The sequence below is a fragment of the Deferrivibrio sp. genome, from assembly GCF_055117995.1.
In genome coordinates, this window is record NZ_JBSQOT010000009.1 from 1 (window position 1) to 57671 (window position 57671).

The 57671-nt window shown below is 32.8% G+C and carries 59 protein-coding genes, 3 tRNA genes and 2 pseudogenes (1 of these 64 running past the window's edge); 37 read left to right on the forward strand and 27 right to left on the reverse strand.

Annotated elements, in window-relative coordinates; genetic code table 11:
- Positions 1-392: 392 nt before the first annotated feature.
- The 4 genes and pseudogenes from ACTCAF_RS04050 to ACTCAF_RS04065 form a co-directional block, all read left to right on the forward strand.
- Positions 393-2249, forward strand: coding sequence for an ATP-binding protein (locus tag ACTCAF_RS04050; protein ID WP_463062019.1), 1857 nt, complete (start codon positions 393-395; stop codon positions 2247-2249).
- The gene (locus ACTCAF_RS04055; RefSeq protein WP_463062020.1) at positions 2230-3522 is read left to right on the forward strand and encodes a sigma-54-dependent transcriptional regulator; all 1293 of its coding nucleotides are present in this window, start codon (positions 2230-2232) and stop codon (positions 3520-3522) included. Before ACTCAF_RS04050 ends, ACTCAF_RS04055 begins: the two co-directional genes overlap by 20 nt.
- Positions 3523-3705: 183 nt before the next feature.
- A complete protein-coding gene (locus ACTCAF_RS04060) occupies positions 3706-5625 on the forward strand; it encodes a cytochrome c3 family protein (protein WP_463062021.1) in 1920 nt (639 codons plus the stop codon).
- A 133-nt stretch (positions 5626-5758) separates the two neighbouring features.
- Positions 5759-6010 (forward strand): annotated as a pseudogene (locus tag ACTCAF_RS04065) (transposase); the annotation flags it as partial.
- 49 nt (positions 6011-6059) lie between these two features.
- Here ACTCAF_RS04065 and ACTCAF_RS04070 read toward each other — a convergent pair.
- A pseudogene (locus tag ACTCAF_RS04070) lies at positions 6060-6296 on the reverse strand (transposase); the annotation flags it as partial.
- A 378-nt stretch (positions 6297-6674) separates the two neighbouring features.
- Positions 6675-6747: transfer RNA gene (locus ACTCAF_RS04075), tRNA-Gly, on the reverse strand.
- A 135-nt stretch (positions 6748-6882) separates the two neighbouring features.
- Here ACTCAF_RS04075 and ACTCAF_RS04080 point away from each other — a divergent pair.
- The 3 genes from ACTCAF_RS04080 (at position 6883) to ACTCAF_RS04090 (ending at position 8554) form a co-directional block, all read left to right on the forward strand.
- Positions 6883-6953, forward strand: a tRNA-Cys gene (locus ACTCAF_RS04080).
- A gap of 69 nt (positions 6954-7022) precedes the next feature.
- Positions 7023-7175, forward strand: a complete 153-nt coding sequence (locus ACTCAF_RS04085) for a hypothetical protein (protein WP_463062022.1) — start codon at positions 7023-7025, stop codon at positions 7173-7175.
- Positions 7172-8554 carry an EAL domain-containing protein gene (locus ACTCAF_RS04090; RefSeq protein WP_463062023.1) on the forward strand — a complete coding sequence of 461 codons (1383 nt, stop codon included), beginning with the start codon at positions 7172-7174 and terminating at the stop codon, positions 8552-8554. Before ACTCAF_RS04085 ends, ACTCAF_RS04090 begins: the two co-directional genes overlap by 4 nt.
- A 2-nt stretch (positions 8555-8556) precedes the next feature.
- Here ACTCAF_RS04090 and ACTCAF_RS04095 read toward each other — a convergent pair whose 3' ends face one another.
- Positions 8557-8970 carry a Fur family transcriptional regulator gene (locus ACTCAF_RS04095; RefSeq protein ID WP_463062024.1) on the reverse strand — a complete coding sequence of 138 codons (414 nt, stop codon included), beginning with the start codon at positions 8968-8970 and terminating at the stop codon, positions 8557-8559.
- Between the two features lie 159 nt (positions 8971-9129).
- On the opposite strand from ACTCAF_RS04095, the gene ACTCAF_RS04100 reads away from it, so the two are divergent.
- From ACTCAF_RS04100 to rarD, 6 genes are all read left to right on the forward strand, one after another.
- On the forward strand, positions 9130-9630 hold the full coding sequence (locus ACTCAF_RS04100) for a bacterioferritin (RefSeq protein ID WP_463062025.1): 501 nt from the start codon (positions 9130-9132) through the stop codon (positions 9628-9630).
- Positions 9631-9651: 21 nt separating this feature from the next.
- Positions 9652-10149 (forward strand): rubrerythrin family protein, encoded by a 498-nt coding sequence (locus ACTCAF_RS04105; protein ID WP_463062026.1) that lies wholly within the window; start codon positions 9652-9654, stop codon positions 10147-10149.
- Positions 10150-10266: 117 nt separating this feature from the next.
- On the forward strand, positions 10267-11643 hold the full coding sequence (locus ACTCAF_RS04110) for a TolC family protein (RefSeq protein ID WP_463062027.1): 1377 nt from the start codon (positions 10267-10269) through the stop codon (positions 11641-11643).
- Complete coding sequence (locus tag ACTCAF_RS04115) at positions 11630-12832, forward strand: efflux RND transporter periplasmic adaptor subunit (RefSeq protein WP_463062028.1); 1203 nt, start codon at positions 11630-11632, stop codon at positions 12830-12832. Before ACTCAF_RS04110 ends, ACTCAF_RS04115 begins: the two co-directional genes overlap by 14 nt.
- Entirely contained in the window at positions 12819-15911 is a 3093-nt protein-coding gene (locus tag ACTCAF_RS04120; protein ID WP_463062029.1) for an efflux RND transporter permease subunit, read from the forward strand. Before ACTCAF_RS04115 ends, ACTCAF_RS04120 begins: the two co-directional genes overlap by 14 nt.
- A complete protein-coding gene (gene rarD / locus ACTCAF_RS04125; protein WP_463062030.1) occupies positions 15908-16804 on the forward strand; it encodes an EamA family transporter RarD in 897 nt (298 codons plus the stop codon). The genes ACTCAF_RS04120 and rarD overlap by 4 nt, the downstream gene beginning before the upstream one ends.
- Here rarD and cls read toward each other — a convergent pair.
- The gene (cls, locus tag ACTCAF_RS04130; RefSeq protein ID WP_463062031.1) at positions 16790-18235 is read right to left on the reverse strand and encodes a cardiolipin synthase; all 1446 of its coding nucleotides are present in this window, start codon (positions 18233-18235) and stop codon (positions 16790-16792) included. The genes rarD and cls overlap by 15 nt on opposite strands.
- Positions 18198-19088, reverse strand: coding sequence for a tRNA modification radical SAM protein MnmL/YtqA (mnmL, locus tag ACTCAF_RS04135; RefSeq protein WP_463062032.1), 891 nt, complete (start codon positions 19086-19088; stop codon positions 18198-18200). Before mnmL ends, cls begins: the two co-directional genes overlap by 38 nt.
- 85 nt (positions 19089-19173) lie before the next feature.
- On the opposite strand from mnmL, the gene ACTCAF_RS04140 reads away from it, so the two are divergent.
- Entirely contained in the window at positions 19174-20109 is a 936-nt protein-coding gene (locus ACTCAF_RS04140; protein ID WP_463062033.1) for a peptidylprolyl isomerase, read from the forward strand.
- A gap of 69 nt (positions 20110-20178) precedes the next feature.
- Here ACTCAF_RS04140 and pstB read toward each other — a convergent pair whose 3' ends face one another.
- The 9 genes from pstB to ACTCAF_RS04185 form a co-directional block, all read right to left on the reverse strand.
- On the reverse strand, positions 20179-20943 hold the full coding sequence (pstB, locus tag ACTCAF_RS04145; protein ID WP_463062079.1) for a phosphate ABC transporter ATP-binding protein PstB: 765 nt from the start codon (positions 20941-20943) through the stop codon (positions 20179-20181).
- Between the two features lie 9 nt (positions 20944-20952).
- Positions 20953-22116: a phosphate ABC transporter permease PstA gene (gene pstA, locus ACTCAF_RS04150; protein WP_463062034.1), complete on the reverse strand. Its 1164-nt coding sequence runs from the start codon at positions 22114-22116 to the stop codon at positions 20953-20955.
- A gap of 11 nt (positions 22117-22127) precedes the next feature.
- On the reverse strand, positions 22128-23366 hold the full coding sequence (gene pstC, locus ACTCAF_RS04155) for a phosphate ABC transporter permease subunit PstC (RefSeq protein ID WP_463062035.1): 1239 nt from the start codon (positions 23364-23366) through the stop codon (positions 22128-22130).
- Between the two features lie 36 nt (positions 23367-23402).
- The gene (locus ACTCAF_RS04160; RefSeq protein WP_463062036.1) at positions 23403-24413 is read right to left on the reverse strand and encodes a PstS family phosphate ABC transporter substrate-binding protein; all 1011 of its coding nucleotides are present in this window, start codon (positions 24411-24413) and stop codon (positions 23403-23405) included.
- Between the two features lie 90 nt (positions 24414-24503).
- A complete protein-coding gene (locus tag ACTCAF_RS04165; protein WP_463062037.1) occupies positions 24504-25373 on the reverse strand; it encodes an amino acid ABC transporter permease in 870 nt (289 codons plus the stop codon).
- Positions 25374-26192 carry a transporter substrate-binding domain-containing protein gene (locus ACTCAF_RS04170; RefSeq protein ID WP_463062038.1) on the reverse strand — a complete coding sequence of 273 codons (819 nt, stop codon included), beginning with the start codon at positions 26190-26192 and terminating at the stop codon, positions 25374-25376.
- On the reverse strand, positions 26189-26920 hold the full coding sequence (locus ACTCAF_RS04175; RefSeq protein WP_463062039.1) for an amino acid ABC transporter permease: 732 nt from the start codon (positions 26918-26920) through the stop codon (positions 26189-26191). The genes ACTCAF_RS04170 and ACTCAF_RS04175 overlap by 4 nt, the downstream gene beginning before the upstream one ends.
- 69 nt (positions 26921-26989) lie before the next feature.
- Entirely contained in the window at positions 26990-27538 is a 549-nt protein-coding gene (locus tag ACTCAF_RS04180; RefSeq protein ID WP_463062040.1) for an NUDIX hydrolase, read from the reverse strand.
- Positions 27538-27876, reverse strand: a complete 339-nt coding sequence (locus ACTCAF_RS04185; protein WP_463062041.1) for a hypothetical protein — start codon at positions 27874-27876, stop codon at positions 27538-27540. The genes ACTCAF_RS04180 and ACTCAF_RS04185 overlap by 1 nt, the downstream gene beginning before the upstream one ends.
- Positions 27877-28026: 150 nt before the next feature.
- Between ACTCAF_RS04185 and ACTCAF_RS04190 the strand changes: the two genes are divergently transcribed.
- The 9 genes from ACTCAF_RS04190 to ACTCAF_RS04230 all read left to right on the forward strand — a co-directional run bounded on the left by ACTCAF_RS04190 (position 28027) and on the right by ACTCAF_RS04230 (position 33789).
- Positions 28027-28197, forward strand: a complete 171-nt coding sequence (locus ACTCAF_RS04190) for a 4Fe-4S binding protein (protein ID WP_242819961.1) — start codon at positions 28027-28029, stop codon at positions 28195-28197.
- A 78-nt stretch (positions 28198-28275) separates the two neighbouring features.
- A complete protein-coding gene (cysE, locus tag ACTCAF_RS04195; RefSeq protein ID WP_463062080.1) occupies positions 28276-28938 on the forward strand; it encodes a serine O-acetyltransferase in 663 nt (220 codons plus the stop codon).
- On the forward strand, positions 28913-29326 hold the full coding sequence (locus ACTCAF_RS04200) for an RrF2 family transcriptional regulator (RefSeq protein ID WP_463062042.1): 414 nt from the start codon (positions 28913-28915) through the stop codon (positions 29324-29326). Before cysE ends, ACTCAF_RS04200 begins: the two co-directional genes overlap by 26 nt.
- Positions 29327-29334: 8 nt before the next feature.
- Positions 29335-30501 carry a cysteine desulfurase family protein gene (locus ACTCAF_RS04205; protein WP_463062043.1) on the forward strand — a complete coding sequence of 389 codons (1167 nt, stop codon included), beginning with the start codon at positions 29335-29337 and terminating at the stop codon, positions 30499-30501.
- A gap of 17 nt (positions 30502-30518) precedes the next feature.
- Positions 30519-31664 carry an MFS transporter gene (locus ACTCAF_RS04210; protein WP_463062044.1) on the forward strand — a complete coding sequence of 382 codons (1146 nt, stop codon included), beginning with the start codon at positions 30519-30521 and terminating at the stop codon, positions 31662-31664.
- Positions 31661-31909, forward strand: coding sequence for a hypothetical protein (locus ACTCAF_RS04215; protein ID WP_463062045.1), 249 nt, complete (start codon positions 31661-31663; stop codon positions 31907-31909). Before ACTCAF_RS04210 ends, ACTCAF_RS04215 begins: the two co-directional genes overlap by 4 nt.
- Positions 31902-32558, forward strand: coding sequence for an endonuclease III domain-containing protein (locus ACTCAF_RS04220; RefSeq protein WP_463062046.1), 657 nt, complete (start codon positions 31902-31904; stop codon positions 32556-32558). Before ACTCAF_RS04215 ends, ACTCAF_RS04220 begins: the two co-directional genes overlap by 8 nt.
- A gap of 5 nt (positions 32559-32563) precedes the next feature.
- The gene (locus tag ACTCAF_RS04225) at positions 32564-33034 is read left to right on the forward strand and encodes an Lrp/AsnC family transcriptional regulator (RefSeq protein ID WP_463062047.1); all 471 of its coding nucleotides are present in this window, start codon (positions 32564-32566) and stop codon (positions 33032-33034) included.
- Positions 33031-33789 carry a glycosyltransferase family 2 protein gene (locus ACTCAF_RS04230; protein WP_463062048.1) on the forward strand — a complete coding sequence of 253 codons (759 nt, stop codon included), beginning with the start codon at positions 33031-33033 and terminating at the stop codon, positions 33787-33789. The genes ACTCAF_RS04225 and ACTCAF_RS04230 overlap by 4 nt, the downstream gene beginning before the upstream one ends.
- A gap of 17 nt (positions 33790-33806) precedes the next feature.
- Here the strand turns inward: ACTCAF_RS04230 and ACTCAF_RS04235 are convergent, their stop codons facing one another.
- Positions 33807-35006, reverse strand: coding sequence for an HD domain-containing phosphohydrolase (locus ACTCAF_RS04235; RefSeq protein ID WP_463062049.1), 1200 nt, complete (start codon positions 35004-35006; stop codon positions 33807-33809).
- A gap of 203 nt (positions 35007-35209) precedes the next feature.
- A tRNA-Val gene (locus ACTCAF_RS04240) sits at positions 35210-35281 on the reverse strand.
- A gap of 98 nt (positions 35282-35379) precedes the next feature.
- On the opposite strand from ACTCAF_RS04240, the gene ACTCAF_RS04245 reads away from it, so the two are divergent.
- Entirely contained in the window at positions 35380-35994 is a 615-nt protein-coding gene (locus ACTCAF_RS04245; RefSeq protein WP_463062050.1) for a class I SAM-dependent DNA methyltransferase, read from the forward strand.
- A gap of 41 nt (positions 35995-36035) precedes the next feature.
- Complete coding sequence (locus tag ACTCAF_RS04250; RefSeq protein ID WP_463062051.1) at positions 36036-36377, forward strand: hypothetical protein; 342 nt, start codon at positions 36036-36038, stop codon at positions 36375-36377.
- A 22-nt stretch (positions 36378-36399) separates the two neighbouring features.
- Here ACTCAF_RS04250 and ACTCAF_RS04255 read toward each other — a convergent pair whose 3' ends face one another.
- The 9 genes from ACTCAF_RS04255 to ACTCAF_RS04295 form a co-directional block, all read right to left on the reverse strand.
- Positions 36400-36840: a hypothetical protein gene (locus tag ACTCAF_RS04255; protein WP_463062052.1), complete on the reverse strand. Its 441-nt coding sequence runs from the start codon at positions 36838-36840 to the stop codon at positions 36400-36402.
- Complete coding sequence (locus ACTCAF_RS04260; protein WP_463062053.1) at positions 36837-37655, reverse strand: HDOD domain-containing protein; 819 nt, start codon at positions 37653-37655, stop codon at positions 36837-36839. Before ACTCAF_RS04260 ends, ACTCAF_RS04255 begins: the two co-directional genes overlap by 4 nt.
- Positions 37655-38107, reverse strand: a complete 453-nt coding sequence (locus ACTCAF_RS04265) for a hypothetical protein (RefSeq protein ID WP_463062054.1) — start codon at positions 38105-38107, stop codon at positions 37655-37657. Before ACTCAF_RS04265 ends, ACTCAF_RS04260 begins: the two co-directional genes overlap by 1 nt.
- An 8-nt stretch (positions 38108-38115) precedes the next feature.
- Complete coding sequence (locus ACTCAF_RS04270; protein ID WP_463062055.1) at positions 38116-38526, reverse strand: hypothetical protein; 411 nt, start codon at positions 38524-38526, stop codon at positions 38116-38118.
- A 17-nt stretch (positions 38527-38543) separates the two neighbouring features.
- Positions 38544-39119, reverse strand: a complete 576-nt coding sequence (locus tag ACTCAF_RS04275) for a UbiX family flavin prenyltransferase (protein WP_463062056.1) — start codon at positions 39117-39119, stop codon at positions 38544-38546.
- A 9-nt stretch (positions 39120-39128) separates the two neighbouring features.
- Positions 39129-39977: a UbiA-like polyprenyltransferase gene (locus ACTCAF_RS04280; protein WP_463062057.1), complete on the reverse strand. Its 849-nt coding sequence runs from the start codon at positions 39975-39977 to the stop codon at positions 39129-39131.
- Between the two features lies 1 nt (position 39978).
- Positions 39979-40932: a ferrochelatase gene (hemH, locus tag ACTCAF_RS04285; protein ID WP_463062058.1), complete on the reverse strand. Its 954-nt coding sequence runs from the start codon at positions 40930-40932 to the stop codon at positions 39979-39981.
- On the reverse strand, positions 40932-41945 hold the full coding sequence (gene hemE, locus ACTCAF_RS04290; RefSeq protein WP_463062059.1) for a uroporphyrinogen decarboxylase: 1014 nt from the start codon (positions 41943-41945) through the stop codon (positions 40932-40934). The genes hemH and hemE overlap by 1 nt, the downstream gene beginning before the upstream one ends.
- Positions 41946-42134: 189 nt before the next feature.
- Entirely contained in the window at positions 42135-42425 is a 291-nt protein-coding gene (locus ACTCAF_RS04295; RefSeq protein ID WP_463062060.1) for a DUF134 domain-containing protein, read from the reverse strand.
- Between the two features lie 165 nt (positions 42426-42590).
- On the opposite strand from ACTCAF_RS04295, the gene accD reads away from it, so the two are divergent.
- The 12 genes from accD to ACTCAF_RS04355 all read left to right on the forward strand — a co-directional run bounded on the left by accD (position 42591) and on the right by ACTCAF_RS04355 (position 56427).
- Positions 42591-43439 carry an acetyl-CoA carboxylase, carboxyltransferase subunit beta gene (accD, locus tag ACTCAF_RS04300; protein ID WP_463062061.1) on the forward strand — a complete coding sequence of 283 codons (849 nt, stop codon included), beginning with the start codon at positions 42591-42593 and terminating at the stop codon, positions 43437-43439.
- Positions 43440-44573 (forward strand): bifunctional folylpolyglutamate synthase/dihydrofolate synthase, encoded by a 1134-nt coding sequence (locus ACTCAF_RS04305; protein ID WP_463062062.1) that lies wholly within the window; start codon positions 43440-43442, stop codon positions 44571-44573.
- Positions 44566-46689, forward strand: a complete 2124-nt coding sequence (locus ACTCAF_RS04310) for an LPS-assembly protein LptD (protein ID WP_463062063.1) — start codon at positions 44566-44568, stop codon at positions 46687-46689. The genes ACTCAF_RS04305 and ACTCAF_RS04310 overlap by 8 nt, the downstream gene beginning before the upstream one ends.
- Complete coding sequence (locus ACTCAF_RS04315) at positions 46686-47657, forward strand: NAD-dependent epimerase/dehydratase family protein (protein WP_463062064.1); 972 nt, start codon at positions 46686-46688, stop codon at positions 47655-47657. The genes ACTCAF_RS04310 and ACTCAF_RS04315 overlap by 4 nt, the downstream gene beginning before the upstream one ends.
- Entirely contained in the window at positions 47647-48669 is a 1023-nt protein-coding gene (locus ACTCAF_RS04320) for a hypothetical protein (RefSeq protein ID WP_463062065.1), read from the forward strand. Before ACTCAF_RS04315 ends, ACTCAF_RS04320 begins: the two co-directional genes overlap by 11 nt.
- A 31-nt stretch (positions 48670-48700) precedes the next feature.
- The gene (locus tag ACTCAF_RS04325; protein ID WP_463062066.1) at positions 48701-49690 is read left to right on the forward strand and encodes a DHH family phosphoesterase; all 990 of its coding nucleotides are present in this window, start codon (positions 48701-48703) and stop codon (positions 49688-49690) included.
- 48 nt (positions 49691-49738) lie between these two features.
- Positions 49739-49900 (forward strand): rubredoxin, encoded by a 162-nt coding sequence (rd, locus tag ACTCAF_RS04330; protein ID WP_463062067.1) that lies wholly within the window; start codon positions 49739-49741, stop codon positions 49898-49900.
- A 45-nt stretch (positions 49901-49945) separates the two neighbouring features.
- On the forward strand, positions 49946-51154 hold the full coding sequence (locus ACTCAF_RS04335) for an FprA family A-type flavoprotein (protein ID WP_463062068.1): 1209 nt from the start codon (positions 49946-49948) through the stop codon (positions 51152-51154).
- 112 nt (positions 51155-51266) lie between these two features.
- On the forward strand, positions 51267-52439 hold the full coding sequence (locus ACTCAF_RS04340; protein ID WP_463062069.1) for an HlyD family secretion protein: 1173 nt from the start codon (positions 51267-51269) through the stop codon (positions 52437-52439).
- A complete protein-coding gene (locus ACTCAF_RS04345; protein ID WP_463062070.1) occupies positions 52426-54216 on the forward strand; it encodes an ATP-binding cassette domain-containing protein in 1791 nt (596 codons plus the stop codon). The genes ACTCAF_RS04340 and ACTCAF_RS04345 overlap by 14 nt, the downstream gene beginning before the upstream one ends.
- Positions 54203-55321: an ABC transporter permease gene (locus ACTCAF_RS04350; RefSeq protein ID WP_463062071.1), complete on the forward strand. Its 1119-nt coding sequence runs from the start codon at positions 54203-54205 to the stop codon at positions 55319-55321. The genes ACTCAF_RS04345 and ACTCAF_RS04350 overlap by 14 nt, the downstream gene beginning before the upstream one ends.
- Positions 55318-56427 (forward strand): ABC transporter permease, encoded by a 1110-nt coding sequence (locus tag ACTCAF_RS04355; protein ID WP_463062072.1) that lies wholly within the window; start codon positions 55318-55320, stop codon positions 56425-56427. Before ACTCAF_RS04350 ends, ACTCAF_RS04355 begins: the two co-directional genes overlap by 4 nt.
- A gap of 262 nt (positions 56428-56689) precedes the next feature.
- Here ACTCAF_RS04355 and ACTCAF_RS04360 read toward each other — a convergent pair whose 3' ends face one another.
- Together ACTCAF_RS04360 and ACTCAF_RS04365 are read right to left on the reverse strand one after the other, a co-directional pair.
- Positions 56690-57097: a Fur family transcriptional regulator gene (locus ACTCAF_RS04360; protein ID WP_463062073.1), complete on the reverse strand. Its 408-nt coding sequence runs from the start codon at positions 57095-57097 to the stop codon at positions 56690-56692.
- Positions 57069-57671 carry the 3' portion of a metal ABC transporter permease gene (locus tag ACTCAF_RS04365; RefSeq protein ID WP_463062074.1) on the reverse strand. Its footprint extends 225 nt past the window's final position, so 603 of the gene's 828 nt are visible here — the last part of the coding sequence; the start codon falls outside the window, past its right edge; the stop codon is at positions 57069-57071. The genes ACTCAF_RS04360 and ACTCAF_RS04365 overlap by 29 nt, the downstream gene beginning before the upstream one ends.

Consider the following 57671-nt stretch of genomic DNA (forward strand, 5'->3'; position numbering starts at 1 on the left):
TTTATGAATCGGATAAGGTGTGTTACTTTAAATTAGATTATTATTTTAAGATTGAGGAAAAAAGACAGCGGATTAATGAGTTAGGAAAAATGAGAAGAAAGAAAAGTTTACTTGTGGCTTAAAGGTGCAAAAAATGGGGTGATGGCAGAGTAAAAAAAGTCTTGACAAAAGGGGGCATCTTAGAGATAAAACGTTAAACATTTTATTTACAGCTATCTCTGGAATTAATATTTTATTTTTGCACAGGCTGTGAAAGAAAAAAAGCCAAAGCAGCTGACAATAGAAGATTTCCTATTACCAAAAAGTTCACTATGCCTTATTATATGAAAAAACGGAGAGACTACAGTAGACTAAAATTGACATTTTAACGAAATTATCATTTAATAAATATAATGAAAATAAAATTAGCTCTTTATATAATCACATTAATTACTGTAATTTTGTTGCTATCTACATATTTTAATTACTATCATTCAGGAGAAATAATAGAATACGAAATAAATAATCAAGCAAAAATACTCACTTCTGAGTCAAAGAAATCAATTAACGCCTTTTTGAATCACATTAAAGATATTACATACCTTATCGCCAAGGATGATGCTATAAAAACATACTTGAAAGATAATTATAAAAATAAAAAATACATTGAAGATAAATTATTAAACTATAACAATCATATAGGGCTAATCCAGGCTTTAAGAATTACTGATTTAGAAGGTAATATTAAAATTTTTATCAGAGAAGGTAAGATACTTTCTAGGTTGCAAGAGTTTTCATCCATAAATATCTCTCAAAAAAATTTTTTTAAAAAGATTTTGGAATCTAAAGGAGAGACTGTTTTATTATCTAATTTTGAAAGAGGAAAACTTCCTGAAACAACAAAATTTTGTCCTGCAATGATAAGAACAATGTTTCCTATATATATAAATAATCAAAGATATGGTTATTTAATTATTAACTTTTGGGGATTAAAAATTGGGGAATTCATAAGTAAAATAAAACCTGAAATAGGTTTTGCTTTTTTAGTTGAAGTTAATTTAAAAGATAATGATAGAAATGGTATATTTTTATTCCATAAAAACAAATATTATGAATTTGCAAACCAATACAACACAAAATATTATTTTCAAAATATTTATGGAGACAAATACTTTCAAATTATTAAAAATAATGAATCTGGTATCATAAATATTAATGATAATATAATGGCTTTTGACTCAATATATCCTTATAAAGATAAAAATCAAAAATGGATAGTATGTACAGTCCTTTATTCTTCGTATTATTTTAATATATTAAATGTTTTGAAAAGAAATCTATTTTCTATTCTATCTTTTTCAATTTTCCTTAGTATTTTAGTTTCATTAATATTTAGTTCCAAATTTTTAAAACCAATAAAATATATAAAAAACGCATTGAATATTTTTGGCTCTGGTAATTTAGATTATAAAATTAATACCTCTAATATGGACAAAGAATTAAAAGAAATTGCAGATTCAATTCAAAATATGGCTCAATCATTAAGAGGGTATATATGTGAAATTCAAGATAAGCAAAAAAAAATGGAACTTTTAAATAGACTTAGTTCCATTGGGTTATTATCTGCAGGAATTAGCCATGAACTTAATTCTCCATTAAATTCAATACTGCTACTTTGTGACCTTCTGTTAAAAAATTTTAATAATACTGGCACCATAAATATTGAAGATATAAAAGCAATTAAAGAGGAAGCAAAAAAATGCGTAGAAATAATATACAATCTAAAATTATTAGATCCAAAATATAGAAGTAGCGATATTAGAGATGTAATTGATCTTAAAGATGTTATTGAAAAAATAGTAATTTATTTGCAGAAAGATTTCAGCAAAATAAATTTTAAAATGAAATTAGAAAGTTGCAAAATCACAGGAAATCGCACATTAATTCAACAAGCAATACTTAATATTGTATTAAATTCCATTGACGCAGTTAAAGAGTGCGGAAAAATAAATATTAATTTAAAAAGAAATAATAATATGATAATATTAGAAATAGAAGACAATGGTGAGGGTATTGATGAATCGATATTGGGTGAAATATTTAATCCGTTTTACACTACAAAGTCTCCAGATAAAGGGATGGGATTAGGCCTCTCTTTGGTTTACAAAATAATTAATGATCATAAGGGAATGATAGATGTTGAGTCTAAGAAAGGAATTGGTACAAAATTTATAATAAGGTTTAAGGTTTATGAAGATAGTTTTAATTGAAGATAATAAAGTTTTAAACAATACCCTGGTTCGCAGTTTAAATGATCAATTTAATATCAAAGGATTTTCTGATCCTGAAATGGCATTACTTTACATTGAAGAAAATTTTGTAGATGTTGTGATTTCTGATATTAAACTTCCTAAAATATCAGGGATGGAACTTTTAGAAAAAATAAAAAAAATATCAAATGACACATATATTCTTTTAATTACTGGTTACGGAACTATAGAAGAAGCTGTTGAAGCGATTAAATTAGGTGCTTTTGATTATATGTTAAAACCAATTGATACAGAAGTTTTAAAAATAAAATTAAGGCAGATCGAAGATACTATCAATATTAGACAAAAAATAAATTTTCAAGATAAAGAAAACAAAATTATTTTTGTTTCTAAGGTAATGCAAGATATTTTAAATTTAGCCAAAAAAGTTGCATATTCAGACTCTACAGTTTTAATTAATGGTGAGTCTGGAACAGGAAAAGAATTAGTAGCTAAATTTATTCATGAAAACAGTCCAAGAAATGTAAAACCTTTAATTTCCATTAACTGTGCAAATTTGCAAGAAACCGTCTTTGAAAGTGAACTATTCGGTTATAAAAAAGGAGCTTTCACTGGTGCTGATAAAAATAAAAAAGGTTTAATTGCATTAGCTAACGGTGGCACACTTTTTCTTGATGAAATTGGAGAAATCCCTTTAAATATTCAAGCTAAGTTACTACGTTTTATAGAGACTAAAGAATTTTATCCACTTGGATCAGAATTCCCGGAAAGAAGTGATGTAAGAATAATAGCTGCTACAAACAAAAGATTGAATGAGTTAATAGAAAAAAATGAATTCCGACAAGACTTATACTATAGATTAAATGTGATTAATATAGAATTACCACCATTAAGAAAAAGAAAAGATGATATAATGCCTTTAGCTTATTACTTTTTAGAAAAATATAAATATCTTAACAAGAAAATAATTGATTTTACCGATAAAGCAAAAGATATTTTGTTATCATATAACTTTGCAGGTAATATTAGAGAACTTTCGAATTTAATAGAAAGAGCAATGATCATTGAAACAGGCCCATATATTACCGACTCATCAATCGTTGTCGAAAAATGTTTCTCCAATAACGAATTAAAAAGTATTGATGAGGTCATAAAAGAACATATACTAAAAGTGCTGCGTCATACTAATTTCGACAAAAAGAAAGCATCTGAAATACTTAAAATAGATAGATCTACTCTTTATAGAAAACTAAAAGAATACGAAATTTTATAAAACCTTTTCCTGTGTTGTAATTTGCAACACAAAATTTGCAATTTTCAACACAACACTAAAACAATCAAAACTGTTAGTCTGTATCCAATTGTTAGAATTAGTTTTTTAACTTTTGTAATTTAATGCCAAATGGCATTCTTTTTGTTTATTAAAAATGAAATAATTCTATCAGGAGGCAATTATATGAAGAAGTATTTACTATTATCATTATTTTTATTATTTTCTGCAGTTTTATCATATGGGTATGATCTAGATTCTACCTGTGTAAAATGTCATTCAGACAAAAAATTATTAGAAAAACTTGGTTTTCCCCAAATGTATCTTGACCCAGCAGAGGTAGATAAAGAAGTCAACATGGAGGGAGCTCCTACTTGTGTTGACTGTCACCTTGGTAACAATCAGACAATGGATAAAGATGAAGCTCACAAAGGTATGCCAAAACCATTTTACGCTGCCATTGGAAAAGAACATAAATATGAGGCTATAGGAAGGGAAGTAACAAATTATGCTCCCATACAACCTAAAGGTGAAGATAGAACAAAGCTTTTGCTTAGAAAACCTACCAAGGAAGCTGAACAAAAATATGGAATTAAAAAATTAATGCAACTTTTCTACCACGATCACGACCCAAAAACATTCGCCTATTCACCTAAAATAGCTAAAGAAACATGCGGAAAATGTCATGAAAATGAAACAGAAGGTTACAATAAATCAGGAAAGGGGTTAAATAAATATCAGAGAGCATTTACAAATTGGACTAAAAACCCTCCCGGACCACAAAACTGTGGTGTTTGGTGGGGTGATAACTTCAACAAAATAAAAGGTGAGTGTACAAAAGATTTTACTAAATTGATGAATGATGGTTTAAATAGAGGTTGTAATAAATGTCATGCAAGTTGTAATGACTGCCATTACGAAGGCTTTAAAAAATCAAATGCCAGACACCTCTTTACCAAGAAAGTTGAGAATTTAAGCTGTTACGGTAGCGGAAAAGGTACAATTTGTCATGCTGGGCCTATGGATCGAAGAAGAGGAGCCGGGTATTTGCGTGAAGAATTTGCTTTTCCATACGGAGAATTGCCAGCTGATGTTCATTCTAAAAATAATATAAATTGTACAGATTGCCATAAGATGAAAAATCATAGTTTTGGTCATCTGGCTTCAAATGATGCCAAAGAGTCGTGTTCAAAGTGCCACGCTGAAATTGTTGAAGCAGTAAAAACAAGCAACAATCATAAAAATGTTGACTGCTCATCCTGCCATATTCAGGAAGTAGGTGCTTATCAGTTTACTTTTTGGGGTCCTGGTATTTCTGAAGGACAGTTCAATTACTTTACAAAACATAAAGAGTACTATGGCGTGAGAAGTATGCCAACTTTAGTTAAGCATCCAGCTACTGGAAAATGGATACCTGTAAAACCATACCCTATGGCTGTTATGAACATTAATGGCAATGTAGAAAAAACCGGACTGATGGTCAGAAAAATCAATAAAACTATAGTAGAAGGTAAAACAGAAATTGGTGAACCCAAGGAATTTGTTATTGAACGAAATCCTGATGAAGTAAATGACATGTATATAATCACAGGGCTGTTCAAAGGATTAAAGAATAATGATAATATGCTTGCCTGGATTCAAATGGATAAAATGTCACACGGAATAGGTAAAGGGAGAAATTGCAACAGTTGTCACTCAAGCCATGAGCAAATTGCAACAAGTTGGTTTGCCTACACTGTGAAAACAGATGTAAAAAAACCTTTCTATGGCTCTTATATTATAAAGGCTGGTAAAAATGGGATGGAATTTGGCGATTTTAAATACAGTGAAATTGTTCCAGTAGAAAGTAGACACATAGATGATTTTGCACCATTTAATTATGTTAAAGATGCTTGGAATATAAAAGGGATTGATTTTTCCATACCTTTTGATGAAAATAAATATGAAAACCAGCTAAATAAATATAACCTTTTATACGCAAAAATTCATACTCTCAAAATCAAATTCAAAGAAGATAAAAATAAATTAGAAAAATTGAATAGGATAAAAGCTATTTTGCCTCATAACCAAGAACTTGCAGAAAATTTGATAAAGAAACTAAATTAATCACAAAAGAAAAAAGGCATGCATATGCATGCCTTTTTTATCATAAATTACTATTTTTTCTGTTACAGTTGAGACCGTTCATAATTTCGTGTCAAGGTGTTATAATAGAGAATAAATTACAAGGAGCCTTGACATGGAAAAAGGATTTAATTTTGAAAAAGCGGTACAAGAATTACTTTCAGGCAAGAAATTAACAGGCAAAGATGGGATATTGACACCATTGATTAAAGAGTTGGTAGAAACAGCTCTTGAAGCAGAGATAAATAGCCATCTTAATCAGGAGCATGATTCAGGAAGAAGCAATCGTCGCAACGGTTATAATACAAAGACAATAAAGAGTTCATCTGGTAAATTTGAGTTAGACACACCTCGTGACCGTAACGGAGGACCCTGTAACGTTTTTTGTGTAAATCCCAATTTTGTTATTTATGATATTAACCATTTGTAAACCTGTCAATCCTTTCCTGAAAGTAAATATATAGTTGCGGGTAAATTTTCGACCAATCTTTTATTCTGCCATTCCATTTTTGTGATATATCATTTATAGCTAAATATAGTAATTTAAACAATGATTCTTCTGTAGGAAATACACCCCTATTTTTACTGACCTTTTTCAATTTACTATTAAAACTTTCTATAGGATTAGTAGTATATATAAGAGTTCTAATTTCTGGATGTAGGATCTATCGGCAAATCTGTCTGACACTCTGTACTTTTTGATGACAGTACCTGCTTTTAGTCTCATAATTTCTCGTTCTGACATATTCTTTTTTGCCATAACTACACCTCGTATTTTTTTATAAAATACCGGCGAGTAAAGTTTCAGCGTCAAAACGAAAAAAAATATCTTATAACTTACTGTCAATAAGATACTTCTTTGCAAAAACGAGTAAAGACATACCAAAAACGTGTTTTTACTCGTTTTTTTACTCGTTTTGGAGTAAAAAAAAGGTTTTTTCTGACAATAGGAAAACTGCTCGAAATAGCATAAATAGTTGATAAATAACAGAATATGAAGGAATATGAAGGTGTATGAAATGTGTACAAAAAGCGGGTGACCGGACTCGAACCGGCGACCTCAACCTTGGCAAGGTCGCGCTCTACCAACTGAGCTACACCCGCAACCACTTGGGAGTGAATATATATAAAAATAGATTTTGTTTGTCAACAAATTTTTTGCAAAAATTTCAGTCTAATTTTTTCAAAAAAACTCTTGATTTTCTTATAATTTGATTTTATACATACAACCTCAGTTTTGGCGACGTGGCCGAGTGGTTAGGCAGCGGTCTGCAAAATCGCTTACCCCGGTTCAATTCCGGGCGTCGCCTTTCAGCTTTTGTAAGTCTCCCCAGAAGTTTAATTCTTGAAATATTCCCCAAAAAATGATACTTTAGGCTATGATAGACAAACTAAAATTCCTCCCCGAATATAACCCTGAGCCTGTTATGCTCTCCGATAAAAAAGGAGAAGTAATATACAAAAACAACGCTGCAGATAAAATATTTCATTATATAAAAAATATATGCGATTTATCGCTGAGTGCCGATTGAACAATCAGAAAATAGATATAGAATTTTTTGGCAGAGATAACAAATATTACAAGTTAATAGGTAACTTTTTAAACGATGAAGAAATATATCTAATTTATCTTTTTGATATTACAGAACTAAAAAACAAACAAAATCAACTTGAAATTGCTGCAAACTTTGACGAACTTACTCGCCTGCCCAACAAGAATAAGCTCATAAAAGATATGCTTGAGCTAATTTATAATAAAACAATTATAATTCTTACCGACATAAAATCCATGCGTCAGATCAATTCTCTTTACGGCTATGATATAGGGGATAAGTTTCTTGTAGAATTTTCGAAATTACTAAAGAGCGAGCTTTCAGAAAATTTCCGATTTTATAGATTATATGGAAATGTATTTGTAATTTATGATTCAATAGGGGTTAATTGCAATCTAAGCAACGACTTTTATTATGATATTTTTAAGAAATTAAATGAAAAAAATATAAAAATAGATAAATTAGATATTCCTGTTGATATCAGAATGGGTATTGCTACCTGTGAAGACCTTGAATTAAAAGATGAAAACTATCCATTTGCTCAGCTAAAGATGGCAGAAATCGCCCTTCTTGAGGCGAAAAAAACCAATCTTGATATCCTTCTTTACAGCCAAATCAATGATATCGAAAAAAGATATAAAGAAAACAGATTCTGGATGCTTACATTTAAAAATCTTCCCAAAAACAAACATTGTAAAATTATCCCATTTTTTCAGCCAATTATTAACAATCACTCTCAAGCAATTGATAAATATGAGGCATTAATGAGGATTTCTGTTAATGATAAAATTTACTCCCCTGATAAATTTATGAACATTGCCACAGATACAGGTGAAATCAAAGAGCTTACAAAAATAATGATTAATGAAGTCTTGAAAGTTATTAAAGACAAAAATATTCAGGTTGCAATAAACCTTACCCCTCAAGATATAAAAGCAGACATTGCAAGTTTTTTGACAAAAAAGTTAGATGAGTATCATATAGATGCAAATACAATAACTTTGGAGCTTGTGGAAAGCGAGGATTTTTATCTTCTTGAAAGTGAAATCAATAAATTAAAAGAAATAGGTTTTAAAATCTCCCTTGATGATTTTGGCTCAGGATTTTCCAATTTTAGCAAATTAATCTCAATACAAATTGATTATATAAAAATCGATGGTTCTATAATTAAAAATATACATACAGATTTTAACAACATGCAGATAGTTAAAAATATACACGAAATAGCAAAGACATTGGGATGTAAAACCATTGCCGAATACGTTTCAAGCGCCGAAATTTTCAGCAAGGTTGTGGATTTAGGGATTGACTTTTCACAAGGGTATTTTTTCTATAAACCTTCACCGGAAATTTTATAATATTATTTGTTTTGGCATTTTTTACAGATGCCATAAAGAGTTACATCGAAATCATCAATATTGGGTGCAAATTTGCTTTGAAAAATTTTAACAAATTCCAAACTATCAACTTCAATATCCTCAAGAGAGTTGCAATTTTTGCAAACAAAGTGAATGTGTTTATTATGAGTGATTTCATACATTTTTTTTCTTCCTGGCAAGGGCAATTCTGACACTATATTGCTTTCAATCAAAGAGTTTAAATTTTTGTAAATTGTTGCAACAGAAATTGAAGGTATTATGCCCTTCACCTTCTCAACAAGTCGTTCGATATCAATATGACCTTCATTTTGTATCACTTCGAGTATCGCTGACCTTTGAGGAGTCACTTTTAAGTTACTTTTCTTTAACAGGTTAGTACTATCTCTTTTTATCATAAGCATATAAATAAACATAAAGAAAAAGTTGTCAATAATTTTACTAATTAATAATTTTTATTATTAAATATTTTTTCTTGACAAGATAAAGCTAAGAACTTACATTTATTCACATATTTAAAAAATATATGGTATACTATGAGAAAAAAGGAGGTAATTATGCACAAAAATTCTATACCGCTTTTAAATCAGGCACTTCAAGAAGAGGTCAGAGCACTGCAGCAATACATGTATTTTCACTTTCACTGTGACGACAGAGGGTATGACCTGCTTTCAAAAATGTTTAAGCAAATAGCAATTCAGGAGATGATCCATGCTGAAAAATTTGCTGAAAGAATTTTGTTTTTGAAAGGTGAAGTGGAACTGAAAGCTTCCAAAGATGTGGAAAAGATTACTGACGTAACCAAAATGATTGAAATGTCAACAAAATTGGAAGAAGAAGCTGTAGAGCTTTATAACAAATTTGCAAAACAATGTGCCGAACACGGCGACTCTGTAACAAAAAAACTTTTTGAAGATATTATATTGGAAGAAGAAAATCACTTTGATCAATTTGACACAGAATTTGACAACTTAAAAGATTTTGGTGACAAATACCTTGCATTGCAATCGATTGAAAGAAGCAAAATTACAAGTTCGGGAAATACACCTGCAGAATAAATTTTATAAGGAGGAATGAGAATGAGCACCAAAGAAAACCTAAAAGAAGCATTTGCCGGTGAAAGCCAGGCTAACCAAAAGTACAGAGCATTTGCAAAAAAAGCAGAAAAAGAAGGTTTTAAGAACATTGCCAAACTATTCAAAACAACTGCTGAAGCTGAAAGAATACACGCCGAAGGGCACTTAAATGCCCTTGAAATGATTGGCTCAACCGCAGAAAATTTACAGGCTGCCATTGATGGTGAAACATATGAATATACAGAAATGTATCCTCCAATGTTTGATGAAGCGCAAAAAGATAACCACAAGGCAAAAGTAATGTTCAATTTTGCCCTTAAGGCTGAAAAAGTGCATGCTGAACTTTACAGCAAAGCTCTTGAGGCAGTAAAAGCCGGTAAAGATATTGATACAGATAATATCTATCTCTGCCCAGTGTGTGGCTTCATTGCTATTGATGATGTACCTGATAAATGCCCGGTATGTGGTGTTGGCAAAGATAAATTTGTACAGGTTGACTAAAAAGGCCCCTTAACAGGGGCTTTTTTTTATTTAAAATTTGTATTAAAAATTAATTATCTTTACTTTATGAACTTTTGATATAATATCAAATCTCCAGCATATATTACGTGGTGCATAATGAAGAAAATATCTATTGTTTTAATCTTTATTGTTTTTACTTCATGTGTTTCATTTAAACCCAATATAGAGATAAAAAAACCTTCCGATAATATATCAACATTTGACACAAACTGGTGGTATGTATTTAATGACAACAAGTTAAACAATCTCATCGAAATGTCTTTTAGAGAAAATTTTGATATAAAGTCTGCAATAAAAAGGCTCGAGCAAGCCAATATAACATTTAAACAAAGCTCTTCATCAAACTATCCAAATGTTAATTTAAATGCATCCACTACATTGACCAAAAGCGATACACAAAAATCCGGTGAGTCATCAGTTGATTCTTACGCCCTTGGTTTAACCCTGAGCTACGAAATCGACCTTTTTAACAAAATAAAATCTGCAGAAAAAAGCGCAGAATTTTCATATCTTACAACAAAAGAAAATCTCAAAACACTCCTCTTGTCTCTTTCAGCCCAGATTGCTGAAAACTACTTTGCCATAATATCCATAAATGAAAAAATAAAAATTACTGAAGATCAACTAAATACAAACGAAGCAATTTTGAAAGTACTTGTTGAGCGATACAAAAATAGCTCAGTCTCAATAACAGACGTATTAAAACAAAAACAAAATATTGAAAACATAAAAGATTCTCTAACAGCACTTAAACTTAACAGACAAATATATTTTAATAAATTAAAAATTCTCACAGGAGGGAATGAGGTCGCAGATTTAGGTATAGACAATACATTGATGTTAAAGCCAATAAACTTTGATGAAATCAACTTCGATGTGGTAATGAACAGACCTGACGTTTTAAGTAAATATTATCAAATAGAATCTGCTGCCTGGGATGTTTCTGCAGCAAAAGCAAACAGACTTCCATCCCTGACACTCTCATCATCATTCACTTATTCTTCCACTGAAATAAATACCATTTTTGAAAACTGGTCACTAAACCTTATAGCAAACCTCCTTGCACCTGTATTTGATGCAGGAAAAAGAAAACTCGAGGTGGAAAAAACAAAAAAAATTTTAGAGGAAAAAATATTCGACTACAAAAATACACTTCTTACTGCTTACAGTGAAATATCAGACTCTGTTATTACTGAAAAAAAATACTATGAGTCAGTTGACTATATTAAAAATGAAATTTCATTAATATCAGAAATCTTAACAAAACAGCGTGAAAGGTATTTAAGCGGCGATACAGACTTTTCAATTTATCTCAACGATCAAATATCTCTTTATACAAAGAAAAAGGAGCTTGTAGATTTGAAATATAATATTATTACAAACAGAATTGCATTTTACAAATCCATTGGTGGCAAATGGATTGATAATTCAGTAAATGAGATTTTAGCCGGAGCAGAAAATGGAAAACAATAATCTGGGTTATCTCCCAAAAAAAAGCTGGTGGGAAAGATTACTTGCCTTTGTGTTAATAATAGCTATTATTTCGGCAACTTTCTTAACAGTAAAATATCTCGTATCAAGCAAACCTAAACCCAAGCGCAAACCTCCCCAGCAGATGAAAGCTGTAGTGGAGACAGAGGAAGTTGCTGCAAATAATTTTACCATTACTATAGAATCTTTTGGAATTGTCAAAGCTTCTGATACCCTTGCCCTTACATCTGAGGTTAGCGGAAAGATAGTTTATATTTCTGATAAAATTATTCCTGGGAATGTAATTAAAAAAGGGGAGCTTGTAGCAAAAATTGACGATACCGAATACAAAAATCAGGTGCTAAAAGCCGAAGCAAGCCTTAAAAAGGCAGAAGCAGATTACAAGCTTGAACTTGGAAGCAGCGATGTAGCAAAAAAGGAACTCGAATTAGCAAAGCGCCTCAGTATTCTTGACAACACTTCAGCTGATTTAAGTATTGCCTTGAGAGAGCCTCAACTTCTAAAATCAAAAGCAGCAGTGGAGCTTGCAAGGGCTGAGCTAAATACAGCGATAAATAATCTTGAAAAAACTTCTGTTTTTGCTCCATTTGATATTATAGTAACCGAAAAAAACGCTTCACTTGGCTCATATGTTTCACCTTCTTCCACAATTCTTAAAGGGATAAACAAAAATGAAGTATGGATTGAAGCAAGTATTCCGTATTATAAACTCAAATTTATTGATATAGAAAATCAAAGCAAAAAATATGTAAAAATTACCAATTTAAACGAACAAAATGGACATGTCTTTAAAGGGAAATTTCTCAGGTTGATTCCTCAAACAGAGTCAAACGGGCTTCTTGCAAAACTGCTAATAAATGTTGAATCCCCTTTTGATAATCCATCCAATCCCTTATTAATAAACAATAAAGTAAAAGTTGTTTTCGAAGGAATAACATTAAAAAATGTCTTCAAAGTAAAAACAGAATATATCAGAGACAATAATAAAATCTATATTTTCAAAGACAATAAGCTTAAGATAAGTAATGTTAAAATTGTTTATAGCGATGAAAACTATTCATATGTTGAATCAGGTCTCGCTAACAGCGATAAAATTGTCACTACAAACATACCTAACGCAATTGAAGGCCTGATGCTTGAAGAGGTAAAATTAGATAATGAACAAAAATAGACCGGTCAAAGGTGCCATCGCCTGGATGGCAAACAACTCTGTAGCTGCAAATATACTGATGCTTATATTTCTTGTTGGCGGTTTTTTAATGTCTATGAATATCAAACAGGAAGTATTCCCTCAGTTTGATCTTGATGAGGTGAGAATAACAGTTGCTTATCCGGGTGCAAGCCCAGAAGAAGTAGAATCAGGTGTGTTACTCCCCATTGAAGAAGCAATACAGGATATTGAGGGGATAAAAAAAGTGAGCTCAACTGCGAATGAAGGCTCTGCTACAATCAGTATAGAAGTCGTGGAAACCAAACAACTGCAAAGAGTCTATGAAGATGTAAAAAATGCCGTTGACAGGATTTCCACATTTGCCGAAGATGTGGAAAAGCCAATAATTGAAATCCCCTCAAGAAGCAGCAGGGTAATTACTCCAATAGTTTATGGCAATGTAGACGACAAAACACTAAGAAACTACACTGAACTTATTCGTGATGAACTCTTGCAGGACGAAGATATTACAATGGTAGAGCTTTTAGGTGAAAAGCCCCTTGAAATCAAAATAGACGTCCCCATTGAAAACTTAAGAAAATACAACCTCAATATTAATGACATTGCATCGGCTATTTCAGTAAACTCAAAAGATGTCCCTGCAGGTAGCATAAAAACAAAGAGCGGCGAAATACTCCTGCGTTTTAAGGGTAAAAAATACATTGCGGAAGATTTTAAAGACATACCTATAAAATACAATTCAGATGGAACAATTGTATATTTAAAAGATCTGGCAACATTTCAGGACAGCTTTTATGAAAACGATATATATCTAAACTATAACGGTATGCCTGCCATAGGTATAGAAGTGTACAGAGTTGGAAAACAAACACCAATACAGGTTGCTGACAAAGTAAAACAGATTATCGAAAGACTAAAAGTGGAGCTTCCCAAAGGTATTTACATTGATTATACTGATGACAGATCAGATATTTACAAACAAAGAATAAATCTGCTCTTAAAAAACGGATATTTTGGACTTGCGCTTGTTTTTATTCTTCTGACCCTATTTCTTGAGTTAAGATTAGCATTCTGGGTCACACTTGGTATCCTGATATCCTTCTTAGGCTCATTTCTCTTTCTTCCTTCAATTGATGTAAGCATAAACATGATAAGCCTTTTTGCCTATATTATTTCACTTGGTATCGTTGTAGACGATGCTATAGTTGTAGGTGAAAATATCTATTATTACAGGCAAAATGGGATGAGTTTTATGGATGCAGCCATAAAAGGCGCAAAGGAGATAGCCTTCCCTGTTGTGTTTAGTGTACTTACCAACATAATTACTTTTATGCCTATGTTTTTTATACCAGGTGTTATGGGGAAAATATTTGTCAACATTCCGGCAGTGGTAGTAACAGTATTTGCAATATCTTTAATCGAATCTATCTTCATACTTCCGGCTCATATAGGACACCAAAAAAATGAACCTAAAAATATAATTTTAAAGTATTTTAACGCTTTTCAGGAAAAATTCAGTAAAGGATTTGTAAGGCTAATTGATAAAATCTACAGACCATCAATAACTCTTGCTTTAAAGTATCGATATGTTACGGTGATATTGGGAATATGTGTATTATTTATATTTCTAACATATGTCAAAACAGGTAGACTTGGCTTTACACTTTTTCCAAAAGTTGAATCTGACTTTGCATATATAAGCGGAACACTCCCCCTTGATTCCCCGGTTGAAGATACCATTAAAATAAGAGACTTCATACTTAATAAGTCAGATACCGTATTAAAAGAAAATGGTGGAGAGAATCTCTACACCGGTAAACTCTCTTATGTCAACAACAATACATTCTGGATTCTGATATTCCTCACTCCTCCGGATGTAAGGCCAATAAACACATATGAACTTGTCGAGAAATTAAGAAAACACATAGGTAATATTCCTGGACTTGAAAATTTGAAATTTGCTTCCGATTTCGGAGGGCCAGGCGCCGGAGCTGCTTTGAGCGTACAACTCAGTCACAGGGATGTATCAACACTTAATAAAGCTGCAAAGGAACTCGCACAATTCCTTGATGAATACCCTATTGTTTCAGATATTGATGATGGTATTACTCACGGTAAAAAACAGATTGATATAACACTCAAACCACTTGCATATATGCTCGGCATAACACCTAACTATATTTCGAGAGAACTTAGAAGCAGATATTACGGAAATGAGGCTATTACACAGCAAAGAGGAAGAAACGAACTAAAAATTACCGTTAGACTAAGTAAAAATGACAGAGAAAATATCAATACTTTTGAGAATATGATAATCAAAACCCCAACAGGTGAAGAAGTACCTTTAAAAGAAATAGCTAACATCAAATATTCAAGGGCTTATACTTCGATTAATCGTGTAGATAACAAAAGAATAGTAACCGTTACCGCAGATGTAACCCCCCAAAAAAGAACACAGGAAATATTAAGTGAAATAAAAAACAAAATATTCCCCATACTTTCTGAAAAATATCATGGACTCACCTATAGTCTCGAAGGGAAAGAAGCTGACAGGCGTGAGAGCACAGATGCACTCTTCAGTGGGCTAATTTTTGCATTGATTGGAATTTATTTCATACTGGCAATACCTTTTAAAAGTTATATACAACCTGCTATTATTATGATAAGCATCCCTTTTGGCATTATAGGTGCAATAATAGGCCACATTTTAATGGGATATTCATTAAGTCTTGTAAGTATTATGGGAATAGTTGCCCTTTCAGGAGTCGTCGTTAATGATTCACTTGTACTAATTGATCTTGCAAACAGAAAAGTTAGAGATGGAGTTTACCCATACAAAGCGGTTGTAGAGGCAGGTGTCCAGAGATTCAGGCCAATTATGCTTACCACGCTTACCACTTTCTTTGGCCTTATGCCGATGATTTTTGAAACATCCATACAGGCAAGGTTTTTAATACCTATGGCTATTTCATTGGGCTTTGGAATCATTTTTGCGACAATGATTACTCTTGTGCTGGTACCTTCACTATATATTGTAATTGAGGATGTCAAACACTTCTTCAAAAAGATTTTCAGATGAACAATAAACTGAAAGGGCTATTGTCAGCTATATTTGCATTTCTTATCTGGGGTTTTCTCCCACTTTACTGGAAGCTGGTCAAGGTTATACCTGCATTTGAAATCCTTATTCACAGGATAATATGGTCAACTGTTTTCTTGTTTATCATCCTTATATTTCAGAAAAGATTAAGAGAATTTGCGTCAGCACTGAGCTTTAAAAACCTAAAAATATCTTTTTTAAGCGGGATTATTGTGGGTGGCAACTGGCTTTTATACATCTGGGCTGTAAACAGTGGCTATGTTATCGAAACAAGTCTGGGGTATTACATAAATCCCCTGATAAGCGTGGTAATAGGAAGTATCTTTTTCAAAGAAAATTTGTCCTATACACAAATATTTGCTGTTATTGTTGCATCTACCGGCGTAATGATACTTACACTTGGATACGGCAGATTCCCATGGATAGCACTGACTCTTGCCATAAGTTTTGCGGTTTATGGAAGTCTTAGAAAAATATCAAATCTCGGGCCTATAATAGGGCTTCAGGTTGAAACATTTATACTGGTTATACCTGCTACCTTTTACTTTTTCATCCTTTTCAACAATAATTCAAATCACTTTGTAAGCCTTGGTATTTTTTATAAATTAATGCTTGCAGGTGCCGGTATCGTTACAGCCTTGCCTCTTCTTTTCTTCGCAGAAGCAGTAAGAAATATTAATTTATCAACAGTTGGGATGCTTCAATACATTGGTCCAACAATAAATTTTCTTTTAGGTGTCTTTTTGTTCAAGGAAGAATTCACAATTTATCATCTGTATGCATTTATTCTTATATGGGTTGCAGTAATAATTTTTTCAACAAACACACTTCTGTTACAATACAAAAGAAAAACAGCATTACAAAACAGGTGAAATAGTCCTACATGCACTTTCAAACATTTTGACATATAACTTTTTATTTTTTAAAAATTCATTATCAATCAGTACACTTGCATTTTTATAGCTTTCAATAAAATTAAGAACTGTACTTGTAAATTTCTCTTTATAAATTAGGGCACTAAGCTCAAAATTAAGTTTAAAGCTTCTGTTGTCTATATTAGCAGAGCCAATCAAAGAAATACGGTCATCTACAGTAATTATTTTTGCATGAAGCATAGTATTTGAAGTTTCATAAATTTTGATTCCGCTGTCGACCAAATCCTCATAATATGACCTACCTGCCGCAGCAACTAAAGGATGATTATTCTTGCCAGGCAGAATAATATTTATATCTACCCCCTTATTGGATGCAAATTTTAATAACTCCACAACTGGCTCATCAGGGACAAGGTAAGGGGTAAGGATATTTATATTTTTTTTTGCACCATTTATAAGTGTAAATATCGTATTATAAATTTTAGATGACTCTTCATCTGGCCCGGAAGGGATAAGGTGCATCGAAGTGTCCCCTTTCATATTCCATTCAGGTCTTTTTATAAAATTACTTATATCCTTACCGGTTGCAAAATACCAGTCCTCTACAAATAGTTCAAGAGCCGCAACCACCGCTTCTCCTGAAAACCTGATATGTGCATCTATCCAATCTGAACCCTTCAAAAGGTCTCCAATGTATTCATTTCCGATGTTAATCCCACCAATATAACACACTTTTCCATCAATAATCGCAACTTTTCTATGATTTCTGAAGTTTACCCTTGTAAAAAATTTTACATTGAAAGGTGATAAAAATGCCGCAGATTTTCCCCCGAGCTTTTTAAATTCTCTCAAAGTATTTTTAATTGAAAGGCCTATAGCACCAACACCGTCATAAAGTAAATATACCTTTACCCCTTCCCTTAATTTTTTATTAAGCAGGTTTATAAAAAATTTACCTGTCTCATCCTGCCTAAAAACATAATATTCCATCAAAATATACTCTTTTGCGCTCAATATATCCTCAGCAAGCCTTGCATATTTGATTGACGCACTGTTAAGAAACTCAAGGTTTTCGCAAAGAAGCGGATTTATATCATTTATTTTCGTAACCAGGTTACCTATCAGACAAAGTTTATACTCATCAGTAACTTCACTTGCAATTTCATACCTTATATCTTTTTTCCTTTTAACTTTTTTCTCAATCATCTTTAATCTCGGATTTCCAAATATTATATATATAACTGCACCAAGATAAGGTAAAAATACAATTAAAAGCACCCACGCAAGAGTAGCCCTTGCTTCTTTCCTGTTTGAAAGCACAATAATAACCAAAATTACCGTCAAGATAACACTAAAATATTCAAATATTAGCGTAGCAATAAATTTCAGGTTAGCCTCCACAGCCCTGCCATATATTTTTATATTCAAGGTACTGATTAAATCTGTTTAAAAAACTGAGCTTACTTTCAGGCCAATCAGGAGCAACTGTAATATTTTTAGGGGAATCCCCTACAAGCCTTGAAATAACAGTATCTTTATCCAGAATTTTTATACTTTCTCCAAGGATATAAATATATTCATCCTCGCTCAGCAGACTAAAATCTCCTTTAATATATAGCTGCTCAAGTTTTGTCCCTTTCAGGATATGCAAATGATGAAATTTTACAAAATCTAAGTGTTTATCTGAAACATATTTCACAGTTTCAAGCATCATTTTTTCATTTTCATACGGCAGCCCCAAGATTATATGGGCACATACACCAAATCCATAAGCTTTAATTCTATCAACTGCATCATCAAAATCTTCAAAAGTATGCCCCCTGTTTATCAATTCCAAAGTTTTATTGTGTTTTGACTGTAAACCAAGTTCAATAACAATATTATATTTTCCAAATTTTTCTTTTAAAACTTCAAGCTTATTATTTTCAATGACGTCAGGTCTTGTACCAATTGAAATCTCAACTATTCTATCATCAATTAAAGCTTCATTTATTCTGTCAACAATCAGACCAATGTCGCCATAAGTGTTGGAATAAGATTGAAAATAAACGGAAAATTTATTTACTCCCTTACTTTGGGACTTATTGATTTGTTCTTTTACCTGATTTTTTATCCCCCCCTCGGGGACATGCACAAAAGAGGATACATCACAGTAAATACAACCACCCTCCCCTTTTTTGCCATCCCTGTTAGGACAGGTGAAACCTGCATCAACAGATATTTTTCTGACTTTTTCACCATATTTTTTTTTGTAATACATATTTAAACTATAATATCTCATTTTGAACCTTTTAATTGCTTTTAAGTCTATTATAATCTATAATCTATACTGTTTTAAAATTAAAATAAAGACAATCGGAGGATTTATGAAAAAAATTTTTTTAACACTATTGTTTCTTACTCTCACTACTGCTTTATTTGCAAAGACCCTTGCCACAATAAACGGGAAGATAAACATAGACAGCAGTGAAGTTGACGGAGTATTTGGCAGCATTTTGATAAAGCAGGGGATAATGCCTTCAAGTATCAACATGAACGACCCTCAGGTTATAAATCTCAAAAAAAGTATTCTTGAAAACTTAATCAAAAGGGAATTACTTTATTTAACTGCCCAGAACAATGCTCCCAAAAACCTTGACTCAATTGCCGAAGAGGATTTCAAAAAGATAAAAGGCAATTTTAAATCTGAGCAGGAATACAACAAATATCTTGCAGAAAATGGATTGAATGAACAACAAATAAAAGAAAATATCAAAAAAAATATTATATTGCAGAATTATGTGAAAAAAACATCTGAAAAAGTCAAAGTAACTGACAAAGAATCCAGGGAGTTTTACGAAAAAAACAAAGACTCATTCAAACAACAGGAAGAAGTCAGGGCTTCTCACATTATCATTCTGTTTAACAAAGACAGAGATGAAAAAAAGGCAGAAACTGAAATTAACAAAATATACAATGAAATTAAAAAAGGTCTTAATTTTGAAGAGGCAGCAAAAAAATATTCCGAAGATGGCTCCTCTCAAGTCGGAGGGGATTTAGGATTTTTCCCGAGGGGCAAAATGGTGCCGGAATTTGAAGAGGTAGCATTTAAAATGAACAAAGGCGAAATATCAAAACCTTTCAAGTCAAGATTTGGATATCATATTCTCAAAGTAACCGATAAAAAATCTGAAAAACAACTTAGCTTTGAAGAGGTAAAACAGAATATAGAAAACATTCTTATCTCTGAAAAAACAAAAGCCCTTCTTGACGAAGTAATTGAAAAAAACAGGATGTCAGCAAAAATTGAATACAAAAATTAGCAAAATAAGCACTTAAAAAAAGGTGATGATTGGTAGTTTTAAATAGTCATCACCCATTGTTGATTTTTATTAACCAAATCTCCCGGTAATATAATCTTCTGTCTGCTTCAGTTTTGGCTGCGTAAAAATTTGTTGGGTCTCTCCATATTCTATCAGGTTTCCCATGTAAAAAAAGGCCGTATAATCTGAAACCCTTGCAGCCTGTTGCATACTGTGGGTAACAATTATTATAGTATAATTCTTTTTCAATTCGAATATCAAATCCTCAATCTTTTGTGTGGCAATAGGGTCAAGCGCAGACGCCGGTTCATCCATCAAAATTATGTCAGGTTTCATTGCAATAGCCCTTGCAATACAAAGTCTCTGCTGTTGCCCACCTGAAAGTGCCGTAGCAGGAGCATGAAGCCTATCCTTTACTTCATCCCACAAAAATGCTTTTTTGAGAGAATCTTCAACAAGCTCATCCATTTCTGCACCCTTGCTGGCAATTCCATGAATTTTTGGTCCATAGGCAATATTTTCATATATCGATTTTGGAAACGGATTAGGTTTTTGAAACACCATCCCCACTCTTTTTCTAAGCTCCACAACATCTACGTCAGAATCATAAATATTTTCATCATCAAGCAAAATTTCACCTTCAACTTTTGTACCGTCAATAAGGTCATTCATTCTGTTAAGGCATCTTAAAAAAGTACTTTTACCGCATCCTGATGGCCCAATTAGTGCTGTAACATTGTTTTCATAAAATTTAAGATTGATATCTTTAAGTGCTTTAAATTCTCCATAATAAAAATTTACATTTGAAGCAGACATTTTAACTTTCATCAAAATCATCTCCATTTACCATTGTTTTTCATATTTATTTCTAAGCCAGATGGCAAGTGTGTTCAACAAAAGCATTACAGCAAGCAATACCAAAATTGCAAGGGCAGTCTTTTCGGTAAAGGCCCTTAATGAGGCTGTTGACCATGTATAAATTTGCGCAGGCAAAACTGTTGTTGACTGCACAAAACTTGTAGGAGCATCAGGAATATATGCCACCATACCAACTACAAGCAAAGGAGCAGTTTCGCCAATCGACCTTGCAAGTCCTATAATAAAACCTGTCAATATCCCAGGAACAGCAAGTGGCAATATGTGGTGCCAGATTACCTGCAATTTTGAAGCCCCAACCCCATAAGCGGCCTCTTTAATGGAAGGGGGGATTGATTTTATGGCTGCCCTTGAGCTTATCACTATTACAGGTAAATTCATAATGCCAAGAGTAAGCCCTCCTGCAAGAGCAGACGAACGAGGCACATGCAAAAAGTTTATGAATACAGCAAGCCCCAAAAGACCATAAATAATTGAAGGGATAGCTGCAAGATTATTTATATTTACTTCAATCATTCTTGTAAGCCAATTATCTTTGGCATATTCTTCCAGATAAATTGCTGTGGCAATCCCCAGCGGAACACTTACCAGTATTGTTATAATCATAACATATATCGTTCCAAAAACAGCAGCTTTAATCCCCGCAATTTCAGGAAGATTCGAATCACCGTTTGTAAAAAAATTCCAGTTAAAAAATAATTTAAGTTTCCCTTCTTCTTTTAATTTATCCAGATATTTTTTATCACTATTCTTTAACCTGTTTGGCCTGCCTTTCAAGTACTGGTCAACCTCTGAATCAGCAATCACCCATTCATTAAAAGTTTTATTCATCATATCTTTAGAGTCCTGAATTTTTAAAGGAAGTCTTCTAATCTCATCCCTGCTTATATAGTAATAATCATCTTCCAAAAAGGCATAAGCAGGGTCTTCCAAAACTTCGGGAGTAATACTGATAGTGGTGTATATCTTTGCCTGCCTCAAACCGGAGTACCCTTTAAAAATCATATTACCAAAAAAGGTCACAAGAAATGCAAATGAAATAAAAAGTGCTATTACACCATACATTTTAAATACTTTTTCTTTAAAATATCTTTTTTTATTTCTGCTGCTTTGTATATTTTTAACAGACATCTCAACCCACCTTAATCATATTTTTCTCTGAAACGACGTACAATTTTCATAGAAAAAATATTTAGTATCAATGTAATAATCAATAAAACAAAACCAAGCCCAAAAGCAGAAAGCGTTTCGAGACTTCCAAATTCCTGATCCCCAACAAGCGCATCTACTATTCTGACAGTCACAGTAGTCATCCCTTCCAAGGGATTCAATGTCAGGTTAGGTCTTAATCCTGCAGCCATAACAACAATCATCGTCTCCCCGATAGCTCTTGAAACTGCCAAGATGAATGCCGAGAAAATCCCTGGCAAAGCAGCAGGCAAAACGACATGTTTTATTGTTTCTGATTTTGTAGTCCCAAGGGCAAGTGAGCCTTCCCTGAGGCTATTTGGAACAGCATTTATAACATCATCTGCCAGTGATGACATATAAGGAATAATCATAATCCCCATAACAATTCCCGGTGAAAGGGCATTTGTATATTCGGCTTTAAGACCAACAAGTTCAGCAATTTCTACAACAATCGGGCTAACCGTAATTGCTGCAAAAAAACCGTAAACAACCGTAGGAATTCCAGCTAAAATTTCCAGAAGAGGTTTGATTTTTTTTCGTAGCCTTTTAGAAGCATATTCAGACAAATAAATTGCGCTAAATAGCCCTGCAGGTACTGCTACAAGCATTGCAATTAAAGATATCATTGCAGTGCCAGCAAAAAGCGGTACAGAGCCAAATTTTGGTTCAGCTACCATTTCATTCCCCCTGCCAGCGCCACCCAAAAATGCAGTATCAGGTTCCCACTCTGTCCCAAATAAAAAATCAAAAATACTCACATTTTTGAAAAATTTTAAAGATTCAAAAAACACCGATATAACAATGCCAATTGTAATAAGTATCGTAATTACAGCACTAATCAAAAGAGTTATATTTATAAATCTCTCCACCTTTAATCTGGCATTCTGTTCAGGAGTTATTTTTTTTAGACTAATTAGCAGTGCAATAACAATAATTAAAAATGTAAAAGTATATGTCAGTAAAGGATTAAAATATATAATTTTGTAGTAAGACAAAGCAGACAATAAAGTGTAAAATAAAAATGCTGGTACAGCCATCAAAATCACAGAGTACCAGCCGTAGTAATGAGGCCTTGATTTTATTTTTTGCTCAGCCTCTAAAAAAGTTGCTTTTTTGACACCAAAATAATGCCCCAAAAAAATAAGAATTATCGAACAAACCAGAAACACATAAAAATATACCTTTTCCATAATACCTCTAAAAAGGGCTGATTAACAGCCCCTTTATTATTTTAAATCCTCAATCTTTAAAACTTTTCTATTCTGCCAGTCTGCTCTTACCTTTTCCCTTTCACTTTTAGGCAAAGGTATAAGACCTATCCTCTTTAATGCTCCTCTACCACCAATCATTTTTTCACTGACAAAAAGGTCAACATATTCTTCGATACCTGGTACTTTGCCTAAATGATTCTTTTTAACGTAGAAAAACATGCTTCTTGCAACAGGATATTTTCCAGATGAAATATTTTCAGCTGTAGGTTCAACATTATCAATTATTGCAGCTTTAAGTCTGTCACTATTTTCTTCCAGAAAACTGTACCCGAAGATACCAACTGCCGTTTTATCCTTTACAAGCCTCTGAACAATAAGATTGTCATTCTCACCTGCTGGCACATAAACACCATCTGTCCTGATTTTAGAATATTTACCACCATACTCTTTTATCTTTTTTGATGCCTCTTCCATTACAAGTTCTTCAAAAGAATCTCTCGTACCTGAAGATGTGGGAGGGCCATACACCAAAATTTCTCTTTTAGGCAAAGAAGGATTAATTTCGTTCCAATATTTATATGGATTTTTAACCAGTTTGCCGTTTACAGGCACCTCTTCTGCAACAGCAAGCAAAATATCTTTTCTTGTCAAATCCAAATCTTCTGAATCTTTATTCTGAGCAAGTACTATACCGTCATAACCTATTTTCACTTCGATAGTTTCAATACCTTTTTCAATATTGTTTTTAAGCTCTTTTTCCTTAATTCTTCTTGAAGAATTTGTTATATCTGGTGTATTTTCTCCAACCCCTTCACCAAAAAGTTTGTGCCCGCCTCCTGAACCAGTTGATTCTACTACCGGCGTCTTAAATTTTGTTGTAGCACCAAATTCTTCTGCAACATAACTTGAAAATGGATACACGGTGCTTGAGCCAACAATCCTTATCTGCTCCCTTGCCAGTACATTTCCAGCTGCCATAAAAAACACACTTAAGGCAACCAGTGCTAAAATTTTGAGACTTTTCATCACTTTCCTCCTATCCTTATTAAGGTTAAGGAAGCATAGTGTTATTTTGTCAGAAATATGTACAAAGAATGTCAAAAAATTGTAAAATTTTTAAAAATTGGCCGTCAATTTCTTCTCAATCTTTTTATTTAACATTGACAGCAGGAAAGTCAAAAAAAAGTAAAAAAATGTAACTGTAATCCATGTTTCATATGTAAGATAAGTGGCAGACATCATTTCCATACCCTGAAATGTAAGCTCAGGAATAGCCACCACAGACACGATAGAAGAATCTTTAATAGTTGATATAAACTGACTGTTTAAAGGTGGGATTATCACCTTTGTAGCTTGCGGCATAATAACATATTTCAAAATTTTTAGTTTTGACAATCCCAAAGCTTTGGCCGCATCTTTTTGGCCACTGTCAACCGACTCAATTCCTGCTTTTACAATCTCAGCGATATAAGCACTTTCATAAATAGCAAGTGTAAGTACACCGGCAAAAAAAGAGGATAAAAGATTAATAGGTGCAAAGGTAAATGAAACGATATTTATCACAGTCTGGGATTGGGCTCTTAAAATGTGTTCAATATCAAAGTAAACAAACAGTTGATCAGCAATAAAAAAATAAAAAATAAAAACCAGCACGAGTGGTGGAATATTTCGGTTAATTTCAACATAAATCAATGACCCAATTTTAAAAAAAGGTCTTTTTAATGTTCTTGATACACCCGCTATAAGTCCAAAAATCATACTGAAAATAATTGACCAGAAACTCAGTTTTAACGTGTAAAAAAGCCCTTTAGTCAAAAGTCCAAAATGATAGCCTGTTTCATCCCTGTTTATAAGATACCCTAAAACTTTATGCCATCGCCAATTATATTCAACATAACTATTAACTCTGTAAATTAAATATATCAGTAAAAACAAAAGGATAGACAATGCCACATAGTCTATCCTTTTTAATCCAAACCTTAACATCTACTTTAAAAGTTTCTCCCAGTCCTTTGTATTAAACCAATAATCTCTTCTCTCCTTCAACCACCCTTCAGATTCTACAATTGTAATCCAGCTATTGAAATAGTTTAAAGTATCAATGTCCCCTTTCCTGATAGCAAAAGCAATAGGCTCTTTGGTAAAAGTTTCTTTAAATGGTAAAAACAGTTTGTCACTATGTTCAATAGCCTGAAATGCAGGCATAGGAGAAGAAGCCACTACCGCATGTACTCTTCCAGTCAAAAGTTCTTGAATAGCCTGCGACTCATCATCAAAAAGCTTCAATTTTGCATTGGGAAGATATTTTTTTGCGGCACTTTCTGCTGTAGTCCCGATTCTCACCGCTATTATAACATCATTCTTATTAAAATCTTGTAAGGTTTTAAACCCTTCAGCCTTTTTTTTGTGAGCCACAATTGACATTCCTGAATAATCGTAAGGAATTGTAAAATTTACCTTTTTATTTCTCTCGGGAGTAATCCCCATCCCACCAATAATCACGTCATATTTCCCCGTCAATAGAGCAGGTATTATACCTGACCATTTTGTAGGCACAAACTCGACCTTGACCCCCATATCTTCTGCAAGCCTTTTGGCAACATCTATTTCAAAACCTATAAGATTGCCATTCTTGTCCTGCATTGCCCAAGGGACAAAAGTCGACATTCCTACTTTTATATAACCTCTTTTCAAAATCTTTTCGATTGTGCTTTCCTTTACAAGCTCATCTCTTACTGACTCGGCATTTCCTGAAACAAACATTGCAAAAAATAACAGAATAATTAAACCAAAAAATCTTTTCATACTGCACCTCTTTTAACTTTTTTTGAAAAAATTTTAATACATATCGACAATATAATATTTATTATAAGGTAAATTGCTGCCACTGTAAACCAAACTTCAAAACTTAAAAAGGTCTCGCTGACAATTGCCTGTCCATATAAAGTCAACTCATAGACAGAAATAGTGCTGACAAGTGCAGAATCTTTTACAAGCGAAATTGCCTGACTTGCAAGAGGCGGAGCAACATTTCTTAATGCCTGCGGCAACACTACAAACCGGTACATCTGAAAAGAGGTTAACCCCAAACTTCTTGCTGCCTCATACTGGCCAAAATGAATAGAATTTAATCCGCCTCTGATAATTTCCGATGCATATGCACCCTCAAAAAGACTTAATGTAAGTATCGCTGTAACATATGGAGAAATATCAAATATAGGGGACAGCACAAAATAGTTGAAGAATATCTGTATCAGAAGAGGCGTATTCCTGATTGTCTCGATATAAAAAACAGAAACCATATTCAGTACCGCTGAGCCAGATACTCTAAATAATGAACTTGTAAGACCGATGATAAATGATAACACCAAACTAATGGCAGAAATTTCTACTGTAACAATTAACCCTCTCAGTAATACACCAGGTTGATAGCCAGAATTTGATTTTTCGATTATATATTTACCAATTCTGTAAAATTGCCAGTTATACCCAAGATTTTCTGATAATTTCCATAAAAGAAAAATTGAAAACATTACAAGCAGTGACAATAATAACAAATCAATAAACAATTTATTCTTTATATTCACTTTTGAGAGAATATACTACCCCTGATTTTTTTCCTTTAACAAAAAATGAGAATAAGCTGCCAAAACAATACTATGGGTAATTTTACCACTGACAATATAATCTTCCAATTCCTGTCTGCTTAAACTCACAACCTCTATATCTTCAAACAAATCAAGCTGAAGCTCATATTTAAAACTACATTCTTCAGCCAGATAAATATACGCCCTATTACTCATAAATGCCGGGTTAGGATGAACAACTGATAGCAATTCAATGTTACCGGCAGCAAGACCGGTTTCCTCCCTGAGCTCTCTCAAAGCTGCCTCTTTATGAGATTCATTTTCATTGATAGCTCCACCGGGGAATTCATAGGTAGTCTCTTCTGTCCCTACCCTAAACTGTTTTACAAGTATGAATTTGTTATCTGAAGTTACAGGAATAATTGTGACCCAGTTACTGGTATTGATAATGGTAAAATTCATAGAAGCATTTTTCTTGTCAAAGTAATATTCACAGTGGTCCACAGAGAGCACTTTATCTTTGTACTCTCTGTGTGTATTTAATTTCTTCCAGTATTTGTCCATTATAAAATCAAACCGCTACCGCCTGATTTAGCTCCTCCCATTGGCCCCATATCCGGAATGTTGGAAGCTATTTTTATATTGCTTTTTGCCTCAAGATATTTATTGATAAGCTCTTCTGGCAATTTTTGATATTCATACAAAATATGGGCTTCATCAATTTCCCCTCCTACTTCATCTTCAAAAGGAAATCCAAAAGGGAGCATTGCAAGTTGCACGCCACCTCCGGCCGGAATCGCCTGAATCTGCACAATATCTTTTAGTTTTCCATCTTCAAGTTTTCCCATAACAGAGTCACCTGATACAAGCTTTACAAATTTAATATTTTCAGTAACCATCATATCCTCCGATTTTTTTTAGGGTTAATATATTCTATTTTCCCAAAATGCAACCCAAAACATAAAAATTGGTATCAGAAGATTTTGAAAATTTTTGTTGACATTGTGGGTGTTGATTACTATTAATTGAATATAATCAAAGGGAGGTGCAAAATGGCACATTTTATAACTGATGCATGTACAAACTGTGGTGTATGTGAAGACGAGTGCCCAGTAGGTGCAATTAGTGAAGGTGATGATGCAAGAGTAATCGATCCTGATACTTGTACTGACTGTGGTGCATGCGTTGAAGTATGCCCGGTTGATGCTATTGAAGCTCAATAATTAAGCTATTTAATACCTGTATTGGAAACAATGCAGGTATTTTTTATATATAAATTTACTACTACCAGGGTAGGATTTATGAATATTTTCAAGACATTAAAAGAAGAAATAAATGCTGTATTTGAAAGAGACCCAGCTGCAAGAAGCACGCTTGAGATAATATTTTGTTATCCTGGTTTTCATGCGATAATTTTTTACCGAATATCTCACTGGTTTTGGGAAAAGAAGTTTTATTTTCTTGGAAGGTTTATTTCTCATCTTGGAAGATTTTTCACAGGGATTGAAATACATCCTGGAGCCAAAATAGGTAAAAACTTCTTCATTGACCATGGAATGGGAGTTGTTATTGGTGAAACTGCAGAAATAGGTGACAATGTAACAATATACCATGGTGTTACACTGGGCGGGGTAAGCCTCAACAAAGGGAAAAGACATCCAACAATTGGTAACAACGTTATAATAGGCTCAGGTGCAAAAATTCTTGGCCCCTTCAAAGTCGGGGACAATTCTAAAATTGGCTCAAACTCTGTTGTAGTAAAAGAAGTGCCCCCTAACTCCACAGTGGTAGGCATACCTGGCAGAATAGTTTCTGGTGAAAAGAAAATCGATTTCGACCACAGCAATCTCCCTGACCCTGTTGCCAAAGCTATCGAATGTATTATTGAAAGGGTTGTAAGTATTGAAAAAGAGATAAAAACCATAAAAAAGGATAAAAATGATGAGGATAACAACCAAGAGTAGATATGCTATAAGGGCGATTTACGCACTTTTAATGCTAAACGGGGAAAATGAACCTGTTTCACTGAAAAAGATTTCAGAATATGAAGATATCTCTCTAAAATATCTCGAACAGATATTTTCAAGACTCAAAAGAGCAAATATAGTTACTGCTGCAAGAGGTATCTCCGGCGGATATATGCTATCAAAAAATTCTGAGCAAATTTCCGTAAAAGAGATAATATATGCCATGGATGGCCCGATAAAACCTGTTGACTGTATTGATAATGACGGTTGTAACAAGGCGTCTCAGTGTGCTGTAAACTGGCTCTGGTTTGAACTTAAAAAAAATGTTGATAATTTTTTCCAAAATATTACACTCTCAGACTTAAAAAAGAAGAATAAATGTTAGAGGTTGATATGGCAATATATTTTGATAACAGTGCTACCACAAAAGTTGACAAAAGAGTTGTTGAGGCAATGCTCCCTTACTTTGAAGAAATTTTTGCAAATCCATCAAGTCTGCATAACCCGGGCAGAACAGCAAGAGAACATCTTGAAAATTCCAGACAAAAGGTCGCTGAGCTATTATCTGCTGAATCTGAGGAAATTATTTTTACAGCAAGCGGCTCTGAATCTGACAATATGGCTCTTTTTGGAATAGCAAGGGCACTAAAACATAAAGGCAACCACATAATTACTTCAAATATCGAACACAAAGCCATAAGTGAGGCTTGCGAAGAGCTTGAAAAAGAAGGTTTTGAGATAACTTATCTCCCTGTAAACAAAACAGGACATATTGAAATCGATACTTTCAAAAATGCAATAACTGACAGGACAATACTTGCAAGTATAATGCTTGCAAATAATGAAATAGGTACAATTCAGCCGATAAAGGAGCTTGCTACTGTTGCTCGGGAAAAAGATATAATTTTTCATACTGATGCCGTTCAGGCTGTTGGAAAAATGAAGGTGGATGTTTCTGATTTAGGTGTTCATCTTTTAAGTTTTTCCGGACATAAAATTTATGCCCCTAAAGGGATAGGTGTTCTTTATATTGACAGAGAATTGAAAAATATCCTGAAACCTATAATATATGGGGGGCATCACGAATATGGTCTTAGAGCAGGAACTGAAAATGTTCCGTATATTGTAGGGATAGGCAAGGCCTGCGAAATCATCAAAGCTGAGCTTGATAAAGATATTGCTCATATCAAACAGGTGAGAGACCGTTTTGAACAAAGAATTATTAATGAAATACCAGACACTTATGTTAATGGTGGCGAACCAAGAATATGCAGTGTTTCCAATATTACTTTCAAATATATAGAAGGTGAAGCACTTATGGTGTATGCTTCAGAAGTATGCTGCTCCACCGGGTCAGCTTGTTCTTCTGACAGTATGGATGCTTCGCACGTACTGAAAGCAATAAATATAAACCCGGTAGACGCTCACGGTGCACTGAGATTTAGTTTTGGCAGATTCAATACTCTTGAGGAAGCAGACAGAGCTGTGGAAATCTTAAAAGAGAATGTTGCTAAACTAAGGGCAATATCTCCCCTTTATCAACAAGTAAAAAATTCATAAGCAATCAGGCGGCAACTGTGAATCATTTTAAAAAAGCCGCCTTTCTTTCCTTATTTTATTTCTTTCATTTTGGCACTCTTGGCATATTTATCCCTTTTGTAGCACTATATTTAAAGACATCAGGTTTTTCGGGCAGTGAGATAGGAATATTTATTACTATTGTTTCTGTGGTAAAATTCCTATTTACAAACAAATGGACTAAAATTTACAACTCAATTTCTTATAAAAAACTTTTCCTTATAACAGCCATTATCGTTTCCAATTCAAGTGTTATACTCCTGATATTTTCAAATTACCTGGCCGTTTTTCTGTCTTTTGTAATATACTCTGTTGCAAGGGTTGGCATATTGCCGGTAATAGACCATATCTCAAATGAATTTTCAAGACAGTCCGGTATAGAATATGGGAAAATAAGGCTTTTTGGCTCAATAGGCTTCATTGTATTTACAACACTTACTGGTCTTCTGGTGGATTATTTTGATATAAACGTATTTATAATAATGTCAGTATTGACAGGCTTATTATCTGCCATTTCGATATCTTTTGTGCATCTTTTCGACATTGATGATGACAAAAAAAATAATCTCAATAAAAAATTAAGTTTTGACTTCAAACTTATACTTTTTGCAAGTTTAATATATTTCATTCCACTGACTTTTTTTCACAACTTTATGAATATAAAAGTTCAGTACCTAAACAGTTCACAGACAACAGCGGGAATTATATGGTCAGTTGGAATATGTGCCGAAATTCTTTTAATGTTTTTTTCCAGGAAATTATTTGAGAAGATACAGCCTTATAACCTATTGATAATCTCTATGCTTTTAGGGTCTATCAGATCTTTTGTCATAGGTTATACACATTCCCCTTACGTTTTACTTGTTATCAATCTTCTACATGGATTTGCTTTTGGCACATTTCATCTTTCAATAATAAGATATATAAAAGATAGCATTCCGGATTTTATAAGGTTAAAAGCCCAGAGTTACTATGCCACATTTATTTATGGTCTTGGGGCAATATTGGGCTCCATTATTTCAGGTTATCTCTATGATATTATGGGGGTTGAAAATATGTTTATAACAGGTGGTTTTTTTGCACTATCCTCCGGATTAATTTTGTTATTGTATAGAAACAAAATTATGGTAAAATATACGGCATGAAACAGATAAAAATGATTCTTGAAGAGCTTACAGAGATATGTAACAAACTTGATATAAAAGTAAGATTTGAAAAGACCACCGCAAAAGGCGGTCTCTGTAAAGTCAACGACAAGTATATGATAATAATTGACAGAAAAGCTACCGATGAATACAAAGCAAATGTTATTGCAAATTCATTAAAAAAATTTGATATAGAAAATCTTCATTTGAAGCCGAAAGTTAGAGATTTTATAGATAATGCATAAAAATATTGATACAATTTTTGCTTTACTCCTGGAGTTTTATAAGAATCAAGAAGAACCTTCAATTACAAAACTTGCAAAACTTTATAAAAATGACCCTTTTAAAATACTTTTAAGCACAATTATTTCACTAAGAACAAAGGATGAAGTAACTATTGCATCATCCAAAAAACTATTTTTGGTTGCAGACACTCCAGAAAAAATTGTGTCTTTAAGCACAGATGAGATTGAAAAACTCATTTTTCCAGCCGGATTTTATAAAAAAAAGGCTCTAACAATAAAAAATATATCCCAAAAATTGATAGAAGAATATAATTCCAGGGTGCCTGAATCCATAGATGAGTTGTTAAAGTTCAAAGGTGTTGGAAGAAAAACGGCAACACTCGTTATGATTGAAGGATTTCATAAAAATGAAGTCTGTGTAGATACTCATGTTCATAGAATTTCAAACAGAATCGGGCTTGTTAACACCAAATCCCCTGAAGAAACTGAAACATCCTTAAAAAAAATTGTTCCGGAAAAATATTGGATAAAGCTAAATGAAATATTGGTGGTATACGGGCAAAAAATTTGCAAACCTATAAGTCCGTTATGTTCGACTTGCTTTATTAACAAACATTGTGATAGAATAAATGTAAATAAAATGAGGTAATATTTATGAAACATAATCTTGATGAAATTGATATAGAAATAATCAATCTTATGATTAAAAATGGTCGTATACCATATGCAGACATCGCAAAACATGTAGGGATGAAGTCCCCTTCCGTAATTGAAAGGGTCAAAAAACTCGAAACAGAAGGGGTTATTAAACAGTATTCTACAGAAATCAACTATAAAGTTCTTGGCTATGACATTACAGCTTTTATAGGAATAAGTATTGATAATACACAGCATATAACCGACTTTGAACAATCTCTTACAAACATTTCAAACGACATCGTGGAGTGCCACCATGTTACCGGGGATTTTACAATGATTTTGAAGGTAATTACAAAAAATACCTCTACCCTTTCAAGGCTTATCAAACAACTTCGAAATATGAATGGGGTACAGAAGACAAATACTATTCTTGTGTTTTCTACAATATTAAACAAGAAAAGGCTGGTAGAAGACTTTTTTGAATGAAAGTTTCTGTAATAATCCCTGTTTTTAATAGGATAGCTACATTAAAAAGTGCAATAGAAAGTGTTTTTTTTCAGACTTATAAGGATATAGAAATTATAGTGGTGGATGATGGCTCAGATTTGGATATTAAAAGCCACTTAACTCAATACTTGTCAAGAATAAAACTAATAAAAATCGAAAAAAATTTAGGTGTTAGCATTGCAAGGAATATAGGTATAAAAAAATCAAATGGTGAATTTATTGCATTTCTTGACTCTGATGACATCTGGCTTAATTTTAAAATTGGGTATCAACTTGAAATGTTAAAAAAACACAACAGCCTTGTTTGTCATACAGATGAGTTCTGGTATAAAAAAGGAGAGTTTGTTAACCAGGGACTTAAACATAAAAAATACGGCGGCAAAATCCTGACAAAAATTCTCGACATATGTCGGATAAGCCCTTCATCAGTATTAATCCATAAATCTGTATTTAACAAAACGGGATATTTTAACCCTTATATGAAAGTCTGCGAAGATTATGACCTCTGGCTGAGGATAGCGCTATTTTACGATGTACTTTATCTCGAACAAAAAACTCTTGTAAAACGCTCAATTACTGATGACCAGCTCAGCCTTAATACCCCGAATATGGAAAGCATGAGACTTAAATCCCTGATATCATTTTTGACAAACTACAAAGACCACTTATCCTACAATGAAATAAACGAAATCATGAAAGAAATAAAGAAAAAAGAGAACATATTAAAAAAGTAGTAAATTTTTATTATCAACTAATTATTAAGTAGAGAAATATTATCAAGAAGGATTTGAACCGGGTTAAAGTCAATCTCTTTTTTAGTATAAAAGGAAATTATCTGCTTATAAGGCATACCTGTCATGGCATTATATGAATTAAGGTCATAAATGTATGGTTTTACAAATTTACCTTCAGAGTCTTTAACTATCAATACAAGGGGCTGTTTTTTATTTATCCCCTCTTTAACAATTATGCCAACCTCATCTGAATCAAGCCTTACAACCTTTCCCAATGTATTATTCTTAATAAAATTCAATAATATATCACTTACATTTTTACTGAATTCTGCACCTGCAGACTGTTTAATAATTTCAATAGCCTCTTCCTGGCTCATGGCCTCGCGGTAAGTAGTGTCATTCGTCAATGCATCATAAGCGTCAAGAATTGATGCAATTTTGGCATAAGGTGAAATATTGTTTCCTGATAGTCGCCTTGGGTAGCCCTTACCGTTATATCTTTCATGATGCTCAAGAACTATTCTAAGTACTATCTCGCTCTCACATTTATATTCAGATAGAAATTTATATCCTAAAATCGGGTGCTTCTTTACTTCAGCAAACTCATGCTCGTTAAGCTTACCCTTTTTATTTACTATATCTGTATCTATGAAAAGTTTACCTATATCGTGTAACAGACCACCTTTTGTCATCTCAAGAGTCACTTTTTCATTATAACCTAAATTTTTTGCAGATATGTTTGATAAAAGAGCTACATTTATACTGTGATTGTACAAATATTCTTCATTTTGAGAATATTTGGTAATATTAACAATAAAACCACTATTTTTGACTGAGCTACTATTTATTTTTTCTGTAATAACATCAACTTTTTCAGGATCAAACCTCTGGCTTTTAACACTTTGAAATATCTCTTTTAACTCTGAAAGCAAGACAGGATATATATTTTTAACAAATTCAAGGTCTGAAAGAAAAAGATTTGAAAGACTCTTTTCTGATATTTCATCTTCCTTTGATATTAAAGCAACTGTTTCACTGATATATTCAACCAGAATCTCCTTTACACCATAAGATTTAAGTATCTTTAGCATTTCTTCATTGCTGATGTTACTTGATACTATTTTGGCATTAAGCCACTCTTTGTCACAGCCTACAATCTTCATCCCTTCATTGTAGCCGTCAATAGGGATCTTTTTAAATATTAACTTGTTTTGCATAAATTAATAATAGTATAGAATTGGTTGAATTTCAATTTTTTTATGCTCTTATATTCATATTTTAAACGGGATTTAAACAAAAAAGGTTTGCCTATTAGCCACTTATAAAGGAAAATATGCCATGTTTATTCAAAAAAAAAGTGGAAAAATTGACAATTTCAAGCTTTTATATTTTTAAAGTCCTATAACATATTGATAACAAATAGGAACGAGGGGGGTCGAACCCCTGACCCTTGCGACGTCAACGCAATGCTCTCCCACTGAGCTACGTTCCTGAAAGCTCATAGTATATAAAACATATTTAAAAAAAACTCAAGTTTTACTTTACATTATTTTTGATTATTATAAAATATCGATGTTAATTGGGGGAATTATGAGTAGTTTTGATTACAAAGCATTTTACTACGATCAAAACCCAATGCATATAGAACGGGCTCAAAAAGTAGCTGACTCAATAAAATTGTCATGTAACATTGACAAAAATCACGTTATTGCTGACTTTGGCTGTGGTACGGGGCTTTTGGGACTCCAGTTTGCACCTTTAGTCAGGCAGGTTGATATGATTGACAACTCTCCCAAAATGCTCCAGGTCTTAGACGACAAAATCAAAAAGTTAGATTTAAAAAATGTAAATACTGTCTTTCTTGACCTTGATTCATGTTCCAACTTGCCCTTATCAAAGTATGACATAATTATGACACTTATGACTTTTCACCATATAAAAGATATAAAAAAGGCTATTTTTCAGCTTTCCCAGATGCTTAAAAAAGATGGAAAATTGGTAATTTGTGATCTTGATGAAGAAGATGGCTCATACCATAGCGATGGCAACACCATCCATAATGGAATTAATCAGGAAATATTAAAAAATTATGCAATTTATAGCAAATTAAACTTTATTACTTCAAAAATTCCATATATAATTAAAAAAGAAATAGATGGGAATAATAAAAGTTACCCAGTATTTATGCATATTTATGGTAAATAGCACTTGCTGTTTATAAATTTATTAATCAGGGGGTATAACCTATGAAGCAAAAACTTATGTTTTTAACTGTTTTTATGATGGTTTTGATTATGGTAGCAAGCAGCTTTGCTGCAAACACAAGAGATGGCAGAAGAAAATTCAAAAAATATTGTTATAAGGAGTGCCACAGAGGAAATATTGATGGTGTAAAAGTTATTACGCCAAACTCATATACAGGTGGCCAGTGGCTTGAAATGTTTAAAAATAATAGGGCTACACTAAAAAGATATCACAAAAATAATGAGCTTGATAAAATTGATTTAAGTGAGAAAGTATACGAAAATATAAGAGAATATCTGAAAGACCACGGGCTTGATTCTGATACCCCGGAAACATGCGGCTAAAAAAGGTGGCTTAAGCCACCTTTTATTTTATAATAATTGTTACTTCACCCTTAATTTCATCAAGCTGTTCAAAGCTTTTGTTTGGATTTAAAAAACTGTCCTCTATTTGTGGCAGATATTTATAAGCAATTTTCAAGTAATTAGTTTTTTCAGCTACTTTTAAACTGAATTTTCTTACACCAAGATTTTTTACATTGCCAAAACTTTTATACATATTGACTTTGCCTGTATTATCTTCAATCTCAAGCTCAGCTAAACCAAACATCATCCCTGAAACATTTTTTATACTGATATCAACATACCCACCATCTTTAACGCCGTAATAAAATTTTATACCGTTGCCGGAGGCAGCATGTGGATAAGTGTTTCTTAAAGATTTAGAACTCTCGTAGCCGAAATTGAAGGCACAAGACATTATTACAGTAATTAAGGTAAAAAATATAAATAATTTAAATATTTTCATATATTAAATATTTCCTTCTCAGCGTCATAAACTTCCTTAAACATCCCTTTTATATCTTCAAAAACAGCCTCATCAAGGCCAATTGCTTCAATATATTTGGAAAACTCTTCATTACAACTTCCTATTCCAATACCAAAACATTTTAACAGATTATTGGACAAAAATAACACATTTGCCAGAGATTTGCTGGCAGAGTTTTCAGGGCTGTGATGATTCAGAACAACATCGCTGTAAATCTCTGGCATCTTCCAGAATTTCATAAGCTCTGCCCCGACCTGCGCATGATTAATGCCAAGTCTTTCATTTTCAAGGGCACAAAGATCGATATTTTCATTAAATGCATCCTGAAGAATAAGTTCATAATTTTCAAGATTCATTTTCATTACCGAAACACCTATGTCATGAATAAGCCCAAGCAAAAATGCCTCTTCCACAAGTTTTTTATCAACTCTTAGCATCAAAAGTCTCGACATGACTGCTGTGCCAACCGAATGCTCCCAGAGCTTCTGATCGACAATACCAACTCTCCCCTTTAAAAATAATGATTTTGTTGACACGGAGATAACCAGATTTTTTATGGCTTTCACACCTAAAAATGACATAGCCTGTGTAAGGTTTACTATCTTGTTTTTTGGGGAATAAAAGGCCGAATTGGCCAGTTTTAATATAGCAACAGTTATATTTGCATCCTTTGATATTATTCTTACAAGCTCAGCAAAACTGAAATCCGGGTCTTCAAGCAAATCTAACACCATTTTGGCAATCTGAGGCATAGGGGGCAATTCTTTAATATTATCGTATAAAATAGAACTCATTAATTGTCCTTATTTTCAGTTTTTTTTATATCGGTCAATTCATCAATTGAATCTTGGTCAGAAGCTGTTTTATCTGTAATATCTTCTATGCCACTGGCAGCTTTGCTCTCTTCTGCAATTACTTCACCATTAACCACCTCTGTATCCTCTTCGACGTCGTCAATATCGCCCTTTTGAGCTTTTAGCTCTCCAATAGCAAACTCCAGCTCTTTAATTTTATCTTCCAACAAATTAATACTTTCAAAGTCGAGATTTAAATTTTCAGGAAAAATTTCCCCTTCTTTACTCATCTGATAAACTTTCAGACCAAGGTTTTTCAGTTTTTCATCAATTTTCTTTTTTGTCGATGCCACTTCAATTTTAAGTTTACTTATCTTTGTAAGCCTTACAAGCTCTTCTTTACCTTTGTTAAACTTATCTTTAATCCACTCAATATTTTTGTCCCTATCCATAAGTCCTCCTATTTACCTAAAATTGAATCTATTTTAATCTTTTGCAAGTATATAAAAAACAATAGCAACAGGTTTATACCAAAAGACAAAAGAAAAAACCAAAACCATGAGCCGCCCTTTTCTTTTTTACTCCCCTCAACACTCGATTTAAAAAATTCCTGGAAATCCGAATCTTTTAACTTCATCCATGGTTTGAAATTTGTTTTGACAAAATCCACAGACAAATACTTACCTTCCAATATCCCTCTTTTTATATCATCAAAACTTAACCCAGGAAACACAATCCCGTTTAATGTTTTTACCTCAAATTGCTCAGACTTTGATTTTAGATCAAATTCTTCTGAACAGGAAGGACATGAAAATTTCTTTTTATCCTTTGTAAAAAAATCAACACCACATTTTGAACAAATAACTTTCATCTGTGACCCCCTATCAACTACATCCATCTCTTAAATAAAGAGTGCTCTACATTTATTATATCAAATATTTTTCCAACTATAAAGTCAATTAACCCATTTATATTTTCAGGGCTATGATAAAAAGCAGGCGCAGCCGGAAAAATTATTGCTCCACAATTAGATAACTTTAACAAATTTTCAAGATGAATACTGTTTAAAGGTGCCTCTCTAAACAAAATTACAAGTTTTCTCCTTTCTTTTAATGCTACATCAGCGGCCCTTTCAATAAGGTTTGAACTAACCCCGGAGGCTACACGACCTACAAAACCCATCGATGCCGGAGCAACAATGTATGAGTCAATATTAAAACTACCACTTGACACCGGAGCTGCAAAATCCCTGTAATCCAAAAAATGTATATTGGACTTATTAAAATATTTATCTTTTATGCTTATCAGGTCATTTTCACGAAGCTCAAGCCTGGCATTTGTAAAAGCATCAGGAGTAATACTAATATAAATTTCATGCTCATTATTTTTCTGCAACTCATCCACAAGCCTTAAACCATACAAAAAACCGCTTGCGCCGGTAATCCCTACAAAAAATCTTCTCATTGGACCCCTTTAAAAAATAATGTCCAGAAGCGTAAACATGAATACAGTAAGACTAATGTAGGCATTTAGGTTAAAAAAGGCAATATTTACCCTGGACAAATCATCACTTTTTATAAGTCTATGCTGGTAAAACATAAAAGCACCACAAATAAGTATTCCAAATAAATAAATCAAACCAAAATTAAAATATTTATAAAGGTACAAAAATATAAAAAATGCTAACATATGAAAAATCCTTGATAGCACCAGAGAATTTCTTACACCAAAATATCTGGGAATTGAATGGAGATTTTCCTTTCTGTCAAAATCAATATCCTGCAAAGCATAAATTATATCAAAACCGGCAACCCAAAATAATACGGCAAGCCCCATCAAAACTATACCTGTATTAATATCACCCCGTATAGCAACCCATGCACCAATTGGAGCAAGACCAAGTGCTACTCCAAGTACAATATGGCAAAGAGCAGTAAATCTTTTTGTATAAGAATATAAAATAAATATTACCAGGGGTATCGGTGATAAAATAAAACAAAGCTTGTTAAGCATAAGAGTGGCAAATTCATAAACCACAAAACTAATTATTATATAAAAAATTGCCTCATTTTTTTTTATTTTGCCCGCGGGAATCTCCCTATTGGCCGTTCTTGGATTTCTCTTATCTATTTCAGCATCAATTACCCTGTTTAACCCCATTGCTCCCGTTCTTGCACCAACCATTGCCACTATTATCCAGAGTATTTTATTAAATTCAGGTATACCGTTTGCGGCAATTATTGCCCCTGTAAATGCAAAAGGGAGAGCAAATATTGAGTGTTCGATTTTTATCATTTTTAAAAAATCTACAAACTTATTCATATCAACTCTCAAAAATTAATCTGGCGATTGCTTTAGCAAAGTCATCTCTGTCATTAAGGCTTGCAGTTCTAACAACATTAATCCCCATCTCTCTGGCATTTTTTATATACTGTTCATCAAGCTCAATCAATGTTTCAATATGGTCTGAAACAAATGAAATAGGCACAACCACTACAGGTCGCTTTTCACCCTTCAGGCCATACAACGTCGTATCAGTAGGCGGTTCAAGCCACTTCATAGGCCCGGTTTTGCTCTGAAATGCAAGTATTTTCTTGTATGGATTTATTTTTGATACTAAATAGTCAATCTGTTCATTAAGCTGCTCTAAATACAAATCCCCTTTTTGGAGAGTATATTCAGGAAGGGAATGGGCAGAGAAAAACAAAATGGACTCTTCGGCCTTTGCCCCAATAGATAACAATGATTCGTTAATAGATTTAATAATACATTCATTGTAATCGACGTTTAGATGCCAGAAAGGAATAATCTTTACAGGCAATTTAGGCGGATTGACAAATGTTTGAGCATAAAATCTCTTAAAACATACTCCACTTGTAGTGTACGAATACTGAGGATAAAGAGTCATAACAGTAACTCTATCATAATCCTTTTTCAAGAGACTGCTGTAAGTGTCCTCAATGTATGGCTTATAGTAAGTCATTCCAAATATTACATCAAGCTCAGAGCTATACTCTTGCCTGTAAAATTCTTTTACTTTTTCAAAAAGCCTTTTTGCTATAGGAAGTTGAGGTGAAAAACCTCCCATTTTTTCATATTCATGAGCAACTTTTTTGCTTCTTTTGGCTGCAATAATTTTTGCAATCCTGCTCTGCAAAAAGCTACCAATTTTAAAATCAATAATATCTCTGTCTGTAAAAAGATTGTAGAGGAAAGGCTCGATAGCTTCAATGCTGTCTGGCCCCCCCATATACATCACATATACAGCATCAGCCATTAAATTTCCTTAGAGTGAACATAGTCAACCAAAAATTTAACATTATCTACAGGAGTTTCCGGTAATATTCCATGACCCAAGTTAAATATATGCCCTTTAACATTTTTGGTCTTTTCAAAGATTAAATCTATCTCATCTTTTAATGTTTTCTTGTCTGTAAACAGCATTACCGGATCAAGATTACCCTGAAGAACAAATTTATTATCAAGATTTTTTGCGGCAGTATCCAGGTCAATTTTCCAATCAACACCAATCCCCGAACAGTCAAGCTCCTTTATTTTGTTGTAAAATGTAGCAGAGTCCTTTGCAAAATAAATAACATATGCACCATTTAATGAATCAATAATTTTCTTAACATATGGATATATAAGCTCGCTGTAATCTTTAGGAGAAACAATGCCTGCCCACGTATCAAAAACCTGAACAATTTTACACCCGTTATCTATTTGAGATTGGAGATATTTAATAGTAGAATCCGTTATTTTATCCATAAGTTTAAGGTAAGCCTGCCTCTCGGTATGCATCATAGCTTTTATATTTACAAAATTCTTGGAACCGCCGCCTTCAACCATATAACATGCAAGTGTAAATGGAGCGCCAGAAAAGCCAATCAAAGGAACATTTAACTCTTTAACAAGCAGTTTGACAGTTTCAATAACAAAAGGTACATCATCTTCAGGGTCAATTACTCTCAAATTCTCAACATCACTTAATGTCCTCACAGGATTGCTTATCAATGGAGCCGGGTTAAAATCAAGTTTTACCCCCATAGGCTCAACCGGTATAAGGATATCGGAAAACAATATAGCAGCATCAACCCCAAGAATATCTATAGGTTGCAATGTTACTTCACATGCAAGTTCAGGCGTTTTGCAAAGCTCCAAAAAAGTAACCTTTTTCCTTACGGCCATATATTCAGGCATATATCTTCCCGCCTGTCTCATTAGCCACACGGGTTTTCTGCTTACCTTTTTACCATCAAGTACATCAAGAATTAAACTGTTAAATTCCATATTATTCTCCTATTTATTTAATAAAATATTATGAAATATACTCAGAATAAATTAAAAACTCAAGTAATAAAGCTTGGAAAATCAACAATTAATCGGGTAGCTTTTCGTAGATTAACAACTTAAAAGTTTAAGAGTTTGTTGTCAGGATTACTTTCTATTAACCAAAAAATTATGATGCAAATATAGAAATCAATGATTATTTTTATCAGTAAGAATTTTTATTGCCATCCCCTCTACTATGGCAATGCCTACTTTCTTTAACGCACTGTTTAAAATCCTCTGAAATGTGCTCTGAGAAATCCCCATTTTTTCAGCCCCAGCTATCTGCTCCAAACCTTCCACATATTTCAGTCTTATCGCCTCTATCTCGTCAGCGGCAAGCTCAACCTCTTTTAACTCACTGAGCGGAATCCCCTGAGGTTTAAAATAATGCCCCTCAACGCAACAATTAATTTTTCTCTGTTTTTTTGGCCTACCCATAACAGCATAATAACATTAATTTTTTAAAAATCAACAAAAAAATATACCAAAAAAGTATAGTTTTCGAAATTCAACATAATTGAACAACTCTTCAAACCTTTTGCTTGCAAGTATCAAAAAAAAGTTCCATAATGTTTGTTCAAAAACAAATTTTCCGGAGGCAATATGGGGCTTCGAGATTTTATTAAAGAGCAAGTAAAAAAAGTTACGACTATTAGAAAAAAAAGCGACATAAAAGAAAATTTATGGACAAAATGCCCTTCATGTGGTGAAATCAGCTACAAAGCAGATATAGAAAAAAATTTCCATACATGCCCTGCATGTGAATATCACTTTAAAACAAGCGGGATACAAAAAATAAACTTCATTATTGACAATGGCAGTTTCATTGAACTTGATGCCAATATAACCTCCCTTGACCCTTTAAAATTCAAGGATACCAAAAAATACCCTGACAGAATAAAGGACGCAATAAAAAAGACCGGGTATAAAGATGCTTTCATTTCCGGTGTTGCTTCGGTAAATGGGAAAAACATCCATATTGGAGCATTTGAATTTTCTTTCCTGGGCGGAAGTATGGGCAGTGTAGTAGGTGAAAAAATCACAAGACTCATAGAATCAGCCATTGTCAACAAAAACCATGTAATAACAATAAGCTGCTCAGGCGGAGCAAGAATGCAGGAAAGTATATTATCATTGATGCAAATGGCTAAAACTTCTGCCGCACTGAAAAAACTTGCAAAGTCCGGGCTTGCTCATATTTCAGTACTAACTGACCCCACTACGGGAGGCGTAACTGCGAGTTTTGCAATGTTGGGAGATGTAATTATTGCTGAGCCAAATGCACTGATAGGCTTTGCAGGCCCGAGGGTAATAGAGCAAACAATCAGGCAAAAACTACCGGAAGGGTTCCAAAAATCCGAATTTTTATTGGAACATGGAATGGTTGACGCGGTATTGCATAGAAAAGAGTGGAAGCCTTTTATCAGTAAATTATTAGATTTTTTTGGCTAAATGCTAACTAAGTTTGAAACTTATTACAATAAAGGTGAGTTTGGAAGTATTGAACTCACTTTAAACAGAATAGATGAAGCTCTGAAATATATAAATTTTGATGAAAAAAAGTTAGGAAAAATCATTCATATCGCTGGCACAAACGGTAAAGGTTCCACTGCATACTTTATTCATCAAGCAGCTTTAAAAAATGGTTATAAATCGGTCTTGTACACTTCCCCTCATATTGAACGCATAAATGAAAGGATAGTTCTAAATAATATGCCTGTAAATATTGAGCTTTTTGATAATTGCTTTGAAAATCTGAAACCTGTTATCGAAAAATTTCATCTAACATTTTTCGAAGGGCTTACATTGACTGCATTTCAGATATTTCAAAAATTTAGCCCCGATATAAGTGTAATAGAAACAGGCCTGGGTGGGACATTTGATGCAACAAATGTATTAAACAATAAAATACCTGTAATCACTACAATATCTCAAGACCACTCAAACTACCTTGGCAAATCAATTTATAAAATAGTAGATGAAAAAATGAATATTATAAAAAACAACAAAAATGTTTATATTGGCAAGAATCAAAAATTTATAATTGATTATATCAGGGAAAAACACAGCGAAAAAAATCTATTTTTTATCTATGACACAGATATTTCAAATAATTTACCCGCACCTTACAATTACAATCTTGAACTGGCTGGCACAGTAGCCAAAAATGAGCTTGGCATAAAAATCAACCCTCATGAAAAATATGAACTGCCGCCTTGCAGAATGGAAAAAATTGGAAGATTTATCCTGGATGGAGCACATAACCCAAATGGAATCATAAACTTAATAAAAAATATCAAAAAAGTAGACACCGCAATAATTTCATCGACAAAAGACAGAAATATATCAAAATCCATACATATATTAAGTCAAAAAATAAAAAACATAATAGTTTGTGAAATACCTGACAATGAAAGAAGCATAGATATTGACACACTTTTGCTGGAAAATGTAATAAAGATAAAAGATCCTATAAATGCCGTTTATAAATCACTTGAGTTAAGTGATAAAAATGATATACTGATTTGCGGTTCACTTTACCTTTGCGGTTTTTTAAGAAAAAAAATAAGGGAAAATTTTGTTTAAAAATATACTTTTTATAATTCTTTTAACTGCATCTGTATGTTTTGCGGAGAAAGTAAATCTTGAAGCTGACAGAATAACATCAATCGACAATAATACTGTTTTTGCTGAAGGTAACGTCCTTATAACCTATAAAAACATAATCATGGTTGCCGACAATGTAACATACTATAAAGATCAAAACCTCACGGAAGCAGAAGGTAATGTGGTATTTCAGGATGACCAGAACTATCTTACAGCAGAATATTTAAAAATAAACCTTACCACAAAAAAAGGGTCCATCAAAAATGGAAAAGGCTTTTATGCCCCTCACACATACTTTTCTGCTGAATCCATTGAAAAGACAGGTGAAAATAATTTTGTACTTTCCAATGCAAACATTACTTCTTGCAATCAGGAGAAGCCTGATTGGCATTTTCACTCAAGAATCGCCAGGATAGATTACGGTGAATATTTCAAATCAAAACATACAACCTTCAACATTGCCGACATACCAGTTCTATATACACCTTATTTTGTCTGGCCAATAAAAAAGAAAAGAGAAAGTGGCTTTTTGGTGCCTGAAATTGGATTCAAAACTGATGCCGGTCTGTTTATAACACCCAAATATTTTTCAAATCTTGGGGTTAATAAGGATATTACTGCCGGTATAAATTATTTTACGATGAAAGGTCCGATGCTAAATACTGAATTTCGATATGCGAAATCATCCAGAGAATCAGTTTATCTTTATGGAGAATTTATTGATGACCAAAATTCAAAGTCAAACAAAAACAACCGATATAGAATTGTCAATAAGTCAAATTTGTTTATCCTTGAAAACCTTGAGCTAAAATTTAATACCGATTATGTAAGTGACTTTAAGTACAAAGAAGATTTTGACGATTTTGCCCCAAAAAACGATATAATAGAGCTAAATAGTGATGAAAACTATTCTGTAAATGAAATAAGACTTAATTACAGACTGAAATATTCTGATATATCATTAAGATATCTTGACAACATGCACTATTATATAAACTCGACTGGCTACACAAAAAATCATATTATTAGAAAACCAAATCTGATATTTGAAAAGTACGGTCTTAATTTTTACGGTATAAAATTTGACTACTTTGCCGACTATAACAAAGTGCTATACACCAATTATAGTTATAATATCTTCGGTTCAGAATCAGGAAAAAGTACCGGATATGACAGATATTTTGTAAAATTAAAAATCTACAAACCATACAATCTAAAAATAGCTACTTTGACACCTTACTATATTCAAAGCACAACCTATTGGAATAATTTTGAAAATTTATCAATTTCAGATAACAGGGACTTTGAATCAGAATTTTTAAATATTGATTACAGCAAAGATAACATCAAGCGTTACATTTATACTTATGGAGCAAAGTTATATTTCAATGAAATTTATAAGGACTATAGTTCATTCAGACATTCCATTTTCAACTCTTTTGAATACAAATTTACTCCTTACCTATATCAGTCAAAGCTTCCCAATTTTATTGATAACGATATAATTGATGAAGAAAACTATTACAGCTACACCATGACAAATTTTATTAAAAATAAAAACTGGAATTTGAAAATTGAGATTTCAGAAAAATATAACATAGTCAAGGAAGAAGAGAGATTTGAGCCTTTGCTTCTTACAAGTTTGTTCAACTATCGGGATATAGCTGATATAGTTTTTGAAACAAACTATAATTTTTATACTGACAAATCTACATATTTGAAAAATAGTTATAATATCAATTTTAAAAATCTTGGAATACATACGGAATATATATTCGATAACACAATTACCGATTACAATACAACATTTAAATATGGTTTAAGCTACAATGCCGAAAATTTTGAAGTAGATTTATATCAAAAATTTGCATCCTATGAAAAAAGCGTAAAATTTACCGGGCTAAAAAAACAGGAACTATCGGTTAAGTGGCTTTACAAATCGGATTGCTGGAATGCAGGACTTTTGCTAAAAGAAAATTATTATGATATAGTAGAAAAAAATTCTATCAACAAAGGCACAGCAAGAACAGTTTATCTTCTGGTAGAATTTAAAGGTCTTGGTAAGACCGAAAGAAAAATATTGGAAACAAAATGAAAAATATTCTTATAACAGGTGTGCTTGGACATTTGGGCTCCAAATTTGCGAAACTTCTTCTTGATAATTTCCCTATGTACAATATTGTTGGAATCGATAATGAAGCAGATTCTAAGTATATCGATAACAAAGAGATTTTTAATAATTATAACAATTTTGACTATATAAAAGGGGATATTGGTAATTCAAGACTGCTTGCCAATATTCTTACCGAAAAGAAAACTGCTCTTACTAATTTAAATAGCGAAAAGGGGATAGATTTTATTTTTAATTTTGCATTCAATAGTATGGTGTTAAATAAAGATAACCTCGCAATAGCTTATATCAAAGATAATTTCGCCGGAGCATTGAATATTGCTATTGAAGCTATAAAACACTGGGGGAAGGATTTTTCTGATAAAAGATTGGTTTACATAAGCTCCATGGATGTTTATAGGTTTACTGATGCAGAAAATTGTTATACGGAAGAAGATTTTCCAAATACCCAATCGATAGGAGGAAATATTAAATTATCTGTAGAATCATTGCTAAAATCCTTAAACGAAAATTTCGGTTTACCTGTCACAATAATTCGCATCCCTTTTCTTGTAGGACAATCAAAAGGTATCTACCCTGTTCTTCCAGATATCTTTTATAAACTAAAATATGAAAATCAGGTAAGAATCGATCTTAATCCTGAAACAGTTATCAATATCGGGTATATTGAAGATATGCTTATTGCTATTGAAAGTACGATAAAGGATAAACTCCCTTTTTGTGTTTACAATGCCGCTGGTCATAATGTAAGTATAAAAAAAATAGTTGACACATTCTGCAGTTTTGTGAAGACTAACAAACCTGAGGTTATATACGGCAATGAAAAAAAACTTCACTTATGCGTAAAGGGTGATAAAATATACAACAGTTTACAATGGAAGCACTACACAGATTTTGAAACTTTTATGGAAAAGGTTGCAGATGAAATATAGCTTAATTGTGATTTTCCTTGTCATCTTTGCCTATTCCGGTTTTTCATACACTGTTAAAGGCAGTGGTAAGGCCGTTATAGTAAATGATGATCTTAAATCAGCTGAAAATCAGGCAAAAAATGCTGCCCTGATAGACGCAATTTATAACTATTTTTCAAATGCCCACCCCGAACAAAACACACCTGACATAAATGAAGAATTTTTTAAATTTGTACAGAAATATCGCATTTTAAACAGATATGTCAAAGACTTTACTGTATTTTACGACATAGAAGCAGAAATTGATGATGTAGCGGTAACTGATGCCAAATATTTTATAAATAAAATTACTCACTCTGTAGTTTATCTTATAGAAAACGAACAAATTGATGCTGAAATAAAAAACAAACTTAAAAAAATACTTAACGAGTATCTCATAAGTTACAATTTCTCCCTGCAATACCAGGAAGATTTCGAAATTATTACTCCGGAAAATTTCAGTTTTGAAGATAAACTTGCTAATTTTGGAAACAATAAAGCAAAATATCTATTTATCATAAGTATCACACCTAATATTACCCAGCTTGATAGCCAGTATTTATGTAAACTTACTACTCAGTTAAAAATATATTCAAAAAAAGAGTCGCTCCCTCTTATCAAGGCAGAGACTTCATCTTTAGGGGTTAGTGAAAGTGAAGCTATTGAAATTGCCTTTAAAAAAGCGACAGAAAATATATTGAAATATGTGACATCAAATTTAATAAAATTTGAAGAAATCAAGTCTGAAAATATAAACTATAACGTAACCTTTTTAAACTTTGGAAACTTTTCCAACTTAAACAAAATCCTTAATTTCCTCAAAAACAAGGGATTTATTGAAAGCTTTACGTTAAAAGCCTACTCAAGAAATCAGGCTGCTTTTGATATATCTTCAAAGTTTTCACCGGAAAAGCTGTCAGAAAAGATTGTTACATATGACAATAAAGTTCAGATAGAAACAGAAAATGGAGACTTGATCATTACCTTCTTGTAAATTTAAAAAATATGTATGGTATAATTTGACGATGATTAATGAAATTTTAAGTTTTGTAAAACCCAAACGAAAAGTTCTTATCCTTACGCATAATAACCCTGACCCTGATACTCTTGGTGCGGCTACGGGGATAAAAAATATTCTAAGCAAAATACTAAAAAAAAGATGTACTATTGCATATGACGGCGTTATTGGAAGGGCAGAAAACAGGGAGATGGTAAAACAATGCAAAATAGAGCTCCACAGCTCCAGAAAACTGACATTTTCACGATATGACTGTATTATTCTTGTGGATACCCAGCCAACAGCCGGTAATGTTTATATCCCTGACAATTTCTTCCCTGATATAGTAATAGATCACCATAATTTCAGATTGCAAACCAAAAAGGCTAAAATATACGATGTAAGACCCAAGTATGGCAGTACAAGTACAATTATTGGAGAATACCATAAGATAATAGGGCTGGAACTTGATAAACTAACAGCCACGGCTCTTTATTACGGGATAAAAACTGACACCATAGGATATGGCAGAAGTAATAGCAAAACCGATCTTGAAATGATGGGGTATATTCTACCTTTTATTAATCTCAATAAACTTGCAAAAATAGAAACCCCTGATTTGCCAAGATATCATTTCAAAAATATAAAAAAAGCAATAGAAAACTCAGTAGTAATTGAAGATTTGATATTTTGTAACCTTGATGAGGTAAGAAATACAGATCTCATAGCCGAAACAGCTGATGCCCTTCTAAAAATAAGGGATATAAAGTGGACGTTTGTTATTGGCAGAGTTGACAATATGGCTTACTTTTCCCTCAGGTGTAAATCCAATAAAAAGAAGGTTGGTAGTATTGCCCTTGCAATTGTAAAAAATATTGGGACAGGTGGCGGCCACATGAAATCTGCTGGCGGTCAAATTCCCATTAATGGTCGTACATATTCAGAAATATGTGATATAATAAAAAAGAGGTTACTTAAGAGAATAGGTATCAAAAATCCCGAAGAAAAATCTATTTGACAAATGGGTTTTTGATATTTATAATATTTCTAAATTAAGGAGGTTACTATGAAGTATATTTGCACAATTTGTGGTTACATTTATGACCCAGCTGCGGGTGATCCTGATAACGGAGTTAATCCAGGGACTGCATGGGAGGACGTTCCATCAGACTGGCTTTGCCCTGAATGTGGAGCTCCAAAAGAAAGCTTTGAAGAATATGAAGGGTAATTAAAGACCACCCTTAGGGGTGGTTTTTTAGTATGGAGGTTTTGGATGAATGCAGTAAAAATTAAGAAAGACATTTACTGGGTTGGGGTAAAAGACCCTAATCTTGAAGTTTTTGACATAGTCATACCCACAGAACATGGAACTACATATAACAGCTACCTTGTTATCGGGAAAGAAAAAAAGGCTCTTATAGAAGCAAATAAAATGATATTTGCCGATGACTATGTAAATACAATTAATGAAATATGCCCTATTAAAGAAATTGACTATATTATACTAAACCATAACGAGCCAGATCATTCAGGAGCTTTACCTAAAATTTTGGAAATTAATCCTGACATTGAGGTAATCTACTCAAAAACCGGCAAAAATTTTGTACAGAATATTGTCAATAAAGAATTTAATGGTCGAGCTGTAGGCGACACGGATATTATAGACTTAGGTGGTAAAACTTTAAGGTTTTTCCATACACCATTTCTACACTGGCCTGACACAATGTTTACTTATCTTGTGGAAGATGAGATTTTGTTTCCATGCGACTTCCTTGGAGCACATTATTGCCCATCTAAAGGTATTTTTAATGATGAGATTGAAGAAAAAGAAGATATCAGAGAAGCATTTAAATTCTACTACTTTTCAATAATGAGACCTTACAAAGAGCACATTCTAAATGCATTTAAAAAAATTGAAACTATCAATATAAAAATGGTTTGCCCTTCACATGGTCCTATTTTAAGGGAAAATATCGACTTTTACATAGACTTTTATAAAAAACAGGCAAACAGATATTACCTAAATAATCCAGATAGGCAGATAACCGTTGTCTATGCAACTGCTTACGGTAACACCAAAATGCTTGCTGAACAAATAAAAAAAGGAGCTGAGGAAACCGGTTTAATAGTAAAAATGTTTGACGCAGCTGAGGCCAATGTGTCTGATATAATTGATGAAATTGAACTTTCACATGGACTTGTAATGGGTACGGCTACAATCAATGCAAAGGCACCGAAGCCAATCTTCAATATTTTTGCCCAGCTTGTTGCCCTTAACGTTTCAAACAGAAAAGCAGGAGCTTTTGGCTCATATGGATGGAGTGGCGAGGGGGTAAAAATGTGTGAAGATATTTTAAAAACAATGCGCATGAAGCTTCCGCTTGAATCCCTGAGGGTGCAGATGACTCCAAGTAATGATGAATTAAAGAAAGCATATGACTGGGGAAGAGAATTTGCCTTATCTGTTCTGGAAGGCAATTAAAATTTAATCTGGGGGATAAGTTTATCCCCCTTTTTTTAATTATTCAATCTTTTATTGTAATTTTTCTTTCTATAAAATAATATTATTAAAAGCCCTATATTGAGAGGATATCATGCTTAAGAAAATCTATAATATAATATTTCTATTTTTTTTCATAACAGGGTGTTTTACAGGTCATAATTCTGAAATCAAAATAAGCGGTCGTATTGAAGCAGATGAAATAAATCTTTCATTTAAAATGCCCGGAAAAATTGAAAAAATTTATTTTGATGAAGGTGATTTTGTTAGACAGGGTCAGGTGATTGCAAAGCTTTCCGTTAAAGACATAGAGTCGAAAATAAGGCAGGCAGAATTTGAAGAGAAATCATCAACCAATCTAATTAAAATAAAGCAAGCAAATATTTCTTCTCTCAAAAGTAAATTAAAACAGCTTGAAATAAAAAAAGAAATAACCGAAAAAAACATTATGGCCCAAATAAATATTGCAGCAAATAACCTTAACAATGCCTCAACCAAACTTCAAATTGATAAAAATAACCATGAAAAATTACTGGCAACATTTATAAAAACTGAAAATGACTTTAATAGATACAAATCGCTTTTCAAAGAAAAGGCAATTTCCAAAAACAAATTTGAAGAAATGAAATCTTTTTATATTTCAGTTAAAAGCGATTATGACAGTGCAAGAAAAATGGTCTTGATATCTGAAAAAGAGATGCAAAATGCACAAAACGCTTATAATATTGCCCTTGAAAACAGAAAAGAGATAGCCCTTATTGCCGAGGAAATTAATTCATTAAAAGAAAATATAAAAATCGCTGAGCAGGACCTTGAAATTGCTAAGAATAACTCTCTGAAAATAAAAGAATTTATTGCCGAGCTTAAAACACATTTAGACGATTCATTTATCTATTCTTCTGCGGACATACTTGTACTTCGCAAATTTGCCCAAACAGGTGAAGTCGTTGCTTCAGGGCAGCCGGTATTTACTGCATATGAGCCTTCAAAAATATATTTTAGGGGTTATCTGCCTGAGCCTTATCTTGGAAGGGTAAATATTGGAACAAAGGGTAAAATTCTTACCGACAGTTTCAACGATAAATTTTTTAACGGGGAAATTATTTATATAAGCAATAAATCTGAATTCACTCCAAAAGAGGTACAAACACAGGGTGAGCGAGTAAAGCAGGTATTTTTGATTAAGGTTAAGGCTGATGACAATGAAAATATACTAAAGCCTGGAATGCCTGCAGATTTTATAATCAATTTCAATGAATATAATTGAAATCAACAATATTGTTAAAAAATATAAGAAAAGGGTCGCATTAAACAATGTCTCATTAGAGATAAAGGAAAAAACTCTAACCTGTATCGTTGGCCCTGATGGTGCTGGCAAATCCACACTTCTTAAAATAATGGCGGGCGTTTTGAAATTTGACTCAGGTAAAATGAAAATTTTTAATTATGAAATGAAAAAACTCTCCTATTTTGAAGAGCTAAAAGATAAAATAGCTTTTATGCCCCAGGGGCTTGGTTTAAACCTTTATCAGAGATTAAGTATTGAGGAAAATGTTGATTTTTTCGCTGAACTTCATGAAGTTGACCCAAAAATAAGAAATGAAAGAAAATATGAACTTTTAAATGCAACAGGACTTTACAAATTCAAAGACAGACAGGTCAACAAATTGTCAGGTGGAATGAAACAGAAACTTGGCATCTGCTGCTCACTTGTCCATTCACCAAAGGTCATCATACTTGATGAGCCAACAACCGGTGTCGACCCCATTTCAAGAAGGGAATTATACCGGCTTATTCATAAATTTATTTCTGAAGAAGGTGTTACCGCAATTGTCTCGACCTCATACATGGATGAAGCAGAACGAGGAGATTCAGTCTATATTATGCATGAAGGGAAAATAATTTACGATGATATTAGCAGCATTGATGAAGATGAAGTATATTATGAATATAACAAACCTGACTTTATTGAATTTTATAATAATCTCGATGAAAACAATCACAAGTTTGTTATACTTGGAAGAAATTTTGTAAAATTTGCCCCCAAAAAGCCATACCCGGAAGATTTCAAAAAATTTAAGTTTGGTATCGAAGAGAATGCACTAAAAACCATTGGCACCCGAAAACTAAACCTTCAAATTAAACCTGCAAAAAGTATAGGGGATAAAATCCTTGAATTGAAAAATGTCACAAAAAAATTTGGCAACTTTTTTGCAGTTAAAAACGTATCTTTCGATGTAAACAAAGGAGAAATAATCGGACTTCTTGGCCCAAACGGTGCGGGGAAGACAACGTTGATGAAAATTCTGCTTGGTCTTTATACTCCAAGCAGCGGAAGTTATAATTTTTTCATTGGGGATAATCTGTTAAAAGAGAAAATAGGCTATATGTCCCAAAAATTTTCCCTATACAGTGATTTGACAGTTAAAGAAAACCTTGTACTTAATGGAACTTTGAGAAAAATAAAAGGGAGCACCCTAAAAAATAAAATTGAAGAGCTTTACTATCTTGGAAACCTTGAAAATTATAAAGCTGAAATAGTCGAAAAATTGCCACTTGGAATTAAACAACGACTTGCCCTTATGTGTGCCGTTATACATGAGCCTATGCTTGTTTTTCTTGATGAACCCACATCGGGGGTTGACATAAGTGAAAGGGACGTTTTCTGGCAAATTATAAGGTATTTTTCCAACAACAAGAATACTACATTTATTGTTTCAACCCATTTTATGACAGAAGCAGACTTTTGTGACAAAATCTGTCTGATGAATAACGGAGAAATTGCTGAATTTGACTCGCCTGAAGCTTTAAGAGAAAAATTTAGAGCAAAATTTGGTACCCCCTATTCCACGCAGACAAAGACTCCTTACTCTCTGGAAGAAAAGATAAAAAATATGGGATTTAAAACGGATATATTTGGTACAAAAGTTAAAGTCTATACAAAAGACATCTCTCTGCTTGATACTCTAAACCTTAACTTTAAAGAAGAAATAATTACTATAGACGATATTTTTGTGGGTGCAACAGAAGATGCTACGACTTAAAAAAATTAAAGCAATTTATAAAAAAGAATTTAAAGAGCTTAAGAGGGATAAAATTTCAAGAATAATGGTATTTATGATGCCAATTATGATAATGATAGTATTTGGCTACGGTATGGCACTTGACGTGGAAAAAATACCTTTTGTAATACTTGATGAGGATAATTCTGTATTAAGTCGTGAGCTCGCATACAAATTCATAGAAAATACAAGGTATTACAGACTAATCGGTGCGGTCTCGAGTCAAAAAGAGGGGCTTAAGCTAATAGACAAAGGTAAAATCAGAATGATGATTGTAATCCCTTACGGTTTTGAAAAAAGATTAAAATCAAACAAACCTGTAAATGTACAGATTTTTGAAGATGGAATTTTCCCTTACAGAGCCTCAGTATCAGTGAGCTACTCAAACATAATAGCCAATAATTTCAATATCGACCTCTTATCTGCAAACGGCAACAAAAATCAGGGAATTGATATCAGAACAAGATATTGGTTTAATGAAGATATAAGGCAGAAAAATGTTACTGCATCAGGTGTCCTTCTAATAGCCTTATTCATCGGGCCCGCCATTTTCTCATCTTTACTTATTGTAAAAGAAAAGGAGTACGGCTCTATTTACAACATATACACATCGTCAATAAACAAAGCAGAGTTTATAATTGCCAAGCAATTATTCGCAATGTCAATCTTCTTTGTAAATTTCTTTATACTTTTTGCCATGACAATATTATTATTCAACGTTCCATTTAAAGGAAGTTTTATTCTTTTCCTATTGGCAGCAATAATATATCTGCTCGTTTCTACATCCCTTGGTATCCTCATCTCAACATTTGTTATGACACAGGTTACAGCTGTAGTCGGGACTGCAATAATTTGTATTATCCCTTCAATACTTTATTCAGGTTACATAACACCGGTAAGCTCAATGACCAATGAGGCATATTTTATAGCCCATATATTCCCAAATTATTACTTTTTTAATCTGATAAAGATGAGTTATCTGAAAGGTCTGTCATTAATCAGCTATATAAAAAATATAGCTATTTTGCTGGTATTTTACCTGATTTTTATCTCAGTTGCAATTTATAGGTTCAGGAAATACGAATGATTTACAGAATAGTTGTTTTGATAATTAAAGAGCTGATACAGTTTTTCAGAGATAAAGGACTTTTGCTCTTTGTAATCTACCTTTTTACCGGCGATATGTACATTGCCGCAAACGGAATTGATCTTACTTTAAAAAATGCAAAATTTTATGTAATAGATGAAGATAATTCTTTTCTATCAAGAGAACTCATTTCAAAATTTCAGAAACCCACTTTTGAATTTTCAGGATATTTAAGTTCTGTCAGTATGGCAGAAAAATACCTTTTTGAAGACAAATGTGTTGGTATCATCGTCATCCCTGAGGACTTCAGCAAAAATATCAAAAACAAAACCCAAACCCAAATAGGTATTATAGTAAATGGTACCGAAACATCAACAAGCTACCTGTTTTCAGGCTATGTATCTGTAATCATATCAAAATTTTCCATAGAAAATTCATTTAATATCGAAACTAAAAATCTGCCAATTGTAAATTTAAGACAGAGAATATTATACAATAATAATATGGATTCACATATATTTATGACCATTACAGAACTTTTCAGTGTAATAACATTGTTGATTCTCATTCTTCCGGCCTCAGCAATAATAAAAGAAAAAGAAAATGGAAACATTGAAATGCTTCTTGTCTCACCGGTAAATATATCAGAATTCATGGTAGCCAAGGTGATAGCAATGAATATAATTATCATCCTGGGTGTGATAACCACTACGATAATCATCATAAAAGGGGTTTTGAAAGTCCCTTTCAACGGCAGCTTTATATTATTTATCCTTTTGACAGCCATATATGTATTTACGTCATCGGGAATATCCATGTTTATTGCATCTGTTGCAAGCAATATGCTTCAGGTTTCACAGATTACAATTATGTTGCTCCTTCCTATACTTTATCTTTCGGGCTCCTGGGCCCCTATCGAAAGCATGCCTTATATCTTTCAAAAACTAACATACCTTTCCCCCTTAAAATATTATCTTGAAGGTTCATTTACAATCATTTTGAAAGGATTAGGGTTGTCCTATGTTTATAAGCATTTCCTTGGTACTTTCATATTAGGGATTCCTGTATTTTTAGCCGGAGTATACTTTTTGAAAAAGAAAATTTAAATTAAAATTAATCCAAACAAACTCTTGTGTTTGATTAAATTTTAATCAACCCAAAAAATATCATTAAAAACTAAAGCCATACATGTGGAAAAGTTGTAAATAGAAAAATTAGGCAAAATATCTTTATATCCCAATAAATTATAAAAATTATCCAATAATTTTAAAAAATAATCAAGAAACTTTCAACAATTATCAAAAATATGTCGAGTAAAATAATTTGTGTTAATAATGTTAAATCGTATAACACAGTCATTGAATAAAATTATCTACCGTTGCACTTTTCACATATCCCGTTAAACAAAAGTGAAACTGACACCTGCTTAAAGTCATCAAACCTGTAAGACAAAGAATTTTCATCAAGATTTTTACAAAAATAAGTATCGCACCTGCTGCAGTGCAAATGTGCGTGTACCCCTTCTGTTTCATAAACAGGACAGTACATTGACTCTCCATTTTCATTGACAAACTTTCTTACTAAATTTTTGGAAACAAATTCATCCATTATTCTGTAAACAGTAGACTTATTAATATTAGTAAATTTTGAAAGATAATGTATTATTTCCACTGCTGATACAGGCCCGGAAGCCTTAATTAGAAATTCCAACAACTGTTTTTTATTTTTTGTTATTCTTATATTTTTATTATGTAGCAATTTTTTCAGACTTTCCATTTTTTATTCCCAAAAACATTTTTTCAACAACAAACCATATTCCGGCAATGATAATTATAGATGCCCCGGAAGTAGTATTAAAATAAAATGAAAAAATAAGACCTGAAATTCCAAAGCATATTGTATAAACACATGATAACAAAATCATCCCCATCAAAGTGTTAGTCTTGCCTTCAGACAGATACTGTGGGATAGTCAAAAATGCAATTACCAAAATAATACCAACAATTTTAATCAGTATAACAATAGAAACAGCTGAAAGAATAATTATCAATGTATGGATAGCCACAATATTAACACCTTTTACAAACGCAAACTCTCTGTCATATGAAAACAAAACAAGCTGGCGGTAAAATGCGAATAAAAACAATATTGAAATAACACTTAAAACTACCACCATCAAAATATCGTTAGATGACACGGCCAGCAGACTCCCAAAAAGATAACTCATTAAATCTGCTTTGTATCCCGGAGTAAAGTCAATAAGTATAATCCCCAACGCCATTCCCAAAGCCCAAAATATCCCTATAACACTGTCTATTCTGCTTGTCTTTTTTGCCGTATAAATACCAAT

What these genes read in the sequence shown, in the direction of transcription:
- ACTCAF_RS04050 (WP_463062019.1), top strand. Translation starts at nt 393, where the DNA reads ATGAAAATAAAATTAGCTCTTTATATAATCACATTAATTACTGTAATT.
- ACTCAF_RS04055 (WP_463062020.1), top strand. Translation starts at nt 2,230, where the DNA reads ATGAAGATAGTTTTAATTGAAGATAATAAAGTTTTAAACAATACCCTG.
- ACTCAF_RS04060 (WP_463062021.1), top strand. Translation starts at nt 3,706, where the DNA reads ATGAAGAAGTATTTACTATTATCATTATTTTTATTATTTTCTGCAGTT.
- ACTCAF_RS04085 (WP_463062022.1), top strand. Translation starts at nt 7,023, where the DNA reads ATGATAGACAAACTAAAATTCCTCCCCGAATATAACCCTGAGCCTGTT.
- ACTCAF_RS04095 (WP_463062024.1), bottom strand. Translation starts at nt 8,970, where the DNA reads ATGATAAAAAGAGATAGTACTAACCTGTTAAAGAAAAGTAACTTAAAA.
- ACTCAF_RS04100 (WP_463062025.1), top strand. Translation starts at nt 9,130, where the DNA reads ATGCACAAAAATTCTATACCGCTTTTAAATCAGGCACTTCAAGAAGAG.
- ACTCAF_RS04105 (WP_463062026.1), top strand. Translation starts at nt 9,652, where the DNA reads ATGAGCACCAAAGAAAACCTAAAAGAAGCATTTGCCGGTGAAAGCCAG.
- ACTCAF_RS04110 (WP_463062027.1), top strand. Translation starts at nt 10,267, where the DNA reads ATGAAGAAAATATCTATTGTTTTAATCTTTATTGTTTTTACTTCATGT.
- ACTCAF_RS04115 (WP_463062028.1), top strand. Translation starts at nt 11,630, where the DNA reads ATGGAAAACAATAATCTGGGTTATCTCCCAAAAAAAAGCTGGTGGGAA.
- ACTCAF_RS04120 (WP_463062029.1), top strand. Translation starts at nt 12,819, where the DNA reads ATGAACAAAAATAGACCGGTCAAAGGTGCCATCGCCTGGATGGCAAAC.
- rarD (WP_463062030.1), top strand. Translation starts at nt 15,908, where the DNA reads ATGAACAATAAACTGAAAGGGCTATTGTCAGCTATATTTGCATTTCTT.
- mnmL (WP_463062032.1), bottom strand. Translation starts at nt 19,088, where the DNA reads ATGAGATATTATAGTTTAAATATGTATTACAAAAAAAAATATGGTGAA.
- ACTCAF_RS04140 (WP_463062033.1), top strand. Translation starts at nt 19,174, where the DNA reads ATGAAAAAAATTTTTTTAACACTATTGTTTCTTACTCTCACTACTGCT.
- pstA (WP_463062034.1), bottom strand. Translation starts at nt 22,116, where the DNA reads ATGTCTGTTAAAAATATACAAAGCAGCAGAAATAAAAAAAGATATTTT.
- pstC (WP_463062035.1), bottom strand. Translation starts at nt 23,366, where the DNA reads ATGGAAAAGGTATATTTTTATGTGTTTCTGGTTTGTTCGATAATTCTT.
- ACTCAF_RS04160 (WP_463062036.1), bottom strand. Translation starts at nt 24,413, where the DNA reads ATGAAAAGTCTCAAAATTTTAGCACTGGTTGCCTTAAGTGTGTTTTTT.
- ACTCAF_RS04165 (WP_463062037.1), bottom strand. Translation starts at nt 25,373, where the DNA reads ATGTTAAGGTTTGGATTAAAAAGGATAGACTATGTGGCATTGTCTATC.
- ACTCAF_RS04170 (WP_463062038.1), bottom strand. Translation starts at nt 26,192, where the DNA reads ATGAAAAGATTTTTTGGTTTAATTATTCTGTTATTTTTTGCAATGTTT.
- ACTCAF_RS04175 (WP_463062039.1), bottom strand. Translation starts at nt 26,920, where the DNA reads ATGTTTTCAATTTTTCTTTTATGGAAATTATCAGAAAATCTTGGGTAT.
- ACTCAF_RS04180 (WP_463062040.1), bottom strand. Translation starts at nt 27,538, where the DNA reads ATGGACAAATACTGGAAGAAATTAAATACACACAGAGAGTACAAAGAT.
- ACTCAF_RS04185 (WP_463062041.1), bottom strand. Translation starts at nt 27,876, where the DNA reads ATGATGGTTACTGAAAATATTAAATTTGTAAAGCTTGTATCAGGTGAC.
- ACTCAF_RS04190 (WP_242819961.1), top strand. Translation starts at nt 28,027, where the DNA reads ATGGCACATTTTATAACTGATGCATGTACAAACTGTGGTGTATGTGAA.
- cysE (WP_463062080.1), top strand. Translation starts at nt 28,276, where the DNA reads ATGAATATTTTCAAGACATTAAAAGAAGAAATAAATGCTGTATTTGAA.
- ACTCAF_RS04200 (WP_463062042.1), top strand. Translation starts at nt 28,913, where the DNA reads ATGATGAGGATAACAACCAAGAGTAGATATGCTATAAGGGCGATTTAC.
- ACTCAF_RS04205 (WP_463062043.1), top strand. Translation starts at nt 29,335, where the DNA reads ATGGCAATATATTTTGATAACAGTGCTACCACAAAAGTTGACAAAAGA.
- ACTCAF_RS04215 (WP_463062045.1), top strand. Translation starts at nt 31,661, where the DNA reads ATGAAACAGATAAAAATGATTCTTGAAGAGCTTACAGAGATATGTAAC.
- ACTCAF_RS04220 (WP_463062046.1), top strand. Translation starts at nt 31,902, where the DNA reads ATGCATAAAAATATTGATACAATTTTTGCTTTACTCCTGGAGTTTTAT.
- ACTCAF_RS04225 (WP_463062047.1), top strand. Translation starts at nt 32,564, where the DNA reads ATGAAACATAATCTTGATGAAATTGATATAGAAATAATCAATCTTATG.
- ACTCAF_RS04230 (WP_463062048.1), top strand. Translation starts at nt 33,031, where the DNA reads ATGAAAGTTTCTGTAATAATCCCTGTTTTTAATAGGATAGCTACATTA.
- ACTCAF_RS04235 (WP_463062049.1), bottom strand. Translation starts at nt 35,006, where the DNA reads ATGCAAAACAAGTTAATATTTAAAAAGATCCCTATTGACGGCTACAAT.
- ACTCAF_RS04245 (WP_463062050.1), top strand. Translation starts at nt 35,380, where the DNA reads ATGAGTAGTTTTGATTACAAAGCATTTTACTACGATCAAAACCCAATG.
- ACTCAF_RS04250 (WP_463062051.1), top strand. Translation starts at nt 36,036, where the DNA reads ATGAAGCAAAAACTTATGTTTTTAACTGTTTTTATGATGGTTTTGATT.
- ACTCAF_RS04255 (WP_463062052.1), bottom strand. Translation starts at nt 36,840, where the DNA reads ATGAAAATATTTAAATTATTTATATTTTTTACCTTAATTACTGTAATA.
- ACTCAF_RS04260 (WP_463062053.1), bottom strand. Translation starts at nt 37,655, where the DNA reads ATGAGTTCTATTTTATACGATAATATTAAAGAATTGCCCCCTATGCCT.
- ACTCAF_RS04265 (WP_463062054.1), bottom strand. Translation starts at nt 38,107, where the DNA reads ATGGATAGGGACAAAAATATTGAGTGGATTAAAGATAAGTTTAACAAA.
- ACTCAF_RS04270 (WP_463062055.1), bottom strand. Translation starts at nt 38,526, where the DNA reads ATGAAAGTTATTTGTTCAAAATGTGGTGTTGATTTTTTTACAAAGGAT.
- ACTCAF_RS04275 (WP_463062056.1), bottom strand. Translation starts at nt 39,119, where the DNA reads ATGAGAAGATTTTTTGTAGGGATTACCGGCGCAAGCGGTTTTTTGTAT.
- ACTCAF_RS04280 (WP_463062057.1), bottom strand. Translation starts at nt 39,977, where the DNA reads ATGAATAAGTTTGTAGATTTTTTAAAAATGATAAAAATCGAACACTCA.
- hemH (WP_463062058.1), bottom strand. Translation starts at nt 40,932, where the DNA reads ATGGCTGATGCTGTATATGTGATGTATATGGGGGGGCCAGACAGCATT.
- hemE (WP_463062059.1), bottom strand. Translation starts at nt 41,945, where the DNA reads ATGGAATTTAACAGTTTAATTCTTGATGTACTTGATGGTAAAAAGGTA.
- ACTCAF_RS04295 (WP_463062060.1), bottom strand. Translation starts at nt 42,425, where the DNA reads ATGGGTAGGCCAAAAAAACAGAGAAAAATTAATTGTTGCGTTGAGGGG.
- accD (WP_463062061.1), top strand. Translation starts at nt 42,591, where the DNA reads ATGGGGCTTCGAGATTTTATTAAAGAGCAAGTAAAAAAAGTTACGACT.
- ACTCAF_RS04305 (WP_463062062.1), top strand. Translation starts at nt 43,440, where the DNA reads ATGCTAACTAAGTTTGAAACTTATTACAATAAAGGTGAGTTTGGAAGT.
- ACTCAF_RS04315 (WP_463062064.1), top strand. Translation starts at nt 46,686, where the DNA reads ATGAAAAATATTCTTATAACAGGTGTGCTTGGACATTTGGGCTCCAAA.
- ACTCAF_RS04320 (WP_463062065.1), top strand. Translation starts at nt 47,647, where the DNA reads ATGAAATATAGCTTAATTGTGATTTTCCTTGTCATCTTTGCCTATTCC.
- ACTCAF_RS04325 (WP_463062066.1), top strand. Translation starts at nt 48,701, where the DNA reads ATGATTAATGAAATTTTAAGTTTTGTAAAACCCAAACGAAAAGTTCTT.
- rd (WP_463062067.1), top strand. Translation starts at nt 49,739, where the DNA reads ATGAAGTATATTTGCACAATTTGTGGTTACATTTATGACCCAGCTGCG.
- ACTCAF_RS04335 (WP_463062068.1), top strand. Translation starts at nt 49,946, where the DNA reads ATGAATGCAGTAAAAATTAAGAAAGACATTTACTGGGTTGGGGTAAAA.
- ACTCAF_RS04340 (WP_463062069.1), top strand. Translation starts at nt 51,267, where the DNA reads ATGCTTAAGAAAATCTATAATATAATATTTCTATTTTTTTTCATAACA.
- ACTCAF_RS04345 (WP_463062070.1), top strand. Translation starts at nt 52,426, where the DNA reads ATGAATATAATTGAAATCAACAATATTGTTAAAAAATATAAGAAAAGG.
- ACTCAF_RS04350 (WP_463062071.1), top strand. Translation starts at nt 54,203, where the DNA reads ATGCTACGACTTAAAAAAATTAAAGCAATTTATAAAAAAGAATTTAAA.
- ACTCAF_RS04355 (WP_463062072.1), top strand. Translation starts at nt 55,318, where the DNA reads ATGATTTACAGAATAGTTGTTTTGATAATTAAAGAGCTGATACAGTTT.
- ACTCAF_RS04360 (WP_463062073.1), bottom strand. Translation starts at nt 57,097, where the DNA reads ATGGAAAGTCTGAAAAAATTGCTACATAATAAAAATATAAGAATAACA.